The 51,161-nt window shown below is 59.4% G+C and carries 46 protein-coding genes and 3 pseudogenes; 26 read left to right on the top strand and 23 right to left on the bottom strand.

Features of this window, described 5'->3' with window-relative positions:
• A partial coding sequence (locus PY650_RS27895; RefSeq protein ID WP_285882919.1) for an alcohol dehydrogenase catalytic domain-containing protein occupies positions 1-681 on the bottom strand: 681 nt, incomplete at its 3' end.
• Positions 682-722: 41 nt separating this feature from the next.
• Positions 723-1,556, bottom strand: coding sequence for a sugar phosphate isomerase/epimerase family protein (locus tag PY650_RS27890; protein ID WP_285882917.1), 834 nt, complete (start codon positions 1,554-1,556; stop codon positions 723-725).
• 229 nt (positions 1,557-1,785) lie between these two features.
• Here PY650_RS27890 and PY650_RS27885 point away from each other — a divergent pair, with 229 nt between their 5' ends.
• Entirely contained in the window at positions 1,786-2,715 is a 930-nt protein-coding gene (locus PY650_RS27885; RefSeq protein WP_285882920.1) for a sugar ABC transporter substrate-binding protein, read from the top strand.
• A 232-nt stretch (positions 2,716-2,947) separates the two neighbouring features.
• A complete protein-coding gene (locus PY650_RS27880) occupies positions 2,948-3,982 on the top strand; it encodes a sterol desaturase family protein (protein ID WP_285882916.1) in 1,035 nt (344 codons plus the stop codon).
• A gap of 113 nt (positions 3,983-4,095) precedes the next feature.
• On the opposite strand, the gene PY650_RS27875 is transcribed toward PY650_RS27880, so the two are convergent.
• Positions 4,096-5,133 (bottom strand): LacI family DNA-binding transcriptional regulator, encoded by a 1,038-nt coding sequence (locus PY650_RS27875; RefSeq protein WP_285882915.1) that lies wholly within the window; start codon positions 5,131-5,133, stop codon positions 4,096-4,098.
• Positions 5,134-5,339: 206 nt separating this feature from the next.
• Between PY650_RS27875 and PY650_RS27870 the strand changes: the two genes are divergently transcribed.
• Both PY650_RS27870 and PY650_RS27865 read left to right on the top strand, forming a co-directional pair.
• Entirely contained in the window at positions 5,340-5,678 is a 339-nt protein-coding gene (locus tag PY650_RS27870; RefSeq protein ID WP_285882914.1) for a MocE family 2Fe-2S type ferredoxin, read from the top strand.
• Positions 5,679-5,734: 56 nt separating this feature from the next.
• Positions 5,735-6,106 carry a COG4315 family predicted lipoprotein gene (locus PY650_RS27865; RefSeq protein ID WP_285882913.1) on the top strand — a complete coding sequence of 124 codons (372 nt, stop codon included), beginning with the start codon at positions 5,735-5,737 and terminating at the stop codon, positions 6,104-6,106.
• Positions 6,107-6,343: 237 nt separating this feature from the next.
• Here PY650_RS27865 and PY650_RS27860 read toward each other — a convergent pair whose 3' ends face one another.
• Positions 6,344-6,565 (bottom strand): hypothetical protein, encoded by a 222-nt coding sequence (locus PY650_RS27860; RefSeq protein WP_285882912.1) that lies wholly within the window; start codon positions 6,563-6,565, stop codon positions 6,344-6,346.
• A 356-nt stretch (positions 6,566-6,921) separates the two neighbouring features.
• Between PY650_RS27860 and PY650_RS27855 the strand changes: the two genes are divergently transcribed.
• Both PY650_RS27855 and hlyD read left to right on the top strand, forming a co-directional pair.
• Positions 6,922-7,623, top strand: coding sequence for a CerR family C-terminal domain-containing protein (locus PY650_RS27855; RefSeq protein ID WP_285882911.1), 702 nt, complete (start codon positions 6,922-6,924; stop codon positions 7,621-7,623).
• A complete protein-coding gene (gene hlyD / locus PY650_RS27850; RefSeq protein ID WP_285882910.1) occupies positions 7,620-8,636 on the top strand; it encodes a secretion protein HlyD in 1,017 nt (338 codons plus the stop codon). The genes PY650_RS27855 and hlyD overlap by 4 nt, the downstream gene beginning before the upstream one ends.
• On the opposite strand, the gene PY650_RS27845 is transcribed toward hlyD, so the two are convergent.
• Entirely contained in the window at positions 8,633-9,886 is a 1,254-nt protein-coding gene (locus PY650_RS27845) for an RNA-guided endonuclease InsQ/TnpB family protein (protein ID WP_285882909.1), read from the bottom strand. The two genes, hlyD and PY650_RS27845, sit on opposite strands and share 4 nt — an antisense overlap.
• A 27-nt stretch (positions 9,887-9,913) precedes the next feature.
• Here PY650_RS27845 and tnpA point away from each other — a divergent pair, with 27 nt between their 5' ends.
• The 5 genes from tnpA (at position 9,914) to PY650_RS27820 (ending at position 15,775) form a co-directional block, all read left to right on the top strand.
• A complete protein-coding gene (tnpA, locus tag PY650_RS27840; protein WP_285882908.1) occupies positions 9,914-10,387 on the top strand; it encodes an IS200/IS605 family transposase in 474 nt (157 codons plus the stop codon).
• Positions 10,384-12,126: an ATP-binding cassette domain-containing protein gene (locus PY650_RS27835; RefSeq protein ID WP_285882907.1), complete on the top strand. Its 1,743-nt coding sequence runs from the start codon at positions 10,384-10,386 to the stop codon at positions 12,124-12,126. Before tnpA ends, PY650_RS27835 begins: the two co-directional genes overlap by 4 nt.
• Complete coding sequence (locus PY650_RS27830; protein WP_285882906.1) at positions 12,123-13,277, top strand: ABC transporter permease; 1,155 nt, start codon at positions 12,123-12,125, stop codon at positions 13,275-13,277. The genes PY650_RS27835 and PY650_RS27830 overlap by 4 nt, the downstream gene beginning before the upstream one ends.
• A 1-nt stretch (position 13,278) precedes the next feature.
• A complete protein-coding gene (locus tag PY650_RS27825; protein WP_285882905.1) occupies positions 13,279-14,391 on the top strand; it encodes an ABC transporter permease in 1,113 nt (370 codons plus the stop codon).
• Between the two features lie 130 nt (positions 14,392-14,521).
• Positions 14,522-15,775 carry a flavin monoamine oxidase family protein gene (locus PY650_RS27820; RefSeq protein ID WP_285882904.1) on the top strand — a complete coding sequence of 418 codons (1,254 nt, stop codon included), beginning with the start codon at positions 14,522-14,524 and terminating at the stop codon, positions 15,773-15,775.
• A gap of 103 nt (positions 15,776-15,878) precedes the next feature.
• On the opposite strand, the gene PY650_RS27815 is transcribed toward PY650_RS27820, so the two are convergent.
• Positions 15,879-16,754, bottom strand: a complete 876-nt coding sequence (locus tag PY650_RS27815; RefSeq protein WP_285882903.1) for a LysR family transcriptional regulator — start codon at positions 16,752-16,754, stop codon at positions 15,879-15,881.
• A gap of 101 nt (positions 16,755-16,855) precedes the next feature.
• Between PY650_RS27815 and PY650_RS27810 the strand changes: the two genes are divergently transcribed.
• Positions 16,856-17,944: an alkene reductase gene (locus PY650_RS27810; protein WP_285882901.1), complete on the top strand. Its 1,089-nt coding sequence runs from the start codon at positions 16,856-16,858 to the stop codon at positions 17,942-17,944.
• Between the two features lie 81 nt (positions 17,945-18,025).
• On the opposite strand, the gene PY650_RS27805 is transcribed toward PY650_RS27810, so the two are convergent.
• From PY650_RS27805 to PY650_RS27785, 5 genes are all read right to left on the bottom strand, one after another.
• Positions 18,026-18,772, bottom strand: coding sequence for an ATP-binding cassette domain-containing protein (locus PY650_RS27805; protein ID WP_285882900.1), 747 nt, complete (start codon positions 18,770-18,772; stop codon positions 18,026-18,028).
• Complete coding sequence (locus PY650_RS27800) at positions 18,765-19,832, bottom strand: ABC transporter permease subunit (protein ID WP_285882899.1); 1,068 nt, start codon at positions 19,830-19,832, stop codon at positions 18,765-18,767. Before PY650_RS27800 ends, PY650_RS27805 begins: the two co-directional genes overlap by 8 nt.
• Positions 19,833-19,940: 108 nt before the next feature.
• On the bottom strand, positions 19,941-20,930 hold the full coding sequence (locus PY650_RS27795) for a substrate-binding domain-containing protein (protein ID WP_285882898.1): 990 nt from the start codon (positions 20,928-20,930) through the stop codon (positions 19,941-19,943).
• 228 nt (positions 20,931-21,158) lie between these two features.
• Positions 21,159-22,571: an ROK family protein gene (locus PY650_RS27790; protein ID WP_285882897.1), complete on the bottom strand. Its 1,413-nt coding sequence runs from the start codon at positions 22,569-22,571 to the stop codon at positions 21,159-21,161.
• A complete protein-coding gene (locus PY650_RS27785) occupies positions 22,564-23,505 on the bottom strand; it encodes a tagatose-bisphosphate aldolase (RefSeq protein ID WP_285882896.1) in 942 nt (313 codons plus the stop codon). Before PY650_RS27785 ends, PY650_RS27790 begins: the two co-directional genes overlap by 8 nt.
• A 238-nt stretch (positions 23,506-23,743) precedes the next feature.
• On the opposite strand from PY650_RS27785, the gene PY650_RS27780 reads away from it, so the two are divergent.
• A complete protein-coding gene (locus tag PY650_RS27780) occupies positions 23,744-24,652 on the top strand; it encodes a sugar-binding transcriptional regulator (protein WP_285882895.1) in 909 nt (302 codons plus the stop codon).
• Between the two features lie 5 nt (positions 24,653-24,657).
• Positions 24,658-25,362, top strand: coding sequence for an HAD-IA family hydrolase (locus PY650_RS27775; RefSeq protein ID WP_285882894.1), 705 nt, complete (start codon positions 24,658-24,660; stop codon positions 25,360-25,362).
• A gap of 15 nt (positions 25,363-25,377) precedes the next feature.
• On the opposite strand, the gene PY650_RS27770 is transcribed toward PY650_RS27775, so the two are convergent.
• On the bottom strand, positions 25,378-26,676 hold the full coding sequence (locus tag PY650_RS27770; RefSeq protein WP_432761593.1) for a D-tagatose-bisphosphate aldolase, class II, non-catalytic subunit: 1,299 nt from the start codon (positions 26,674-26,676) through the stop codon (positions 25,378-25,380).
• A complete protein-coding gene (locus PY650_RS27765; RefSeq protein WP_285882892.1) occupies positions 26,673-27,626 on the bottom strand; it encodes a sugar kinase in 954 nt (317 codons plus the stop codon). Before PY650_RS27765 ends, PY650_RS27770 begins: the two co-directional genes overlap by 4 nt.
• 240 nt (positions 27,627-27,866) lie before the next feature.
• On the opposite strand from PY650_RS27765, the gene PY650_RS27760 reads away from it, so the two are divergent.
• Positions 27,867-28,901 carry a LacI family DNA-binding transcriptional regulator gene (locus tag PY650_RS27760; protein ID WP_285882891.1) on the top strand — a complete coding sequence of 345 codons (1,035 nt, stop codon included), beginning with the start codon at positions 27,867-27,869 and terminating at the stop codon, positions 28,899-28,901.
• 19 nt (positions 28,902-28,920) lie between these two features.
• Here PY650_RS27760 and PY650_RS27755 read toward each other — a convergent pair whose 3' ends face one another.
• Positions 28,921-29,874, bottom strand: coding sequence for an alpha/beta hydrolase (locus tag PY650_RS27755; RefSeq protein WP_285882890.1), 954 nt, complete (start codon positions 29,872-29,874; stop codon positions 28,921-28,923).
• Positions 29,875-29,895: 21 nt separating this feature from the next.
• Positions 29,896-31,043 (bottom strand): annotated as a pseudogene (locus tag PY650_RS27750) (Gfo/Idh/MocA family protein).
• 179 nt (positions 31,044-31,222) lie between these two features.
• Between PY650_RS27750 and PY650_RS27745 the strand changes: the two are divergent.
• The 10 genes and pseudogenes from PY650_RS27745 to PY650_RS27700 form a co-directional block, all read left to right on the top strand.
• Positions 31,223-32,557 carry an ABC transporter substrate-binding protein gene (locus PY650_RS27745; protein WP_285882889.1) on the top strand — a complete coding sequence of 445 codons (1,335 nt, stop codon included), beginning with the start codon at positions 31,223-31,225 and terminating at the stop codon, positions 32,555-32,557.
• 1 nt (position 32,558) lies between these two features.
• Positions 32,559-33,491, top strand: coding sequence for a carbohydrate ABC transporter permease (locus tag PY650_RS27740; protein ID WP_285882887.1), 933 nt, complete (start codon positions 32,559-32,561; stop codon positions 33,489-33,491).
• Entirely contained in the window at positions 33,488-34,324 is an 837-nt protein-coding gene (locus PY650_RS27735) for a carbohydrate ABC transporter permease (protein ID WP_285882885.1), read from the top strand. The genes PY650_RS27740 and PY650_RS27735 overlap by 4 nt, the downstream gene beginning before the upstream one ends.
• A gap of 4 nt (positions 34,325-34,328) precedes the next feature.
• Positions 34,329-35,147, top strand: a complete 819-nt coding sequence (locus PY650_RS27730) for a sugar phosphate isomerase/epimerase family protein (protein WP_285882884.1) — start codon at positions 34,329-34,331, stop codon at positions 35,145-35,147.
• An 11-nt stretch (positions 35,148-35,158) separates the two neighbouring features.
• Positions 35,159-36,235, top strand: a complete 1,077-nt coding sequence (locus PY650_RS27725; protein WP_285882882.1) for a Gfo/Idh/MocA family protein — start codon at positions 35,159-35,161, stop codon at positions 36,233-36,235.
• Positions 36,235-37,053: a sugar phosphate isomerase/epimerase family protein gene (locus tag PY650_RS27720; protein ID WP_285882880.1), complete on the top strand. Its 819-nt coding sequence runs from the start codon at positions 36,235-36,237 to the stop codon at positions 37,051-37,053. Before PY650_RS27725 ends, PY650_RS27720 begins: the two co-directional genes overlap by 1 nt.
• Positions 37,053-37,883, top strand: a complete 831-nt coding sequence (locus PY650_RS27715; RefSeq protein ID WP_285882878.1) for an alpha/beta fold hydrolase — start codon at positions 37,053-37,055, stop codon at positions 37,881-37,883. Before PY650_RS27720 ends, PY650_RS27715 begins: the two co-directional genes overlap by 1 nt.
• Positions 37,880-38,605, top strand: a complete 726-nt coding sequence (locus PY650_RS27710) for a ribulose-phosphate 3-epimerase (RefSeq protein ID WP_285882876.1) — start codon at positions 37,880-37,882, stop codon at positions 38,603-38,605. The genes PY650_RS27715 and PY650_RS27710 overlap by 4 nt, the downstream gene beginning before the upstream one ends.
• Positions 38,602-39,552, top strand: a complete 951-nt coding sequence (locus PY650_RS27705; RefSeq protein WP_285882874.1) for an ROK family protein — start codon at positions 38,602-38,604, stop codon at positions 39,550-39,552. Before PY650_RS27710 ends, PY650_RS27705 begins: the two co-directional genes overlap by 4 nt.
• A gap of 46 nt (positions 39,553-39,598) precedes the next feature.
• A pseudogene (locus PY650_RS27700) lies at positions 39,599-40,267 on the top strand (ABC transporter ATP-binding protein); the annotation flags it as partial.
• Positions 40,268-40,574: 307 nt separating this feature from the next.
• Here the strand turns inward: PY650_RS27700 and PY650_RS27695 are convergent.
• A complete protein-coding gene (locus tag PY650_RS27695) occupies positions 40,575-42,359 on the bottom strand; it encodes a trimethylamine N-oxide permease (protein ID WP_285882872.1) in 1,785 nt (594 codons plus the stop codon).
• A 245-nt stretch (positions 42,360-42,604) separates the two neighbouring features.
• Here PY650_RS27695 and PY650_RS27690 point away from each other — a divergent pair, with 245 nt between their 5' ends.
• Positions 42,605-44,974, top strand: a complete 2,370-nt coding sequence (locus tag PY650_RS27690) for a trimethylamine N-oxide demethylase (RefSeq protein WP_285882870.1) — start codon at positions 42,605-42,607, stop codon at positions 44,972-44,974.
• Positions 44,975-44,977: 3 nt separating this feature from the next.
• Here the strand turns inward: PY650_RS27690 and PY650_RS27685 are convergent, their stop codons facing one another.
• From PY650_RS27685 to PY650_RS27655, 7 genes and pseudogenes are all read right to left on the bottom strand, one after another.
• Positions 44,978-45,577, bottom strand: coding sequence for a methyl-accepting chemotaxis protein (locus PY650_RS27685; RefSeq protein WP_285882868.1), 600 nt, complete (start codon positions 45,575-45,577; stop codon positions 44,978-44,980).
• A gap of 117 nt (positions 45,578-45,694) precedes the next feature.
• Complete coding sequence (locus PY650_RS27680; protein ID WP_285882866.1) at positions 45,695-47,032, bottom strand: trimethylamine monooxygenase; 1,338 nt, start codon at positions 47,030-47,032, stop codon at positions 45,695-45,697.
• Positions 47,033-47,102: 70 nt separating this feature from the next.
• Positions 47,103-48,143 (bottom strand): heme-dependent oxidative N-demethylase family protein, encoded by a 1,041-nt coding sequence (locus PY650_RS27675; RefSeq protein WP_285882864.1) that lies wholly within the window; start codon positions 48,141-48,143, stop codon positions 47,103-47,105.
• A gap of 27 nt (positions 48,144-48,170) precedes the next feature.
• Positions 48,171-49,136, bottom strand: coding sequence for a PDR/VanB family oxidoreductase (locus tag PY650_RS27670; protein ID WP_285882863.1), 966 nt, complete (start codon positions 49,134-49,136; stop codon positions 48,171-48,173).
• Positions 49,133-49,738 carry a dimethylamine monooxygenase subunit DmmA family protein gene (locus tag PY650_RS27665; protein ID WP_285882861.1) on the bottom strand — a complete coding sequence of 202 codons (606 nt, stop codon included), beginning with the start codon at positions 49,736-49,738 and terminating at the stop codon, positions 49,133-49,135. The genes PY650_RS27670 and PY650_RS27665 overlap by 4 nt, the downstream gene beginning before the upstream one ends.
• Before the next feature lie 11 nt (positions 49,739-49,749).
• Positions 49,750-50,883, bottom strand: a complete 1,134-nt coding sequence (locus tag PY650_RS27660; RefSeq protein WP_285882859.1) for an aminomethyl transferase family protein — start codon at positions 50,881-50,883, stop codon at positions 49,750-49,752.
• Between the two features lie 112 nt (positions 50,884-50,995).
• Positions 50,996-51,161, bottom strand: a pseudogene (locus PY650_RS27655) (bifunctional methylenetetrahydrofolate dehydrogenase/methenyltetrahydrofolate cyclohydrolase); the annotation flags it as partial.

Here is a 51,161-nt window from a genome sequence, read left to right as displayed (position 1 = left end):
GCCCCAGGCCTTCTTGTCGTTGTTGAGATCGACGCCGATGATCATGTCGGCGCCGGCAAGCTTCAAGCCCTGGATGACGTTCAAACCGATGCCGCCGAGGCCGAAGACGATCGCGGTAGCCCCCATCTCCACCTTGGCGGTGTTGATAACCGCGCCGATGCCGGTCGTGACACCGCAGCCGATATAGCAGATCTTGTCGAAGGGGGCGTCCGGATTGACCTTGGCAACGGCGATCTCCGGCAGCACGGTGAAATTGGCGAAGGTCGAGCAGCCCATATAGTGATGGATCTTGTCCTTGCCGATCGAAAAGCGCGAGGTGCCGTCCGGCATCAGCCCCTGGCCCTGGGTCGAGCGGATCGCCGTGCACAGATTGGTCTTGCGGGAAAGGCACGACGGGCACTCGCGGCATTCGGGCGTATAAAGCGGAATGACGTGATCGCCCTTCTTGACCGAGGTCACACCCGGGCCGACATCGACGACGATGCCGGCACCCTCATGGCCGAGGATCGCCGGAAACAACCCTTCCGGATCGGCGCCCGAGAGCGTGAAATCGTCGGTGTGGCAGATGCCCGTCGCCTTGACCTCGACCAGCACCTCGCCGGCCCTCGGGCCATCGAGCTTAACAGTCATGACTTCCAGCGGTTTTCCAGCGGCAACGGCAACGGCGGCGCGTACATCCATGGACATTCCTCCCAATATTGGTTTCGAGTTGGTTCGAGGCGTCAGTCAGCGGTTCTTTCCCACACGTCGCGGGCCTCTCGGATCAAGAGCAGGGATTCCTCCCACCGGTCCGTGGAGTCTTCCCCATCGCGTCCCGTTATCGCATAGGGCTTCGGTCCGAGCTCGCAGGTAAATGCGAGACTATCGTCTGCGCCGGCGCGCTTGCGCCAGCTGCCGAAACCATATTCCCACCAGCCGAGAAAGAGATCGACCCAAGGCCGATGATGCGGAAAGGAGATTTCGATCTGAACCTGTTCGCGCGAAGCGACCCGGCCATGGAAGGCCCATGAGCTATCGAGGATCCGGTGGATTAGAGCGTGGTTTTCGTCGGATACCGGCCAGGCGAATTCCCGTCCGACAAGAAAATGCGAGATATCGCCCAACAGCTTCAAATCCGGAAGCCGGTCGAGCAGATCGAGCGTAAAGAAGAGATCGGTGGTCATCCGGTCTCGATGCGTCTCGATTAAGACGTCAATACCTGCTTCTTCCGCCAGCCTTTGCCAGCCTTCGAGCAATGGGATGCAATCCTTGAGCCGCCGCAACCGCACATCCGGCTGAAGGCAGATGTGGTGAACGTTGTATTCGGCGGCGATCTCGAGAACCGGCTTCAGATCGTCTACGCTCTTCGGAAAGCATTGACCTTCCGCCTGCAGACCGTGCTCTTTGAGCAACCCTGCAACACGACGCACGACACTGCGATCATACCAATGAGTGCTGATGCCATCAAAGCCAGCCGCCGCGATCTTTTCGATATTCTCTTCCAGAGTGAGCTCCGGATATTTAGCGCTGCGCCGCTCCATGGCCCAGAGCGACTGGAATATAAGCATGCTCTGCATGGTGCCTCCCCCTACCTGTGGCTTTCACAAATCACGAATTCGAAACCTTGGCCAGACGGTCCGTTGAGGCGTTTTGATCATCACGGTGTTTCATTGCAAAACGGAGGTATTCCGGTGTCTGGAGCCGTCGGCATGATGGTTTTTCATCAAAAAACTCTCAGACGCCAATGGGCTCAGTCGATAACTTTCTGGAGGCGGTCACATGAGCCGCTGTTCCTGGGAGGAGAACATGCAGAAATTACTGAGCGCAAGTGCTTTGGCATTGGTGTTGTCATCACAAGCCCATGCCGCCGGTCGCATCGGCGTTTCGATGGGATACCTGACGACCAATTTCCAGACCCTGATCGCCAATGGCATGCAGGACTACGCCAAGACCAGAGGCTTGGAGCTGCAGGTGGAGGACGCTTCCAATGACGTCAACAAACAGGTCGATCAAGTGCGAAACTTCGCAGCAGGTGGCGTATCGGCCATCATCGTCGATCCGGTGGATTCGGACGGCACTCCAGCAATGAGCAAGATTGCCGAACAGGCAGGCATCCCGCTGATCTATGTCAACATCCAGCCGACCGATCTGTCTACGCTTGGCAAGAAGCAGGCTTTTGTGGGATCGAACGAGACCGAATCCGGAACGCTTCAGACCAAGGAGGTCTGTCGCGTGCTCGGCGGGAAGGGTGACGTCGTTATCATGATCGGCGATCTTTCCAGCCAGGCGGCGCGCCAAAGAACAAAGGACGTGCATGACGTGCTGAAGTCCAAGGAATGCGGTGGTATCAAGGTCGCGCGCGAGCAGGTCGGAAACTGGAGTCGCGTTGATGGCGCTGATCTCGTCTCGAATTGGCTGACCGCAGGCTTGAAGATCGATGCCGTCATCGCCAACAACGACGAAATGGCCCTCGGGGCGATCGCTGCAATCAAGAATGCCGGCGGCTCAACCAACAAGACGCTTGTGGCGGGCATCGACGCCACGCCCGACGCGCTTCAGGCGATGAAGGCGGGTGACCTCAAGATTACCGTGTTCCAGGATGCGAAGGCACAAGGGCGCGGTGCCGTCGATACCGCCGAGAAGGCGATCAAGGGCGAGCCGATCGGCAAGGAAGTTTGGATTCCGTTCAAACTGGTGACGAACGAGAACATGAGCCAGTTCGAGCATCTCAATTAAGGTTCTGCGCGCCGGGCGCATCGGTCGAGCGTGGGAAATGGGGGAGGCATCGTCGGCCTCCCCTTTTTCACATTGTCCTGCACGCCCGCTTCTATCGGCTCGGAACATGTACCTCGTTTTCCTTGCCGCGAATTTCTTGGCCGTGAGTAATTTTCATCAAAACTATGCTGTCGTTGCCAGGCGGTGTCGTTGAGACTGGTTGCATAATTTCCGCCAATTGGGAGAGGACACCATGGACGACACGCTCTACGGATCGCGCGATGAACGCGGAGACTGGAAGCCCACCAAGCTGCTCAAATATCCTCCGGTCTTCATCTGGCCCGCAAAGCCCATCGCCTTCCTCAAATGGTTCTTTGGCTATCCCGGCTATCTGCTGCCGTGGAACGTCCTCTATGCGGCCATCGCAACGCTGCTATGGCTTTATGCGACACCATCGATGGAAACGATGAAGACCCTGGCGCCAGGCTGGGTCGCATATCTTCTTCTGCGCAACGCCATCCTCGTATTTCTATTCTTCGGGCTGTTCCATTTGCGTCTCTATGTGCAGAAGCAACAGGGCACGAGCTTCAAATACAATGGCAAATGGCCGTCGACGAACAATTCCGCGTTCCTGTTCGGCAATCAGACCGTCGACAATGTGATCTGGACATTCGCAAGCGCCGTGCCCCTGTGGACGGCATTCGAGGTACTGACGCTTTCGGCATTTGCAAACGGGATCATTCCCTATCTCGATTTCCGTCAGCACCCTATCTATTGCGCCGTCATCATGCTGCTAATCCCGGCGTTTCGTGATCTGCACTTCTACCTGGTCCACCGCCTCATCCACTGGCCGCCGCTCTACCACAGGGTTCACAAGCTGCACCACAATAACGTGAACCCCGGTCCGTGGTCAGGATTGGCAATGCATCCCGTCGAGCATCTATTGTATTTTTCCAGCGTGCTCATCCATTGGATCGTGCCGTCCAATCCGATCCACGCTGTCTTCCATCTGACGCATCTGGCCCTTGCGCCGGCACCGGGGCATGTCGGCTTCGACAAGATCGTGATCGGAGAAGACAGCGCCATCGATACTCACGCCTATGATCATTACCTTCACCACAAATTTTTCGAGTGCAATTATGCCGATGGCGTCATTCCGCTCGACAAGTGGTTCGGGACCTTCCACGACGGCTCAAGGGAGGCAGAGGACCGCATGAACAAGCGCTTCATGGAGCGGGCGAAAAATTACGCCGAAAAGCGGGCACGGCGTTCTCAGGCCTCGGGCTAAAGCGCCAGCCGTTATTCCAGACCAATCTCCCCGCGCCGCTAGCCGGCAGGCAATAAGCGGCGAGACTGCCGGAGCCTGTTGTCCCTCCATTGCAGGCTCCGGCCTTTTCTCGATCAGGCCGGCGCGGAAAATTGTCCGATGTTCTCGCCCGTGTAGGTCAGGAATGGAACCGGATCCTGACTAACGGGAACGTCGATGATACCCATTCTGTGAAGCACGGTATCCAGCGCGCGACGGGCTTGCGTTTCAGGCGCTTGGTCGAGAACCAGGGTCATCAAGCCGGACGAAATGAAGCTCCGCGTTTCATCATTCAGCTCATGTGCGATCCAGACGAGTTCACTGCGCTTTCTTTCCCGGTGGCGCTGCAGCGCCGATCCTACGCCAAGATTTGCGCCCCCTGCATTATAAATTCCGACGACGCCTTCCTCCCGGCGTAGCGTTTCCGTCAGCATCTCGGCAGACCTGACGTCTTCGTCGAGGCCAAATATGACCTCTGAAAACCGATGATCCGGATTGTGATGGGCGGCAAGGTAGTCGGAGAAGCCGCGAATACGTTCCTTGTGAATCTGATAGGCCCAGCTATGACAGACGGCCACGATGCTTCCAGCCGTATGCGCAAGCATCCTGGACATGTAAAAGCCGGCCGTTCTCCCGGCCGCATAGTTATCAATGCCGACGAAAACATTATCCTTTCCCGCCGTGTAAGAAACGATTTGGACGACCTCGATCCCGGCAGCACGGGCTTGGCGTAAGCTCTCCCTGATTTTGGGATGATCGACCGCGACCACGATCAGGCCGTGGCGGCGAATGGTGGTATTGGCCACATAGGCCGCGAACTTCTCGGCATCATTCTCGTCGACGAAGGTCCGGTGCAGGGTTATCGAGCTGTCGAGCGATGCAGCGATGCGTTCAAAGGCTCGGTTGAGCTTTGCAAAGAACGGCGTCTCGGGTCTCACCATGATCACTTCGATGCGAATAGTCCCGCGATAGAGGTTTGGAATTAGGCCCTTGTATCCCAGCCTCTTTGCAGCAAGCACCACCTTCTCTGCTGTCTTGGGCTTTACGCTTCCGCGTTCATTGAGAACGCGTTCGACAGTGGCAAGGCCAACGCCTGCCGCCTGCGCGATGTCGACCAAACGGGTTTTCTTCATTCCGCTCCTCCTGAGGAAAAATGATCATAATCGAACTGGAATGTGAAGGGCCACATCCCGCATGGTCGGTCCTGCTCTGGGAGGAGAAAAGTGAGTGCGATCGCTCCACAGGACAAGCTCCCTGGTGAGAACCTGCTCCTCTCCTGCAGAGCGAAATCTTAAGGGGTGGCTGCGAGCCACCGGAAAGCCATAGCCAGGAGAAGACAATGACGACATGGATCGACGCGTGTGGAGCTCACGACATTGAACAGGAGAACGTCGTTCGGTTCGACCACGAAGGTCGAACCTTTGCTATCTATCGAAGCCCCGAGGACCAATATTTTGCGACGGACGGGCTTTGCACCCACGAGAGGGTTCATCTTTCCGACGGACTGGTCATGGATGACATCATCGAATGCCCGAAACATAACGGACGGTTCAGCTATAAAACCGGCGAGGCCCGCGGCGCGCCTGTGTGCGTCAATCTCAACACATATCCGATCAAGATTGACGGCGACCGCATTATGATCGGGCTCGGGGAACCGGCTTCGCGCTTGGGCGTTTGATAATTTGTATCGGGTATCACCGGCATTCCGCCGACACGCCCGAATGGGAGAGAATGATGAAAACGCTGCTAGTCTCGATCGGCTTTTTGGCTGTTACCGCTCTTTCGGTTTTTGCTGCCGAGCCCGCCAAGATGGTCGATACGAAAATGGGGAAGGTTTTGGCCACGGATAAGGGCATGACCCTCTACGTGTTCGACAAGGATGGCAAAGGCAAATCAAACTGCGATGCGGCTTGCTTGAAGAAGTGGCCGGCCTTCCATGCCGATGCCAAAGCCAAGGCAGAAGGTGAGTGGTCGCTTGTCAAAGCCGCCGACGGCAAGGACATGTGGGCCTATAGCGGCAAGCCGCTCTACACATATTCCGGGGACAAAAAAGCCGGTGACATGACTGGCGACGGCGTTGGCGGCGTCTGGCATGTGGCCAAGTGAATTTGAAGTGCACATGCAGCGTTTGTTGCGTGCACTTATCTGAGACGACAGCCCTGGATCGTCGATTTAGGACGAGACAGGCCTAAGGCACTTTGGGGCGATAGGGGCCCCACTTCGGCATATCATCAATGCCACCGGCAAGCCGCTTGGTTTCAAAGCGGCTTGCCGGGGCCCGATGAAGAGTTGTTGGCAGCCATGTCGCGCTCGCCCCAAACGAACGCAGACGGATACTCAATACTAATTCGCCGCAACTCTTCGAGCGAGAGCCATCACATATTCATCTGCGATATCGGCCAAGGTCAAAGCGACCTCGGTTTCCTTCCAACCTGCGGCAACAGCCGTGAGCACGAATTCTCGAAATGCCTCAGCAAGGACCTCTTCGCGCTCGACAACGCGATATGGGTTGTTCGCGGCATGCTGAGGGGCGCTGATTTGAATTGTCGGGCGGGTAGGTTCCATTGATACGTCCCCTAAAGGTTGATTCATTGCATTTTCGCTTGCACTCGGTCTGTCTTGCCAGCACCGCTATTATGCTTCTTTTCTAAAAGGTTACGCGCGACGTGTCGTTAGACGCGCATCCTGAAATTTGCCGCAGCGTCCATTTCTGCAATTGCAGATCGGAATTTTCCGCCTGTCGCGCCCTGCTCATAACATCGACAAATCCGCAGCCGCCGTCATCGTCAACCCCGGCATCGAGCCCGATCAGAGCCATCACAGGGCGTGAGCGGGATCGCTGCTCATCGCGCACCCGAGCCTGCGAGGCGCAATTCAGTCAATCGATTGACTTATCCAAAAATAGGTTCATTCTAAGGGGCATGAGACAGAGAAATAGTGATCCAAAGCCCGAGGCCGCGCGCAGCGACATGACGAGGGAAAAATTGCTCGAAAATGCCCTCGACGTTTTCGGAAGATACGGCTTCGATGGCGCCTCGACACGCAAGATTGCAAACGCGGCCGGTGTGAACCTTCAGGCAATCACCTATTATTTCGGCAGCAAGGAAGGGCTTTACATCGCCACCGCCGAATATCTCGCCGACATGATCGGGCGGTATGTCAGTGGCATGCGGGCGCGAATCGCCGACCAGATCGCAACGCTCGATGCAACGGGTACGCCGCTCGACGAAGCGCAGGCTCGGCTTTTCTTGACCGAGATCGTCGAAACAATGGTCGTCCTTTTCGTCAGCAAGAAATCCGAGGCCTGGGCGCGCTTTATCATTCGCGAACAGATGGAGCCGACTGCGGCCTTCGAGCGGGTCTATTCGGGCATCATGGGACCGATGATTGGCCTCGGGCGGCGTCTCATCGGGGCGATTATTGCTGATGATCCAGCATCGGAAAACGTACGCCTGCGTTGCCTGTCTTTCGTCGGCAGCCTGATGGTTTTCAGAATGGCCAATGCCGCAGTCCTCGCTCAAATGGAATGGGATGCGATCGGCGAGAGGGAAATCGTCAGGTTGCAGCAGCATGCGCGCAGGCTTGTCGCCGCCCTCGGGCCGGCGAGAGGAGAAAAATTGTGAACCGGATCATTCCGATTGCTGTTGTCACCATCATTGCCGCCGGCGCAGCCGCCTGGTGGTCTGACGCACCGGCAAAACTCGGCTGGAAATGGCAGCAGCAACACGAACTCGTGCTCTACGGCAACGTCGACATCCGCCAGGTCTCGCTTGCCTTTCGCGTCAACGGCAAGCTCAGCGAGGTTCTTGTCGACGAAGGCGACGTCGTCAAAAGCGGCACGGTGCTCGCCCGGCTTGACGCGGAGCCCTATGACTATGCTGTCCGCTCGGCCGAGGCCAACGTCGCAGCACTGAGCGCCACGCTCGACAAGCTCAAGGCAGGGGCGCGCCAGACGGAAATCGCGCAGGCGCGCGCCTTCTATGAAGAACAGCTTGCCGATTTGCAAAACGCCAATCTGGCCTATGATCGCGCCAAACAGTTGCGGCCACAGGGCAACATTTCCGAAGCCAGTCTGGAACAAGCGTCGGCGACGCGGGCCATGGCGTCTGCGCGCGCGGATTCGGCCAATCAGGCGCTGCGGTTGCTGGAAGAAGGCAGCCGCGCCGAAGATATCGCCGCGGCGCAAGCGCAGCTCAAGGCTGCCCAGGCGACACTCGCGACGGCACGCACTTCGCTTGGCGATACTGAGCTGCGTGCCCCAAATGACGGTGTAATCCTCTCGCGCGTGCGTGAGCCGGGATCGATCGTGGCGCCGGCCGATCCGGTCTTTGTGCTGTCGTTGACCGAGCCTGTCTGGGTGCGCGCCTATATCGCCGAGCCGGATCTCGGCCGGATCCATCCGGGCATGAAGGTCAAGGTGACATCGGACACCAAGCCGGACGAAGCTTATGACGGCACGATCGGCTTCATTTCGCCCGTTGCAGAATTCACGCCAAAATCCGTGGAGACGCCCGAATTGCGGACGGATCTCGTCTATCGGCTGCGAGTCACCATCGACAAGCCCGGGCCCGATCTGCGCCAGGGCATGCCGGTGACGCTCCACTTCCCGGCGGCATTACAGGCGGCGGAAAATTAACATCCTCCACCGGCTGAAGCCGGGGGATTTTCCGGGGGCGGATACCCCCTTCCAGTTATCGCTTCAACGGAGAGCTTATGCCCTTCCTCGACGATCGTAGACGCCGTGTTCCGGCGCAATATGTTGATCGCAGCGTTGTGATCGGCATGGGCGCAGAAACCGCATCCAGTACAGGCAAAGGCCGCTTGGCTTTCGCGGCTTTGCTTGTCCACGGTTGCGCAGTCCGAACAGGTCTGCGAGGTGTAGGCGGGATCGACGGTGACGAGCGTCCCGCCGCGCTCTTCAAGCTTGTAGGCGAGGATGGTTTCAAATGCGCCCCAGCCCTGGCTGAGAATGCTCCTGTTCAATCCGGCCTTCTGCCGAACGTGGCGCCCCGGCTCGTCAATCGTGCCGCGCGCGGAAGCCGTCATGGTCCTGATGCTCAGGTCTTCCAACGCGACCACGCCGAAGCAACGGGCGATATTCAACGCAGTCTTGTGCTGCCAGTCGCGGCGGATGCGTGCCGCGCGGGCGGAGAGACGGGCGACCCGCCGCAACGCTTTGGCGTGTCGGGCCGAGCCTCGCTTCTTTCGAGCCAGCGTCCGCTGCGCGCCGCGTTTGCGCCGGTCGATGGCGTCGAGGCAAGACGGCAGCGACAGGGTTTCGCCGGTCGAAAGCGTCAGCGTGTTCACCACGCCTCGGTCGATGCCGACGCAAGGGCAGCTATTGGCCGGGGCGACATGCTCGATCTCGCAGGCAAAGGATACATGCCAGCCGAGCGCATCGAGCGCTACGGTGACGTTTTTGATCGTGCCGCGCCTCGGCCGAGTGTCGCAAAACCTCACCCAGCCGATCTTCGGCAGGCGCACGGCGGACCATTTGCCATTGAGGCGCTTCGTCTCGACCTCGCGTCCCTGGAAGCGGAAGCTGTCGTTGACGCCCTTTCTGCGCGGCGACGGATAGCGGGCGCGGCCGGAGAAGAAATTGGCGAAGGCTTTGTCGAGATCGCGCAATGCCTGCTGCTGGCAGGTCTGCGAGACGGCGGCGATCCAGTCGTACCCGGCTCTGAGCATCGTCAGTTCCCGCGCCTGCGCGATGTAATTCAGGCGGCTTGCCGCATTGGCCTCGTACTGTCGCCACCAGTCCCGCCGCTGCTCCAGCGCCAGGTTGTAGACCAGGCGGCACACGCCGGAAAACTGCCGGAACAGGGCTTCCTGCTCTGGCGTCGGCGCCAGCTTGTATCGAAAACCACGAAGGATCATCCTGCTCATCTAGCCGTTGGTCTAACGAGGAACAATATGGACGAAAATGCAGATATTCGCAAAGGACGGCATGTCGTCTGTGCCCTTCATGCTCATTTGGTCTTTGTCACCAAATATCGCCGCAACGCCCTTTGCGAACTCGCCATCCACGATCTGTCGCGCATCTTTGCCAAGGTCTGCAAGGATTTTGAGGCCGAACTGATCGAGTGCAACGGGCAAGACGATCACGTCCACCTGCTTGTTCACTACCCGCCTAAGATGGCGCTGTCGAAGCTGGTCAACAGCCTGAAAGGCGTGTCGAGCCGGCTCTTGCGTCAATGGCGACCAGAGGTGCGGGGTCGATACAAGGACGGCGTTCTGTGGTCGCCTTCCTACTTCGTCGCTTCGTGCGGCGGCGCTTCCCTGACCCTCATCGCTGAATACGTCAAATCCCAGAGGCAAGCGACCTCCGGTCGCCCTCGCCTGCCGCACCGCCCTGAAGGACGGGGTTTCTCGCGAGGTGTTCGATGATCGACGTGCTCGACAGAGGCATTAGCGGCGATCTTGTCCGGCTCGAAGGGGTCACAAAGCGGTTCGACGCAACAAAGCCTGCGCTTGACGCCATCACCGGCGCGGTGCGTGGCGGCGAGATAACCGGCCTCGTCGGCCCAGATGGCGCCGGCAAGACGACGCTTATCCGCTTGCTGACGGGGCTGATGTTGCCGGAGAGCGGAACCGTGGAGGTTCTCGGCTTCGACACGCGCAAGAATGCCGCCGCGATTCAAGCGGGGATCGGCTACATGCCGCAGCGCTTCGGGCTCTATGAGGATCTGTCGGTTCAGGAAAATCTCGATCTCTATGCTGATCTGCGCGGGCTACCCGGGCATGAAAGAGCGGCCGCCTTCGACGAGCTGCTTACCTTTACCGACCTCAAGCGTTTCACCAGCCGCCTTGCCGGCAAGCTCTCCGGCGGCATGAAGCAGAAGCTCGGCCTTGCTTGCGCACTTCTCAAGAAGCCGAGATTGCTGCTGCTTGACGAGCCTGGTGTCGGTGTCGATCCCATTTCGCGGCGCGATCTCTGGAAGATGGTGGAAAACTTGACGGAGGAAGGCATCGGCGTGGTCTGGTCGACTGCCTATCTCGAAGAAGCCGAGGCCTGCGACCGTGTCTTCCTGCTGAGCGACGGCAAGCTACTCTTTGCCGGCGAGCCGAAGGATCTGACCGCGCGAGTAGCCGGCCGCGTCTATCGGGTCAGCGGCATTACCGGCAGGCCTCGCCAGATACTTACGAAACTTCTCGGTGAAGACGGCGTGGTCGACGGTGTCATTCAAGGAGAGGCAATAAGACTGGTCACGGTCAAGGACAGGCAAAGCCGGTTTTCGGCAGCCGGCAATGCCGAAGTGACGGTTGCCGAGCCACGTTTCGAGGACGCATTCATCGACATGCTGGGCGGAGGACCGGGCGGACGCTCGCAACTGGCAGAGACGCAGCGCAGCTTTACCGTCGAAGGCGAGAAACCGGTGATCGAGGCGCGTGCTTTGACCAAGCGCTTCGGCGATTTCACGGCGGCCGACAACATTACCTTCGACATCCCGCGCGGACAGATCTTTGGACTGCTCGGCCCTAACGGGGCCGGCAAGTCCACGACGTTCAAGATGCTCTGCGGCCTGCTGAAGCCTACGAACGGCGAAGGTCGCATTGCGGGTTTCGATCTACGTCGCGACACCGCCGAGGCACGCAATCGTCTTGGCTACATGGCTCAGAAATTCTCGCTCTACGGCGATCTCAGCGTTTCCCAGAACCTGCAATTTTTCGCAGGCGTCTACGGCCTGCGCGGTGCTCACAAGCGAGAGCGGGTCGACCTGATGACGTCGATCTTCGATTTTCGGTCTCGGCTATCCATGTCGGCGAAGGATCTTCCGCTCGGCGTAAAGCAGAGGCTGGCGCTTGCCTGTGCGGTGATGCACGAGCCGGAGGTACTCTTCCTCGACGAGCCGACGTCCGGTGTGGATCCGATCACACGGCGAGAATTCTGGACCCATATCAATGGGCTCGTCGAAAAGGGCGTCACGGTCCTCGTCACCACACATTTTATGGACGAGGCCGAATACTGCGATCGCATATCCCTGATTTACCGAGGGCGCTCGATCGCGCTAGGCTCGCCTGACGAATTGAAGGCCGGGGTCGCCAATGCGGAAAACCCCGATCCGACGATGGAAGATGCTTTCGTCGCCCTCATCCAGGCATCGGAGAAGAGGATGGCTGCATGACGTCCCCTTCCCCCTCTGCCACCGCTTCCTTGCGGCGCGAGCGCGCCCGCCGCTTCGTTGCGTTGGTGCGCAAGGAGAGCTTCCAGATCATGCGTGATCCGAGCAGCATCCTGATCGCCTTCGTGCTTCCGATAATCCTGCTGTTCCTGTTCGGCTATGGCGTTTCGCTCGATACCCAATTGACGCGCGTCGGCTTGGTCATGGAGGAAACGACGCCGCTCACCGCTGACCTCGCCGCCAGCTTCAGTGCATCGCGCTATTTTTCGGTCGTGAGCGGCCGCGACCGCCGGCAGTTCGAAGGGGATCTCGTCCTTTCCCGTGTCCGCGGCATCATCGTCATACCGGCTAACTTTACGGCGAACTATATGGCGGGCAATCGCCCGCAGCTTCAGGTCATCGTCGACGGCTCCGACCCCAACACCGCCAATTTCGTTCAGAACTATGCCCAAGGCGCGGTCACCAACTGGCAGCGACAGCGACAAGCGGAAATGATGGGAGGCGATCCGGCCATCACCGTCGAGCAACGCTTCTGGTTTAACCCAGAACTTACCAGCCGTTCCTTCCTCGTGCCGGGCTCGATTGCGATTGTCATGACGCTGGTCGGGACGTTGCTGACATCGCTGGTGGTCGCGCGCGAATGGGAACGCGGCACCATGGAGGCGATGATGGCGACACCGGTGACGGCGGCAGAACTGCTTGCCGGCAAGCTGCTTCCCTATTTCGTGCTTGGCCTGACCTCGATGACGCTCTGCGTCCTGCTCGCCGTCTTCCTCTTCGGCGTTCCGTTCCGCGGCTCGGTCCTGGCGCTTTACGCCTTATCAGCGGTTTTCCTGATGCCGGCGCTGGGCCAGGGTCTGTTGATCTCGGCCGCGACCAAGAACCAGTTTCTCGCTTCGCAGCTTGCTTTGATTTCGGCATTCCTGCCGGCCTTCCTGCTTTCGGGTTTTCTTTTTGAAATCAACTCAATGCCGACTGTCATCCGCTGGATCACCTTTATCGTGCCGGCTCGGTATTTCATTCCCAGTCTGCAAACGGTTTTTCTTGCCGGTGACATCTGGCCGATGTTCCTGCAGGCGATCGCCATCATGTTTGCCATCGGCTGCATCTTCTTCCTGCTTGCCGCGCGCAGCACAAAAAAGAGGATCGGGTAAGATGTGGTGGTCGAGGCTAAAGGCGCTCATCATCAAGGAACTGCTGGCGGTGCTGCGCGATCCGAAGAGCCGCCTGATCTTGATCGGGCCACCGATCGTGCAGCTTTTGGTCTTTTCCTATGCTGCAACCCTGGAGGTGCGCAACGTCGATATTGCGTTACTGAACCGCGACAGCGGCCACTGGGGACAAGAACTCGTCCAGCGCATCGAAGGCGCCCCGACGTTCCGAAGCATCTCGCCGGTGCAAAATCTTACAGAAATGCGCGATGCGGTCGACCGGCAGCGCGTCACCGCCGCCGTCGTTGTCGGCCCGGATTTCTCGCGCAATATCGAGGCAGGCAGGCCAGCCAACCTGCAGATCATTCTCGACGGCCGACGGTCGAACGCCTCGCAGATCGTCGCCGGCTATCTCAACCAGATTGTGGCAAGCCTTGCCGCCGAAACACCGGCGGGCACGCGCGCCGCCGCCAAATCCGTCGTCGTCGTGGCGCGCAACTGGTTCAATCCCAACCTAATCTTTCAATGGTTCATGGTGCCGAACCTGATTGCCAGCATTGCCCTGCTCATCGGCCTCATCGTCACCGCGCTTTCCATTGCGCGCGAGCGCGAACTCGGCACATTCGACCAGCTCATGGTGTCGCCTTTGCGCACCCACGAAATCCTGATCGGCAAGTTCATCCCGCCGATGATGATCGGCCTCTTTCACATGACGATCTATATTCTCGCGGCGATCTTCATCTTCGGCGTGCCGCTGCGAGGCTCGCTGCTCCTGCTCTACGGCAGTTCGCTCTTCTATCTCGCTGCCGTCGCCGGTCTCGGCCTCTTCATTTCGGCGCTCTCGGCAACGCAGCAGCAGGCAATCCTCGGAGCCTTCCTTTTTCTGGTCCCCGCGATGCTGCTTTCAGGCTTCGCTACGCCGATCGAGAATATGCCGAGCTGGTTGCAGCCGCTGACCGTCGTCGATCCGCTGCGCTATTTCCTGGTGATCGTCAAAGGCGTCTTTCTCAAGGACGTTCCGCCTGCCGAGGTCCTCAATCAGACATGGCCGCTCTTAGTGATCGCGGCGGTAACCCTCGGCACCGCATCATGGCTGTTCCGCCGCCGGCTTGAGTAGCCCGAGCGACGGGACTGTGATGCATCATCGCACGGTGATCTATCGTGGGCGCCAATATGAGGCTGCCTCGCTTGCGCAGCATGCCAAGATTAACGCATGATGCGTGACCACATCGAGTCCTAGTCGCGCAATGAATTCAGAACCAGACATCGCAATCATTGGCGCCGGCGCAGCCGGCATCGGCGCCGCAAGGCGCCTTGCCCAAACCGGGCTTTCCATATCGATCTTCGATGCCCTGCCGCGCCTTGGGGGCCGCGCCTGGACGTGCAAGACATCGGCGGGGCCTGTCGATCTCGGCTGCGGCTGGCTGCATTCCGCCGATCGCAACCCATGGACACGCATCGCTGAAGAATCGGGATTCAAGGTCGACCGTGGCTTGACCGCCTGGGGCGAACAATATCGCAGCCTTGGGTTTGCCAAAGCAGAGCGGGAGGAGGCGCGGCGTGCCTTCGCGCGATGGAGCCACCGCGTTGCGACGGCCCAGCCTGCCAGCGACAGGGCGTCGGACGCGCTGGATCCCGGCGGGTCTTGGACAGCCTATCTGCAGGCCTTGAGCGGCTATATCAGCGGCGATGAGCTTGAGCGCATCTCGGTGAAGGATTATTCGGCCTATGACGAAGCGTCCACCGATTGCAACTGGCGCGTACCCACGGGTTACGGTGCCCTGATTGCGGCAAGCCTGCCGGCCGGTGTCGAGCTGCATCTCGCCACTCCCGTGGAAGCTCTGACGCTCGACGAGCGCCACGTCGTGCTCCAGACCGCTGGCGGCGCCGTACGAGCCCGCGCAGTCATTCTCACGGTCTCGACAAATGTTCTTGCCGGCGGCGCTATCTCCCTACCATCGGCGCTCGACCCTTGGCGCGACGCGGCAGCCCGCCTGCCGCTTGGCAATAACGAAAAGCTGTTTCTAGAGATTGTCGGTGACAGCCCCTTCGCCCCTGAGAGCCACCTTCTCGGCGATCCCCGTGATCCGACGACCGGCACCTACTATATTCGCCCCTTCGGATCACTACTGATCGAATGCTTTCTGGGAGGAGCCGGCGCACGGATCGCCGCCGCCGAAGGACACCGTGCGGCATTCGACCGAGCGATAGGGCAACTTGCATCGCTCTTCGGCTCTTCCGTACGCGACTGCTTACGACCACTCGTTGCATCCGACTGGGCGCGTACACCATCGATCGGCGGTGGCTACAGCCACGCTTTGCCAGGCCAGGCGGACGCGCGAGTTGCTTTGGCCCGGCCGCTCGACGACCGGCTGTTCTTTGCAGGCGAAGCAACGCACACCACCGACTTTTCGACTGCGCATGGTGGCTATGAGAGCGGCGTCCGCGCTGCCGAGGAAGTGATCAGCGTCGTTGTCCCGAGCTCGCAGTCGCGGGCCTGACGGCGTCTCCCCGACTCTTCGCCGTGGCCGCATCTTGGCGCCCCCTGGCGCAGTGATCGCCAGTTGCGGCGCCTGGCTGAAAGTTTCTCGGGTGTTTAGCGGTTTAGTTCTCTTTCAGCTTCTCACGCAGGAACTCGATAAACCTCTGTGTCTTCGCGGGAAGCAAGCGCGTCTCAGTCACCGCATACACCGAGCTTGGTGATCCCTGCCAATCCGGAAGAATGTTTCGCAATTGTCCACTAGCCACCTCCTCTGCGACGACCCGCTCGGGAAGAAAGGCGATGCCCATGCCAAACCCCGCCAGCCGCCGTATCATGGCGACGCTGTTGACCCTAAAACGACTTGCCGCCTTGGCTTCGAAGGTCTTCGTGTCCGCATACATTTTCCAGACGGGCATGTTGCTCATCGTAAGACACTCATGCCCCTCAAGTTCCGAAGGGTGAACAGGGTCTCCGTTTGCCTCGATATAGTTGCGCGACGCGTATAGCCTCGGGGACACGCGCGCGATGACACGCACAATGAGGTTGGATGTCTCCGGCGCCCCCATCCGGATGGCTAGATCGAACGGCTCCGCCACGAGATCGACGTTGCGGGGTGTCAAATCTAGGTCGAAGCGAATGCCTGGATAGAGCGCAACGAATTCCGGAAGCAACGGAGCGAGGTAGGTCGTCGCGAAATCCACCGGAAGCGACACCCGCAGCACGCCACTCGGCTGGGCAACCATATCGCCCAGTTCTTGATGCGCGAGCCGGGCCTCCTCTACGATGCGCTTGCATCGCTCATAGTAGAGCTGCCCTGCTTCCGTCAGTTCGATCTTGCGGGTCGTCCGGTGCAGGAGCCGCAATCCAATTTTCTCTTCGAGCAGACTGATCCGCCGCGACAATGTCGAGTTTGGCATGTCGAGCGCATCGGCCGCGCGGCGGAAGCTGCGGGTCTTCACCACTTCTACGAACAGAGCCATGTCGTTCAGATAGTCCAATTGATTGCTCCATCAGTGGAATAATTATTTCCATTGGCGTCAGGTTATCCCATCGGATGGACAAGATTATGTTTCCACTGACACACAGAAGGATTTTCGAAATGAGCGACATCTTCAGTCCTATACGTCTCGGTCAAGCCCAGCTTTCAAACCGCCTTGTCATGGCACCTATGACCCGCTCGCGAGCCGAGCAGGACGGATCGCCGGGCGAACTGGCCGCCGACTACTATTCGCAGCGCGCTGCCGTCGGCCTTATCGTTACCGAAGGCACGCAACCGTCCGATGATGGGCAGGGTTACCTCACGACGCCGGGGATTTACACGGACGCTCATGTTGCGGGCTGGAAAGCGGTCACCTCCGCCGTCCACACCATGGGTGGGCGCATCTACATCCAACTGATGCATGCTGGACGCATGTCTCACCCCGACAACACGGCGCATCACCGCCAGGGTGTTGCGCCCTCCGCCATCGCGCCAGGCGCTCCGATGTTCACCGCCACGGGCATGAAGGATATCCCAACGCCTCGCGCGCTGACCACCGAGGAGGTCCGCCAGACCGTCCAGGACTTCCGCTTCGCAGCGCGCCGCGCAATCGAGGCCAGAGCAGACGGCGTCGAAATCCACGGGGCAAACGGCTATCTCGTTCAGCAGTTCTTCGCGCCCAGCGCCAATCTCCGGACGGACGAATATGGCGGCTCGATTGAGAACCGCGCGCGCTTCGCTATCGAGGTGGCGAGCGCGGTCGCCGAAGAAATCGGTGCGGACCGCACCGCCATACGCCTTTCGCCCGGCACCACCATTGGCGGCATTGACGAGGGTGCAGAAGGTCCCGATCTCTACCGTTATCTCGTCGGGGAATTGGACAAGCTGGGTCTGGCCTATGTCCATGTCATGCACACCGGCAACGAAGCGCTGCTGGCCGACATTCGCAAGCGGTGGCACCAGGCACTCATTGTAAACAGGCCCGGTCGCGGACGCGAAGAAATCGGCAGCGATATAGCGTCGGGCCTCGCCGATCTGGAGGCCTACGGCCAAATGATCCTCGCAAACCCGGATTTCATCGACCGCCTCAAGGCAGATGCCCCGATGAACGAGGCCGATCGGAGTACGTTCTTCGGCGGCACTGCGAAGGGCTACACGGACTATCCGACACAGCCCGACGCTACGGGCGTAACGGAAGCGGCGCAATGACGTAACGTCACGCGGGACGACTGGCATCGCCGCTCGTCCCGCCGGCGTCCGGAACAAAATGGGCCCTATGCGACGGCGCGTTTAGCCGCCGATCATCAGCTTGACGATTTCCTCGTGTGTCGTTTCGCTGATCTTGCGCTCTCCGGCAACGATGCCGCGGCGAAGGACGATGATGCGGTCGGACACCGCGAAAATGTCCTGGAGATTGTGGGAGATGAAGATCACACCACGACCTTGCGCCTTGAGCGACTTGATCAACGCCACCACCTTGCGCTGTTCCGGCACGCCGAGAGCTGCCGTCGGCTCATCCATGATCAGGATCCTGGCGTTCCAATAGACTGCGCGCCCGATGGCCACCGCTTGACGTTGGCCGCCGGAAAAGTTGCTGACCGGCGCGTCGAGCCTTTTCACGTGGAAGTCAAGGCGCGCCATCGTTTCGCGGGCCGCTTCTGCCATCGCCTTCCGGTCGAGGACCGGCAGAAAGCCGAAGAGCTTCTTCATCGGTTCGCGGCCAAGGAAGATATTGGCGCCGATCGTCAGATTGTCCGCCAGGGCAAGATCCTGGTAGATCGTCTCTATCCCCTTTTCCCGCGCGTCCTGGGGCGAGGAGAAGGTGACAGGCTGTCCTTCGATGAGGATTTCGCCCGCCGTCGGAGGATAAACGCCCGAGATCGCCTTGATCATCGTCGTCTTGCCCGCGCCGTTGTCTCCTGCCAAGGCGACAACCTCGCCGGGGTGGACGATCATGGAGCAATTGTCGAGCGCGCGAACAGCACCGAAATACCGCGACAGATTCCGGACTTCGAGGAGGGGTATATCGCTATTCATCCTGTTTTGCTCCGCTGAACCGGCGCTGCGCCTGATCTATGAGTACCGAAATGATGATGACGATACCGACGGCGATGAACTGCCAGAACGGCTCGACATTCATGAAAACCAGACCGTACTGAATGACGGCGATGACCAGAGCGCCGGCGATGGTGCCGATGATCGTGCCCGAACCGCCAAACAGGCTGGCACCGCCGATGACGACCGCGGCCACGCTATCGAGCAGCAGCGGTTCACCGGCCTGGGCGGCACCGGCCGTGAAGCGGGCGGCATAGAGCGCGCCACCAAGGCCCGCGCAGACCGCCGAAAGTATGTAGAGCCTCAGCAGGTGGGTTCTGATATCGATGCCGGCCCGGCGTGCGGCCTGTGCGTTGGCGCCGATCGCATAATTATGCTGGCCAAAGCGTGTTTGGCTCAGCAGGTAATGCATGACGATGACAAAGACGATGGTGACGATGACGAGATAAGGCACGCCGTAAAAGCGGCCGTTGCCAAGCTCGGCGAAATAGGAATTCTTGACAGGCACGGTCGTGCCGCCGGCGAGAAGAAATGCAGTACCGCGAGCGACGCCGAACATGCCGAGCGTGCCGATGAAGGGCGGAACCTTCAGACGGGAAATCAGCAGGCCGTTGATGAGACCGGGCAAGGTGGCCGCAAGCATTGCAACGACAATTCCGAGAAGCATCGCCACCGGCAGTGGCATATAGAGACCGGCTATATTGGTGACGTGCGCGGCAATGACCGCCGCGAAACCCATGATGAAGCCCGTCGAAAGGTCGATGCCGCCCGAGATGATGACGAAGGTCTGGCCGATGGCAAGCAGCAGCGGCGCCACGGCAAAAACCGCAACCGATTGCCAGTTGAACGATGAGCCGATGAAGGTGCCGCCGAAATCGATGCGCGCCCAGATTTCGAAAATCACGATCAGTGCGGCAAGGAAGAGCCACGCACGCAGTTGCGCGATGCGGTTGACGATGGTCTTTGCCTGATCGCCATGGTCTGCCTGTGGCGCCACATGTTGCTGGTCCGTTTTCGGGGCCTCGATATTGTCGATTGTCATGTATCAACCCGAACTCGAGCGAGGACGACAGACGTCGCCACGCTCATTCTCTCTACTGTGGTCAAAGATGCGCCTCGCTCACCGAGCGGGGCGCCAGACTCCCTCCGATCAATCGGAGTAGATGAATTTCGCGACGTTCTTGTCGGTGACATTCGACTTGTCGATGACCGTGAAGCCCGTGCCGATTGAAGTCGGAATAGAATTGCCGGTCAGATGGGCATAGGCTGCCATGACGCCGAAGTAGCCGATCTCGGCCGGATGCTGGGCAATCGCGAGATCGACAAGACCGGAATTGATGTTGTCGACGATCGTTGTCGGCGCATCGAAGGCGACGACGCGGATCTTGCCCGTCTGACCTGCCTGCTGCACGCCGTTCGCAGCGCCGAGAGCCGAAAACAGATTGGCACCGAAAACGCCATCGAGATCCGAATTGCGGGCATAGACTGCCTGCATCTGGGATGCCGCCTTGTTTGCGTCGTCGTCATTGTACTGTGTTTCAAGAACGGTGATGTTCGGATATTTCTTCATCTCGTCCTTGAAACCCTGCTCGCGCTGGTCCGTCGTCGAGATGCCGGGCTTCACGTTGGAAACGTAAACCTTGCCCTTTTCGCCGATGGCCTTTGCAAGCGCACGGGCGGCGATCGCTCCTCCGAGGAGGTTGTCCGAGGCGATGTAGGAAAGCGGGAAATCAGCATCTCCCTTGCCCGTTTGGTAGACACCGGTGCCGATGAACGTATCGACGGTGATGACCGGAATGCCTGCATCGGCAGCCTTCTTCAGCGGCTGGATAAGCTGATCCTTGTCGGTCGGCGCGATCAGGATCGCATCAGGCTTCTTCGCAATGATGGCGTCGAGAACCGGAACCTGCGTGACCGGATTGAAGTCAGGTGCCCCTTGGAACACAAGCTCGGCACCCACGGCCTTGGCAGCCGCTTCGGCACCCTTGCGCATGGTGATGTAGAAGGCGTCCGTGGTCAGGCCTGGAATCAAGGCAATGGTGAATTTCTTGTCTTGTGCCTTGACGCTTCCGGCAACAGCCGACACGCCAGTGGCAAGCGTTGCCACAGCGGTGGCCTTTAGAAATGAGCGACGCTCCATAGTTTCCTCCTCTTGAAGCCGAACCTCCCCTGTCCGGCAGAACGGATAATCAGCGGCTTATAGCGGGCCGTCAAGTAATTTTTTTCTGTAACGAATTTCCTATATCTATTTGAAATAACTCGCCAATTAGCGCAAACGACAACGCTCCGCGCCCTGCACGCCAATGGAGTGCTGCGCGGCCGTTTGAAATCACGTCGTGCTTTGTCGGCCGCCGGAAGGCGGCCACTTTCATGCCCGCTCAAACACTTTTGAAATCCAGCCTGTCACATCCGCCATGTCTGGTTCCTTTGTCTGATCGACTGTCATCACCGCACCACATCCCATCGGTTCTGCCCGATCGGCGAGCGCCACCAGTTCTGGAACATATTCGGCCCCCGGATGGCCTGGCAGCCTGTTCTTCAGACGGCTGGCATACCGTTCCCCCGCCACGACGCCGGGGACCTTGCACCAAAGCTCCGCGACGCGATCGACGCCGGCGTCTTTGAGATAGGTGTCGAGCACGGCTTTTGGCTGAAACCCAAACCATGCGTCGACGATGAATGTAGATCCGGCCGGCGCCTCACGAATAAACGACCAGATCGCTTGATAGCTTGCTTTCCCCAAGGTCCGATTGAAATCCCGGTCCACGCCGCCGATGTGCTCCAGAAACGGGTTCTTGATGCCATCAAGCGAAAGGACAGGCCATCCGGTCCTTTGCGACAACATTTTTGCCAGGCGGCTTTTCCCCGACGCCGGCACGCCGTTAACGAGCACGACGCGTTTTTCGGCAGAGGTGTCGGCATCCGAGAAGGTCGATAGGCCCGCCCCAATCACCCCGGCGTCATCGCCGAGTATCGCCGGCACTATCGTTGGCCGAAACCACGGTGCCATCGCCGGAAGATCGCCAAGGGCGCGCGCGGCGTCTGAGCCGAGGCCGCCTCCCAATATGATGATTTCCGGATCCATCGTTGCTGCAATGTTATCGAGCGCCATACGCAGAGGGGACGCCCAGGCATGCAACACCGCCCTGGCCGCCGCATTTCCGCTGGAGGCCATTTCAAACACCTCGCAAACGGACATGGCCGGGAGACCGGCTGCCTTGATGTGCCGACGCAATGCCGTTCCCGAGCTGAAGGTTTCCACGCAGCCACGTCTCCCACACGCACAAAGCGGGCCATCCTCAAGGACGGAAATATGGCCGAGCTGCCCGGCCGCCATATGGCCGTGATAAATCCTGCCATTATTGGCAACCGCGCCGCCAATGCCCGTTCCTATCGTCAGCATCGCGACGCTCTGGTAGCCCCTGGCGGCACCGATGCTCATTTCGGCCATGAGCGCCATGCTGCAGTCGTTTTCGAGGACGATCTTCTTGCCGAGACCAGTCTCCAGCCGATCGGCGAAATCGATCCCGGCCAGGTTCACAATGCCGCCGGATAAAACCGCGCGATTTGCGATGTCGACGCGGCCGGGGATGCCAACTCCAATCACGGCAACTCCAGTCACGTCGAGTTGTGTCACCATTGCCTTGACACGCTCGACAACCTGCAAGGGATCCGTCGGAGTTTGCTCCGACAGCTTTCTGAGAAGCTCGCCTCGACTGGAGACGAGGGCGGCCCGGATGTTCGTGCCGCCAATATCTACGCCAATGGCTATTTCAGGCATCTGCTTTCTGTCCCTGGTCGATACCCTCGGACTTAACGCCTTTAAAGTGGGCTGATATCACCGCTTGAATTTCGCGAAGCCGCGGTACCGCCACCGACTGCAATCTATCCCTCGTGACGGAACGGTCGAGCGAAATGCAGTCTTTCCATAATGAGCGTCCTGCGATGACGCCGGAAGCCCCATTTCGCATGGCATCTTCAACTTGTTTCAGAAACGTCGAGTGGTCGACGCCGGCCGACAACACTGCCCACGGCACGTCCCCTGCAAGTCTCGTGACTTCCGCGCAGGCTTCGGCGGTTCCAGGATAGGGAATCTTTAGCACCTTGGCGCCGCTATCCAGGCAAATCCTGCTTCCTCCGACGACCAGCGACGGCAGTTTCGATTTATACTCGGCCTCGTCTTCGTCATTAAACCTGTAGGTCAGAAACTCGACAACAAGCAGCAGGTCCTCGCGTGCGAAATCGTCGATGCACTGACGCAGGATATTGATGTTGTGCGTGTTGGCTTCTTCCCGGTCCGAGCGGAGATAGACCATGATCTTACCGCCAGTGGCGCCGAGTTGGCGGACGCTGCGGGCCGAGATGCCAGGAACCAGCTTTGAAAGGCGATATCCTTCAGGCGACGTATCCCATCCCGACGCATCGAGGCCAATCAGCAGTGCTGTATCGCGTTCGATGATGCGGTCGTCGACCAAAGCCGGAACGGCACAGATCGGATCGACCAGCACACAGGATGCCTTGCTTGCAAGAAACCTGGCGATGTCGGCCTTCGTGTCGCCGAGGGTCTTGTCGGAGATGGCTGCTTGCGCTTGCGGATCATTTGCAAGCAGACTGCGCATGCCACCACGTTGATCGCAGGCGATCACCATCATGGCGCCGTCATTACCGCAAATCTGCTGGTACCCTCGCATTTCGGCTGTCGTCAATCTGGACATCTAATCCTCCCTTTAGGGCGCTCGAAACAAGACGCTGAAAGCCCATCCCGCTCCCAGGATTCGCAAGGGATGGCCAATGAACCTAGAGATCCCTCATGCCCCGCATAATCGTTGCGAAATCGGCTGTTTTGAGCGATAACTCCTTCATGTGCCGCATGTGTAACACATTGCAGAAAGGAATTTCAACCTGAATCCGTCTCAGTCGCAAGAGGCTGCAACAAACCGTGCGTTGCTGCATATGGTTGCAAAGCTGCATTATCAGTCCGACATGTCGCAGGTCGACATCGCAAAAAAGCTCGGATTATCAACGGCTACGGTTTCGCGATTGCTCCAAAAAGCTCGCTCGGCCGGGATCGTTCGGATTGAGGTGATTGATCTCTCCCCGTCGGAAGATTTGAGTGCGGCGCTCCTTGACGGCCTGAAATTGCGTACGGCCGCTGTGATCGACACGCCGTCGTCCAATGTCCTTGCCGCGCTTGCTCCGCCGGTCGGCTCCATGCTGCAACAAGCGGGCCTGCGATCGGGTTCGACACTTGGCATCGGCTGGGGACGTGCTGTCCGGGAAGTTACGCTTGCGGGCTTGCCGCGGTTGCCCGGCATCGTGACCACTGCTCTTAACGGCGGAATGCAGCAGGCAGCGGCGCATTTCCAAATCAACGAATTCGTGCGCCTGGCAGCAGAACAAATGGGTGGAATTCCACATTTCCTGCACGCCCCCTACATTTCATCATCGGAACTGCGCGACGCTTTCCTCGCCGACCCCACGGTCCAGCAGGTGACGTCGCTCTGGGACAAGCTGGATGCCGCGATCGTCGGTGTAGGTTTAAGACATGCGGCAAATCCGTCCGAAGCGACAGCAGCGCTTCCGGGAGAGAAAGCTCTAAGCCATGCCGCGGGCGACGTTCTGCGCCACTACATAACGGAGGCCGGCGAAATTCTTCATTGGGATGGTGAGGAGCGCATGATTGCCGCCTCACCGCAGCAATTGCGGCAGGTGCCCCTGTGCATCGCGGTTGCCGCAACGCCGGCCAAGGCGGCCGGCATCATTGGTGCTGCCCGATCGGGCATGATCAATGCGCTTGTGACGGACGCCAACACAGCGCAGGCCATTCTCAATCGCTTATCCGCCGCCCACAAGAGCGAGTAAACATCTTGAATACCTCACTGTCAGACGGTTTCGATCGGTTACGCGTTAATTTCTACCCCGAGCGATCCTTCGGCGCCTTCCTGTTCGACATGGATGGTACGGTCTTGAATTCCATCGCAGTGGCCGAGCGGGTTTGGACGGCATGGGCTTTGCGGCACAATGTCGATGCCGCGGGTTTGCTGGCAACGGTTCACGGAAGAAAGGCAGTCGAAACAATCTCGCGGCTTGGCCTGCCTCAAGTCGATCCGGTCGAAGAAATGAGGCTTCTGACATTGGCCGAAATCGCCGACGTGGTAGGCATCGAGCCAATCGCAGGAGCCAGCCGTTTCCTGGAGGCTTTACCCAGGGATCGTTGGGCGATCGTAACATCGGCGCCGCGAGACTTGGCGGTTGTCCGCCTCAAAGCCGCAGGCCTTCCCTGGCCGCCGCTCCTGATTGCCGGCGAGGATGTTCAGAACGGCAAACCGGCGCCGGACTGCTTTTTATTGGCCGCCGAGACATTAGCCCAGCCTATAGAGGAATGCCTTGTCTTCGAGGATGCTCCTGCAGGGATAGAAGCCGCTGAGGCGGCTGGTGCTGCGGTGATGGTGATCAGCGCGACCCATCGGAGCTTGCTGCAAACACCGCATCCGAGCGTTGTAAATTACGATGATCTCGTCGCAGATATCACGCACGCCGGATCCCTTCGGATCTCGGAGAGGCGGCGTTAGGTTCGCTCCGTGCCGCTACCTTTGCCGAGCTGAATTGATAGCGTCCGCATAGATATCGAGCACGCGAACAACACTGCCAAGGACGATTGCGTCTGCCTCAGGCGTTAGAGATCCGGATGCGACTACCGGCTCAAGATGGCCGAGATGCTGACTGATCAGCGGTCGCGGAATTGTCAGTCCCCGGAGGGCCGACATAAGCTCGTTCACTGCATTTTGCGCGGCGGGTGCTGTCCAATAATAACGGATTCGGTCGCTGAAGGAGTAATGTCGTTGGACATATTGTTGATGCGCATCCCCTGGATAATATTTCTGCCAATGATCCGGAGATGAAAGCATGACCCGCTCCATGGCGACGGGCAGGGTTTCTCGGACCGTGTTCGGCACCAGGATCTCGGCAATAGCGCTTAGTCCATACAGCGCCTCGCGCAGAGCAAAGGTCAGCCAAGGGCCGACTTTCAAAATCCCAAATCCGTCGCCGACAAGGTCACTAAGTGCCTGCGAGCTCTGATAGTCCGTCGAATGGGCCTCGAAAACAAACTGCGGTATGTCGTTTAATGTAGCGACGAGTTCGGCCGCTGCTTCGCGTCCATAGGCAATAACCTCCGCATTCCCGAACTCAACGCCCGGCTGGACAACAATGCCGATCGCGCGTGCGAAAGCCTCGTCCAGCCCGAGACGGGAGAATGCAGCGCGGTGAAGCTCCACGGTTTCTCTGACATCCGCTGGGGTCGTGATATGCATATGGTCGAGCGCTTCCACCGCACCGCCCGGAACAGGAACCTCAGTCCCAATGATGTAGCTTGGAGCCTGCGCGCCCGATCGGTGTACTCCTGCTTCAGACACCGCGGCCAATTGGGCTGCCCGGGATGCAATCGTCTCATTGGGGACCGCCTGAGGATCGTCCGCGCAAGCCATGCTTGTATCGAGATGGAGTTTGGTGAAGCCTGCGGCGGCATAGGCGTCGATCATTTCGCTGGCTTTGCGCATCGCCTCGTCGGCGGCCAAATGTTTCCAGGGATTTGGCCCCAGGTGATCCCCACCGAGAATGAGTTGGTCCTGGGGAAAGTCGACTTTTAGCGCAATCTTTTCGACGAAGGCGCGAAAAGCAGCGGGCGTCATGCCGGTATAGCCGCCATCCTGATTGACCTGATTACATGTCGCTTCGATCAGCACATCACTACTGCGGCCCCTGCCGTGGATGAGCGCCGCTTCGATCACCACCGGATGGGCAGAGCAGACGGAGGTAATGCCAGATGGCCTGCCGAAACCACGGTTACGCGGCATGCTGGCCAATCGTTCTGTCGCGGGCCTCAAGACGCTGAACCCTCGGTCGCATCGGACATAAAGGCCTGGACTTCGACAAAGCTGGCAATTCCCTCCATCGGTCCCTTGCGTGTCACGGCGAGCGCGCCGCAGGCGCAGGCGAACCTCAATGCTTCCTCAGGCTGCGCGCCCCTTAGCCAAAGCGAGACGAAGCCCGCGCCAAAACAATCGCCCGCCCCCGTCGGATCGACCTCCTGGACGGAGAAACCGGCCGCGGTGACCTGGCGGTGCTGGTCGTGGTAAACCGCACCCTCTGATCCTTTTTTGACGATGACTGCCGATATGCCGCGCTGAAGCATCTCGGCGACTGCGGACGCCTCGTCTTCAGCCTTGGTGAAGATGAAAAGTTCCGCACCGCTGGGCAGGAAGAGGTCGGTTCGAGCCAGCACCTGGTCCAGCGCCTCGCGCATGCCAGGCAATTCGATCATCTCTTTTCGTATATTCGGGTCGAAGGAAACGGTGCCGCCGTGGCCCTTGACCGCCTCGATGCCTGCAAGAATGACGGCGATCGCCGTTTCGGAAAACAGGGAAGAGCCCATGACATGAAAGTGATCGGCGCCGGCTAACAAGGCTTGCGCTCTATGCCCGATCTCCATCAATCCGGCCGCACTATTCCTGATGTTGAAGACGAAGTGGCGCGAGCCATCTGCCCGATAGGCCACAAAGGCCGTGCCGGTCGCTCGCCCCTTGTGAACCGTGACAGCGGAGACGTCGGCGCCCCAATCGCGCAGCCTGTCGATGTTCATCTGACCGAAATCGTCTTCACCAACGGCGCTGATCAAGCCAGCCGGCTGACCCAGTCGCGCAGCTTGACCGATAAAGATTGCCGGTGCACCCGACGGGAATGGCCCGTGAAGCAACCCAGGCTTGGCTAAGCTCTGATCGAGCTGATCTGCCATGATTTCGACAACGATCTCCCCGGCGCTAACGATCTTCTTCATGAGGGACGAACTCGCTTCCAGAGAAATCTCTTTTTTGGTTGAGGTGGCCGATCGGTCAAGTGGAATTTCTACGGCTTGTAATTTTATGCGTCAATTAATAAATTTGCGCACGTAATGTTTTAGCGTGACGCAGGACCCGAAAAAAGTTGCCTGAAACTTACTTGCCAGTTGCGCCTCTTTCCGCACAGACGCATAACGATCGCTGACAGAAACAGTGGTTTGAAGAATGGTCGACTTGCGATGGAAAAACTGACGCATAGGACAATGGAGGATTTCGCGAAGTCCTGCGGCGTCTCGCGCCCGACCCTTTCCAAGTATTTTGATGATCCGACGAGCGTAAAGCCGACGACGCGCGCGCTGATTGAAGCCGCACTCCGCTCGTCGGACTATCAGCCTAATCTTTACGCGCGAAACCTCAATCGGAAAAGAACGCGCAATATCGGCATTCTGGTTCCCGCTCTCACCGACCCATTTTATGCCGAGATGGTCAACCGCCTCGAATTGCGGTTGCGGAACGAGGGATACTGGCCGATCGTGTTTTCCTCGCACGGCCTGCCGGAACTCGAAGCCGAGGCCGTCAGCACGATGCTGTCTTTGAAGGTGGCGGGTGCGCTCGCGGCACCGCTCGGGCAGAAATCCGATCCGCGCGCCTTCGAAAAACTGGCGCAAAATCTGCCGATCGTCTATTTCGACACCTATATCGAAGGCAACACGCCGTTCATTGGCAACAATAACTACCAAAGCGTCGCAACGATTGTCGAATACCTCCGCAGGTCCGGAGAGCCGCCAGCCTATTTCGACATACCGCATGTCAACCACAACTCACCGGAGAGACTGGCGAGCTATGTGGCCACGATGAAAGCCTCGGGCTACGAGCCGGTGGTGATCAAGACCAATGCCGCCTACACATGGGATTTCGAGCGCGTCGGATACGAACAGATGGACGCCATCCTCGATGCAAAGAGGCTCCCCAGTAAAACCATCCTCTGCGCCAATGATCGTCTCGCATTTGGCGTTATGGCTGCGGCGTTCGCACACGGGCTGAGGGTCGGGCGCAAGAAGGACGACGACCTTCGGGTTGCGGCCCATGACGATCACCCCTTGAGCCGCTACACCTGCCCGCCGCTGACGACAATGGCGCAAGACTTTGCTTCCATGTCGGCAAAAAGCGTCGATACATTACTGGCGCTTCTCGGCGACAAGGAGGCGCCGGTTCCAACGATCGCACTCAAAGTCAGCCTGGACGGGACACTGGTTATGCGGCAATCAGCATGAAGCGGCGTCGCCGATCCCATCAATCCGGAGCCTCTTCAAAGCTGCGCCATGCCGCCACCGCTTCCTGCACCGCCTGCCGTGCCTGGGGCACATATCTCCCCATCGACACAAAGCCGTGAATTTGGCCGGGCCAATGGCGTAGGACGACGCGAACCCCCTCCTGCCGCAGCCGCTCGGCATAGGCCGTACCTTCGTCCACGAGAATGTCGTAGCCGGCCGTGGCGATGAATGCCGGAGCCGCCCCCGCAACGCTTTCGGCCCGCAATGGCGAGACCCTCCAATCGACAATATCGGCGGCAGTGCGAACATAGTAATCGCGAAACCATTTCATTGTCGTCGCGGTCAAACCGAAGCCTGTGGCATAGCGGCGATAACTGTCGGCCGTCTGCGTGGCGTCCGTGTTGGGATAGATGAGCAATTGTGCCGCAAGCCGTGGGGCGGCGCCTGAACGCGACATCACCGCCAACACGGCCGCAAGATTGCCGCCGGCACTGTCGCCAGCCACCGCGATCCGTCTGAGATCGATGCCGAAATCGGTGGCAGACTTTGCCATGAACCCCAGCGCGGCGGCACAATCCATCAATCCCGCGGGAAATTTATGTTCCGGCGCCAAGCGATAGTCCGGGCAGATCACGGTACATTTGCCGAGATTTGCGAACCATCGGCAGATCTCGTCATGGGAGTCGAGATTGCCGATCACCCAGCCGCCGCCGTGAAAATAGAGAAGACCCGGGCCATCCTTGGAGGGTGCTCCGAAGCCGCGATAGATGCGCACAGTAATAGAACCGTCAGGGCCGCTGATCTGGCGATCTTCTACCGAAGCGACTGCCTCCTTGGCACCCTGGAGTGCCGGGAAGCCCGCATTGTAATCGACACGGGCTTGCTGAGCTGTGCCGGTCTCAAGCGACCGAGTATTCGACCGATTGCTTATATCGAGAAGTGATCGAACGCTCTCATCAAGCTGGTCTGTCATATCGGCTTCTTCCTTCCGCGATCAGGCCAAAAAACTGCGCGCTTCATCTTCACCAAGGAGCGGCGGCGGCGTCAGACTTTCGCGAACGCCAACCGACTGCCCGGTTTCGCCAGATAGAAGAATGGCCTCCATGATCTCGAGCACATGAAGGGCCAGCTCCCCGGACGCGCGTGGCCGCCTGTTCTCCTCAAGCGACCGCACGAGGTCAGCCACGCCCAGCATACGATAATTCGCCCGATCAGGCGCCGCGAACGGCCAGTTTCTTTCACCGTAAAGTTCGCCATCGCTTTCAAAATGACGCCAATCCGCACCCCGTTCGGACAGGGAGACCGTCCCGCCGAATGCATCCGGATCCGGCAGGCGTAGCGAGCCTTCGGTGCCATGCAACTCAATCGGATGGTTGGAATGGCGGAAGACATCCCAGGACGCGCCGAAGTTAACCGTCGCACCGGACCGAAATTCCAGCAATGACAGGACGTTGGTCGGCGTATCAACCTTGAACCTCGTATTCTTGAACGGTCCGTCGGCGGTGATAAGGCGTTCGTCCTGGCCTTTCGTCGCCATCGCCATGACGCGCGCCACTGGGCCGAGCAGATTGACCAGCATCGTCAGGTAGTAAGGTCCCATATCGAAAATCGGACCGCCGCCTGGTTGATAGTAGAATTGCGGGTTGGGATGCCAATGCTCCATGCCGCGCCCCATCATGAATGCCGTCCCGCTTACCGGACGGCCGATTGCGCCCTCCTCCATGAGACGCCGAGCACGCCGGCCAGCGGCGCCAAGGAAAGTATCAGGTGCCGAGCCGAGCAGCAAACCGCGACCCTTCGCCTCCGCCACCAGCGCCCGCCCCTCTCTAGCCGATGTGCAAGCGGCTTTTCCGTGAACACATGCTTGCCCGCGGACAAGGCGGACATGGTAACGTTGAAATGCACTGCGGGAACGGTCAAGTTGAGAATGAGGTCAACCTCGGGATCGGCAAGCAGTTGGTCGACGCTCACGGCGCGAATGCCGTTTTCGCGGGCGCGAAGGGCTGCGATGTCAGCGGAAATGTCGGCGCATGCGCGCAATTCGATACCGGCGAACAGTGCGGCGTTACGCAGGTAAGTCATCGATATGTTGCCGCACCCTATGATGCCGACACCAAATTTTCCCTCTGTTTTCTCTAGCATATTTCTTATCCCTCCCTGGATTCGATGACTGCTGCGTGCGCAACGGACAAAACTGACCGATGCGTCCCAACATGACTTAAAGCATCTTATTTCTTGACGCGCGATAACTTTTTATGAAACATATGAGAATACTGGCGCGGAGATTGTGGAGGTCGCCAGTCTTTCCTGGGAGGGAAACCATGCCTGATTCCAAAAAAGCGTCACCCGGTTCGAACGCGACCGGATTTTCCGCAATGCTCGACCGTCGCCAATTGCTGCTTGGTGCCGCAGGCGCTGCTGCTCTCGGTGTCGCGTCAGAACTTGGCATGCGCACCGCACGCGCTGCCGATCGCACGGAGATCAGCTTTGCCAGTGCGAGTTTCTTCGGCAAGGAGGGCCTTGGTGATCTCGTCAAGGCTTATAACGAGTCGCAAGACCGCATCATGGTCAAATTTATCGAGCTTCCGCCGCCGAGTTCGTCGACCGAGGTCTATCAGGGCCTTATCCAGCAATTGGCGCGCCGCACCGGAACGCCCGACGTCTTCAGCCAAGACGTGATCTGGATCGCCGGCTTTGCGGCAGCAGGATGGGCACTACCGCTTGATGAATATTTCCCGAAAGAGAAGCGCGGCGACTATTTTCCCGGAACCCTTGCTGCCTGCACTTACAATGAAAAGCTGACCGCACTCCCGTGGTTTGTCGACTCCGGCATGTTCTACTACCGCAAGGACCTCGTTGAGAAGCACGGCGGCAAGGTCCCAGACACCTGGGAAGACATGGCGACCATGGCCGCCGCTGCCCAGAAGGCCGGCGATGCCAAGTTCGGCTATCTCTGGCAAGGCAAGCAGGCCGAGGTCCTGATCTGCGATGCCGTGGAAGTCATCACCTCGAATGGCGGTTCCATTCTGGCGCATGACGGCAAATCCTCGATCATCGGCGAGAAGGCGGCGGTCGAGGCGATACAGTTCCTGTACGATACGATCAACAAGACGAAGATCAGCCCGCAGAACGCTCTCTCCTGGGATGAGGAGCCTTCGCGTCAGCCCTTTACCTCGGGCGAAGCGATGTTCATGCGCAACTGGTCCTATGTCTATCCGATCGCGCAGGACCCGAAAGCCTCGCACGTCGTCGACAAGGTCGCTGTTGCGCCGCTACCGCATTTTGCCGGCGGGAAAAGCGCTGCGTGCCTCGGCGGCTATCAGCTTGGCGTCAACGCCAATTCCAAGAAGCGGGAAGCGGCGATCGAGTTCCTGACCTGGATGTCGTCTCCGGAAACGCAAACTCGTCTCGCCTTGAATTTCGGCCTCGCACCTTCGCGGCCCGCGATCTTCCAGGATGCGAAACTAAAAGCCGAGCAGCCGTTCATGGCAAGTCTTCAAAACGTCTTTACGGGTGCCACACCCCGACCGATCACGCCGCAATATGCCAAGGTAACGCTGGCTCTGCAGTCCGGCATTTCCAAGGCGTTGGTCAGCGGCAACGTCCAAGCTGAACTGAAGGCTGCTGCCGAACAGATCAACAAGATCGTTGCCTGACATGGCTACCGCAGTGACGGCCCCCGCCGCCGGCCGAACACAAAAATCGTCGAGGGCGCTTCCAGGCGCCCTCTGGCCCTGGCTCTTGCTGTTGCCGGCCTTCATGTCGCTAGGATCGGTTTCCTTCTATCCGATTGTCAATGGCGTCTACCTCTCCTTTACCAACCGTTCCCTAATTACGCAGGACAACGATTTCATCGGCATCGCCAATTATCTGCAACTGTCGGCGGATCCGTCATTCTGGAATGCGTGGTGGCACACGATCTGGTTCACCGTCGCATCGACCGGGCTCGAGACCCTGATCGGTCTGGGCATGGCACTGATCCTTTGCGAAGCTTTCGGCGGCCGCGGCGTGATCCGTGCGGCAATGCTCGTTCCCTGGGCAATGCCAACGGTCGTCACGTCGAAAATGTTCGGGTGGCTGTTCGACGGACAACATGGGATCATCAATTTCATCCTGCTTCATGCGGGACTGATCGATCAGAATGTCAACTGGTACGGCGCGCCCGAAACCGCGCTGACGACGATCATTTTCGCCGATGTCTGGAAAACGACGCCGTTCATGGCGCTGCTGTTGCTGACGGGTCTTCAGACCGTTCCGAAATCATTGATCGAGGCTGCGCGCATGGACGGCGCCAAGGCGTGGACGATCTTCTGGAATATTCGCCTGCCCCTATTGCTTCCGACCTTGCTTATCGCCGGTCTTTTCCGGGCGCTCGACGCGTTTCGCGTCTTCGACCTGGTCTATGTCCTGACCGGCGGCGGTCCGGCCGATTCCACGGAAACCCTTTCGACGCTGTCCTATAAGATTCTCTTTTCGACGTTGCAGTTCGGTTACGGCTCAGCCGTTTCGACCGCAATGTTCATCACTGAAGGGCTGATCGCCGTGGCGTTCTGCCTCTTCCTCATCAGGCAGATAAGGAAGACCACATGAACGGCACCCGCTCCCCTCTTCAAAGCGTCATGATCTACGCCGGCGCGCTCCTCATTCTCGTTTGGTCCGCCGGCCCGTTCCTTTGGCAGTTTTCAACCTCGTTACAGCTCGACAAGGCGCTGACGGAAGGAACGCCTTCGCTCATCCCGCATCCGTTCACGCTGGAGCATTATTACAATGCCTTCGTCGAAAAGGGCCTGCACCACTACGTGCTGAACTCGCTGGTCGTATCGCTCGCCACCACGGCTCTCTGCCTGATCGTCGGTTCTCTAGCCGCGTTTGCGCTTTCGCGTCTCGACGTGAAGGGACGATTTGGTATCCTCATGGTGATCCTGTCGGTCTCGATGTTTCCGCAGATCGCGCTTGTCGGACCGCTCTATTTGATCGCCTCCGACCTCGGACTTTTGGATACCTACAGAGCATTGATCATCACCTATCTGGCGCTAGGGCTGCCGCTCGTGACCTGGGTTCTGTTCGGCTATTTTGAAACGCTCCCGCGAGAAATCGACGAAGCCGCGCGCATGGACGGCGTGGGCGTGATCGGGCTGCTCTGGCATATCATCCTGCCGATGTCGCTTCCGAGCCTCGTAACGACCGGTCTGCTTGCCTTCATCACCGCCTGGAACGAGTTTCTGTTCGCGCTCGCATTCACATCCGACAGCGACAGCCAGACCATTCCGGTGGGCATCGCCAATTTCACCAACCAGTATTACGTGCCCTGGGGAGACATCGCTGCCGCCTCGGCGGTCGTGACTGTGCCGCTGATTGTGTTGGTCCTCTTTTTCCAACGGCACATCATCGAAGGCCTGACACAGGGCGGAATCAAGGAATAGTGATATGACCAAGGATTTTAAGGTCGGCTGCCAGACATTCACATGGGAAATGCTTGGCAACGCCTGGACTGGAACGCCCGACGACCTGCTCGCGGCCATTTCCGCCGGCGGTTATTCGGGTATCGAAATCACAGACACGATGATCGGTCATTATGCTGCAAAGCCCAGCGAATTCGCCAGGGCTCTGAGAGATGTTGGGTTGCAGCTCGTATCCCTGGCTTTCGGCTCCAAAAGCGGCTTCACGGTCGCCGACGCGATGGAAAAGGATCTGGCGACAGCCCAACGCTGGATCGACCACGCGGCACAGTTTCCTGGCGCGTTTGTCTCGATCGGCTCGGCAACGATCGTCTCGGACGGGTCACGTAATGACAAGTTCGCTGTCGCTGCCGAGTTCTACAATCGCGCCGGCGCGCTTGGTAAAGCATCCGGCGTCGAGGTCGCCGTCCATCCGAGTTCGCATCACAACACCCTGCTCTTCGATCGCACGGACTACGATCGGATCTTCGCGCTGCTCGATCCCGCATTGGTCGGCTGGGTTCCCGATACCGGTCACATCCTGCGCGGACACGATGATATCCTCGATACGATGCGAACCTACCAGGATCGCATTCGCTATCTGCACCTCAAGGACGTCGATGCGAACGACCGATGGGCAATGCTCGGCAAAGGCGTTCTCGATACGCCGGCAGTGCTCGATCTCGTCGCACAGGCGCCACGCTTTAACGGATGGTTGGTGCTGGAAGAAGAATCCGGGACGGCCGCTACCGACCCTGCCGCAGCCATAAAGGCCAACCGCGAAACGATGCGCGACTACGGCGCTTGAGGAAGAGGATCATGATCGAGAAGGAAAATCGCCGGCTTCGCGTTGGTGTCCTCGGCTGTGGGCCGATTGCCCAGTTTGCGCATCTGGAATCCTGCGTGAAGGCTAGGAATGCCGATCTCTACGCAATCTGCGATGCAGCACCCGATCTGCTCGCGCGCATGGGCGCGACCTATGAGCCGCAGAAAATGTTCAGCGACTACGACGCTATGCTGGCCGACCCTAACTTGGAGGCGGTCATCGTCGCCACCTCGGACGCCTATCATGTGCCGATGTCCATCAAGGCGCTCGAAGCCGGCAAGCACGTGCTCTGCGAAAAGCCGATCGGCGTTTCGGTCGAGGAAGGCGAGCAGCTTGCCGAAGCCGTCAAACGCTCCGGCAAGATCCTGCAGGTCGGGCACATGAAGCGCTTTGATCCCGCTCTTCAGGCCGCCCGTGACTTCGTCCGCGATGACATCGGTCAGATCCTGGCGCTGAAGGCATGGTATTGCGACTCCACCCACCGCTATACTAACACCGATGCGGTGCAGCCGCTTCCCATCACCAGCAAGCTTGCGCGCAAGCCGGCCGGCAATCTAAAAGCCGATCTCAGGCAATATTTCATGCTGGCGCATGGCTCCCATCTGGTCGACACCGCCCGCTTCTTCTGCGGCGATATCGTCGCCGTGCGCGCCCGCCTGCTAGAGCGTGCCGGAGCCTATTGCTGGTTTGCGGAAACCGAATTCGCCAATGGCGCCCTCGGCCATCTCGATCTCACCGTCGCAGTCCGCATGGATTGGCACGAGGGTTTCCAGCTTTATGGCGAAAATGGCTCCGTGCTCGCAAAGACCTTCAATCCCTGGTATTTCCGCTCCAGCGAAGTCGAGATCTTTCATGAGAAGGATGCAACGACCAGGAAGCCGCTCGGCGCGGACGGGCATTTCTTCCGCCGGCAGCTCGAAGGCCTCGCCGATACCGCGCTGAAAGGCGCTCCCATGCAGGGCGCCAATGTCGAAGACGGTATCGCCTCGATCCGGGCGATGGTGGCGATCGCGCGGTCGGTTGAGAGCGGCGAGCGTGTCGAGCTCGCGGCCGTGACGGGAGCCGTTTGATGCAGGTCGGGATCTTCGCCAAGACTTTTCCCGGGACCGATCCCCTGAACGTGCTATCTGCGGTGCACGACAGCGGATATGCCGGCACGCAGTTCAACCTCGCCTGCTGCGGGCTGGCCTCGATGCCAGACGCCGTGCCAGCATCTTTGGTGACGGCAACCCGGGCGGCAGCGCAAGCGACGGGCGTTACGCTCGCCGCCTTGTCCGGTACCTACAACATGGCCCATCCCGACCCGTCGGTACGTCAAAAAGGCCTCGTTCAGCTCGCCGTCGTCATCGAGACGGCGGCGGCACTTTCGATCCCACTCGTCACACTTTGCACCGGCACGCGCCATCCCAGCGATCAGTGGGCGCACCACCCTGACAACACCGACCCGGCCGCCTGGATGGACATGGCAACGGAAATGTCGAAAGCGCTGGCGCTGGCGGAGGCCCATGGCGTCGATCTCGGCATCGAGCCCGAGCAAGCGAATATCGTGACATCGGCTGCGGACGCCACGCGGTTGATTGCCGAGATGAGATCGGAAAGGCTGCGCATCGTCCTCGACCCTGCCAACCTCTTTGAAAGCGCGACGCCAGGGGAAGCGCGCGCCATTGTCGGGCGCGCTGTGGAGACAGCAGCCGGGCATATCGCCATGGCGCATGCCAAAGATCGCCACGCCGACGGGCGCTTTGCGACTGCGGGGACGGGCGTGGTGGATTTCCCCGGCTTTATCGCGCGGCTGCGCTCGGTAGGTTTCGACGGTCCGCTCGTCACGCACGGCCTTTCGGCAGCGGAGGCTCCGCAGGTGGGGGCCTTTCTCAAGGAACTAGTCTGATGGGGGCTGCAACGGGCTTCATGCGCGGCAATGTCAGCCTTGCTGTTTTCGACAGCGGGCAAGGGCTGCCCGTCCTCTTCCAGCACGGCCTGGGCGGCGATGAGGCGCAGGTTGCGCAGACCTTTCCATCCGATGGAGCGGTGCGGCGCATCACGGTCGAATGCCGCGGACATGGCGCATCATCGCTTGGCGACGTCAGGCCCTTTTCGCTTCGGATGTTTGCCGAGGACGCGCTGGCCGCGGCAACGGATCGCGGATTTGATCGCTTTGTCGCCGGCGGCATTTCCATGGGGGCGGCAGTTGCGCTCTATCTCGCTCATCTCCACCCGCACCGTGTCGCGGCCCTCGTTCTTGTCCGTCCGGCCTGGAGCTTTACCGCCGCACCAGCCAATCTGGAGCCGGTTCGCGCTGTCGCGGCCTTGCTCCGCTCCCATCCGATTGCCCAAGCCAAGGAGCGCTTCGCCGGTTCGCAGATCGGCATGGAGGTGCGCGTGAACGCGCCCGACAACTTCGCCTCCCTCATCAGCTATTTCGACCGGCCGAATGCCGTCGCGTTCGCATCGGTGCTGGGCGATATCGCGGCTGACGGCCCGGGTGTGTCGCAAGCGGCAACCGCCGCGCTCACCGTCCCTGCCCTTGTCATCGGGAGCGAACAGGATGCTATCCATCCGCTCGCTTGTGCACGTGCTCTCGCAGATACCATTCCCGGCGCAAGCTTTGTCGAAGTCGCTCCCAAGGCGGCCGATAGGGCACGGCATTTCGCCGAAGTTCAAGACGCGATCGCCACTTTCCTTGCAACGAAGTCCATCCGGAGCCTCTTTTCATCATGACACTCAAGACTCTTTCAGGCCCGGCGGCCATCGCAGCACTTCCTCGCAATCGGCTGCTCGGCGAATTCTCGCTGTGGTCGGCCGACCTCGCCAACATGGAGGCTGATCTTCGGCGCATAGAGCCCTATGCCGACCTGCATCATATCGATGTCGCCGATGCGCGCTTTACCCCGGGCTTCCTGTTCTTTCCGGATTTCGTTGCGCGTATCGCCAAGGCAACCGAAAGGCCGATCCACGTTCATCTGATGGTCGAAGCTGAAATCGTCGAGGAACAGACGCGCCAATTCATCGAGGCGGGTGCCGATCTTATCAGCGTTCATGCCGAGAATGGTGAGGCGGGCTTGCGTGCGATCGCGCTTGCCAAGAAACTCGGCGCGGCGGCTGGCGTCGTGCTGCGGCTCGAAACGCCGGTCTCGGTGGTCCGGCCATTCATCGACCATGTCGCCTTCGTGACCCTGCTTGGCACCTCGATCGGCGTCAAAGGGCAAAGCCTTTCCGAAAATGCCTGCGACCGGCTGATCGAGGCGCGCTCGCTGCTGAAGCAGACCGGCCGGGAAAATCAAGTCATCTTGGCTGCCGATGGCGGCATTCGCGAACAGACCGTGCCGCTTCTGCGACAAGCCGGAGCGCAAACCGTCGTCCTCGGATCGCTCGCGTTCGGCGACAAGAACCTCGGTGATCGGATCGCCTGGCTGCATGGATTGGAGAGCCGCGTTTGGTGAAAAAGGTTGCCCTTGCATTTGATCTTGGCGGAACGGAGCTTCGCGCCGCTCTCGTGAGCGACAAGGGAAACCTTCTGTCGTTCTCGGTCGTTCCGACGCATGCGGCCGAAGGTCCGGCTGCCGTGATCCAGCAGATCGAGTTGTTGGCCGGTGCAGTGCTGGCGCAAACGCCCGATCTTTCTCCTGTCGGAATCGGGATCGGCGCGCCCGGCCCCCTCGATCCCGAGGCCGGCATCGTTATTGCGCCGCCGACCTTGGCCGGATGGTACGAGGTTCCGCTGGCTGACATTCTCTCCAGCCGTTTCCAACTGCCAGTTCGGCTCGAAAACGATGCGAATGCGGCCGCGCTTGGCGAATGGCGATACGGCGCCGGGCGCGGTGCGCGGTCGATGGTTTTCGTCACCGTATCGACCGGTATCGGCGGCGGCGTGATTGTTGATGGGAGGATCTTGCATGGCAGACGTGGTCTGGCGGCGGAAATCGGCCACATGACGATCACAAACGAGGGGGAGCGGTGTTTTTGCGGTGCGATCGGTTGTTTCGAAGCGGTCGCCTCAGGGACGGCTCTTGGCAGACGGGCAACGGCACGCACCCGACAGTTCGATGGTTCGCAGCTGCGCCAACTGTCGGGGGATGCGGACGTGACCGGACGGCACGTCGTTGAAGCGGCGCGAAAAGGCGACGCGCAAGCCCTCGAGCTGCTTCATGGCGAGGCGCGATGGCTGGGGATCGGCTTTACCAATCTGCTCCACCTCTACTCCCCGGACATACTGGTGATGGGTGGCGGCATATCGCACGGCTTCGACCTCCTGCAGGAAGCCATGACCGCGACCATACGCGATCGCGCCATGCCGGCCTATCGCGACGTGCCGATCGTTCCCGCGCAACTCGGAGGTCATGCAGGTCTGATCGGCGCAGCCAGTCTCGTCCTGAGGAGTAATGAATAAATCGCCCCGGGTCTTTGAGCCCTGAAGATGCGGACACTCTCTCTTTGGTCCTTCCGGATGCGGCAAATCCACACTTCTGCGCATGATCGCCGGCCTAAAGAAGATCACCGGCGGCGATCTTGTGATCGACGGTACTCGTGCCAACAATATCGATCCATCGCGACGCGGCCTGGCAATGGTGTTTCAATCCCATGCGCTCTACCCACACATGACTGTTACTGAAAACATAGGTTTCGCGCTCAGAACTGCCGGTGTTTCATCGAGTGAGCGCGACCACAAGGTCAAGGAAGCGGCAAAGGTTCTGGAGCTGTCGCATTTGCTGGACCGCCGGCCGAAGGATCTGTCGGGCGGTCAACGCCAGCGCGTGGCCATCGGCCGCGCAATCGTGCGAAATCCAAAAATCTTTCTGTTCGATGAACCGCTTTCCAACCTCGATGTAGCGCTGCGCGTCAACATGCGGCTGGAACTCATGGGCCTGCACGAAAGACTGGCTGCGACGATTATCTTCGTCACGCACTATCAGATCGAGGCGATGACCATGGCCGACAAGATCGTCGTTCTAAACGGCGGCTGTATCGAGCAGGTCGGTTCGCCGCTCGAGCTTTACAATCGCCCCGCAAATATCTTCGTGGCCGGCTTCCTCGGCTCGCCAAAGATGAATTTTCTGCCTGCGACCGTCGAAAGTTCCAGCCCCGACGGCGTATTCGCCAGATTGAACTAGGCATCTGAGCCGCCTGCTTGATTGGCCAACGTAATCACCCACCCCGACTGGCAAGCCAATCTCAGTGCTGACGCAACTTCCGCCTTGAACGGACCAATCGCGCGCCCTCACCAAGCGTGCCGACGAGGTTTCCGCCCAGCTCACTGGCGGCGCCGGCGCACCGGCCTTTGAAGGATGGAGCGCCGAAGGGGTGTTTGCGGTTCGCGCAGGCACCCCTTCGACGCCATCCGATCATTTGCAAGCTTCGCCACTGCCGACGATAAATGGAGGTGTCGACGGGAAATGGCGATGGTGCTTCGGCCTACCCCGGCAGTTGGAAAATCCAATTGGCGATCAACACGATGGCAAGGCCGCCGGCGAGCGCTACATACGGCAAAGTGCCCGCCTTCTTTACACCCAAATCCTGTCCGACCAGACCGAGATCCTCCATCGCCCCGGGTGGGAACTTGCCGCCATCGCGCACATAGTGTCGATACGCGAAGACCGGTAAGATCAGCGCGGCGAAGGCAAAGCCGACCCAGAGAGCGTTGGCGTAGCCCCACACTTTGGCGCCGGCACCGAGGAAGAGCGCGTTGACGAAGGCGAGAACTGTGTTGAGACCGATCAGCCAGGTCGGTGCCTTCCAGGGGCGTTCGATGTGGCCGGAGTCGATGCGATGGATCCAACCCGAATTGAGGTTCAGGAAGTTAAAGATGATGTAGCCGACGTTGGAGACGGCGAGCACGAAGAAATAACCGCTTGCATCCGACGCGATCGCCAGAAGGCTGAGATTGAAAGCGAAGTCCGTCCACATCGCCCTGGTCGGCGCGCCGTTCTCGTTGACATGATCGAGATATTTCGGCAGCCAGCCGTCCTTGGAGCCCTGATAGAGCGTGCGCGACGAACCGGCCATCGCCGTCATGATCGCAAGGAAGAGCGCCAGGATCATCAAGATAACGAGGAGCTGGGTGACGATGCGGCCGGCGCCGATGAGGCCGCCGAGCGCTTCGGCGACGCCGGTGCCGTCGACGATGCCCGGTGCCAGCATGCCGGCATGGCCGAGCACGCCCTGAAAGGCGAAGGGCACGAGGAAGAAGAACAAGCAGCAGACCAGACCGGAATAGAAGATCGCCTTGAAGGTGTCAGTCTTCGGGTTTTTCAGCTCGCGGGTATAGCACACGGCCGTCTCAAAACCGTAGGTCGACCAGGCTGCGATATACAGGCCGCCGAGGAAAAGCGTCCAACCACCATTGCTCCAGGTCCCATCCGTGCCGGCATAGGCTGCCGTCGGCGGCACGAGGCCGGTGACGTTCGCGGCAACGATCTGGCCGCTGATGATCGGATAAAGACCGATGACGAGCAGTGGCACGAGAACGATGATCGCCAGCCATTTCTGGACACTTGCCGTTTCCGAAATGCCGCGATGCTGGATCGCGAAGATGACTAGCATCAGAATGCCGCCGATGAAGAAGGTGGCATTGATGTTGGCGGTTGCGAGGAAAGGGATACCGAAGCTGATCAGCGACCAGTTCCGGATCGCCGGTGTAAAGGCGGCGACGCCGTCAGCACTGAGCAAGGCCTTGACGGCGTCTTCTGGCGACGTACCGGCATGGGCTGCAATATATTCAGCGACGCGGGGGCTATCGGCCGTAACGGAAGCGGCATGCGCGCTGATCCAGGCGATAACCGCCTGCGAATCGGCCGCCGGGATCGGGAAAAAAGCATTGAGAATATAGCCGGCTGCGATGGCGCAACCGAGCGACAACACCGGCGACCAGGCGAACCAATTGCACCAGACCGAGAGCGGCGCGATGAACTTCGAATAGCGCAGCCACGCGGTCGCGCCATAGACCGAAGCGCCGCCGGATTTGTTGCCGAACATGCCGGCGATTTCCGCGTAGGTGAAGGATTGCAAGAATCCCATGATCATCGAGATGATCCACACGGCGACGGCGAGTTTGCCGGTCGCACCCGCGATGCCGCCGATGGAAAAGAGAACGAGCGGCGGCACGCCCGCAGCAACCCAGAATGCGCCCTTCCAGTCGAGCGCGCGTATAAGCTTACCTTCGGTGCCGGCTGCAACGCCGGCGTCGACTAAATCCGTCATCGATGAAGTTCCCCATTCTGTTGTTCCGGACGTATCGCTCGTACGTCTCCCTGAACGTGCCTCCCATGGCATCGCAGGTCTGCCGGTGGTTTTAACGTCCGTATTCCCACACGGATTTCCGAGTCTCGACCCTTTATAGATAGTGAAGATTTTTTCTTTTTAGTCAATATCTCTTTACTTTCGAATGGCATTTTGTCAGCATGACTTGCGTGCCACGATGCACATCACTCCCCCGAGAGGGTCTCATGCGAAATCTCCATCCGACGATGGTCGGCGTTCGGCCCGTTTCGGCAAGCATCGTCCGCTATCCGGGCATTCCGGCGTTGCCGCGCGATACCGAGCGCTACCGTTGCAAGGGCGGTGGATCGCTCGTCGTGCGCGTCGAGCCGGGTGATCATGTCACGGCGATCGACAGCGAGGGCGGTCAGGCCTGCGAGCTTTCCTTCCTCGATAAGAACGGGCGTTTCCAGTCTGAGGGCCTCGGCACCGGCTTTACCAACGCCGCCGAAGGGCTGAAGGCCATCCTGTCGTCGGACGCGGAAGGTGCGATCCGTACCCGCACCACTCTTGAGCGGCGTGGCGCCGATCTTTCTTCGACTGGTGCCGTTCTAGTCTTCGGACAAGCCTCATCTCCCGGCAGCAAGGCCGAATTTACCATTGCCCTGGAAGGCTTGCTGATCATCGCGGCGCCGGGGGAAGCCATGTCGCCGCAGTTGCAGGATACGGCAACGCCGATCGAAATTCGGATCCGGCGCAGCCAGCGCATCCGCGACTATCTCTCCGCCCTGCCCGAGCCGATGGCCGATCCGATCGAAGATATCCGCATCAGGGCCGCAACCGCTTCCGCTTATTTCGTCCGCGCGGGAGAGTTCATTCAGATTATCGATGTCTATGGCCGGCAATGCACCGATTTCCAGGCCTTTGCCGCGCGCAAGGTGGACAAGGGCCTGGATCTGGCGCTCGATTCCACCGTCACGCGCACCTTGCTCGGCCGCAGTTATCCTGCGCCGGGCCTGCCGTCCAAAGCCTTCGACCGCGATTTCGAACCGCTGGTAGAGATCGTACAGGACACGGTCGGCCGTCACGACGCCTTCGCGACCGCCTGCAACTCCCGCTATTATGACGATATGGGCTATCCGGGGCATGCAAACTGCACCGACAACTTCAATAGAGCGCTGGCACCCTACGGCATCGCTGGCCGTAAGGGCTGGGAAGCGCTCAACTATTTCTATAACACCAATATCGATCACAACAATCAGCTCTACCTCGACGAGCCCTGGTCGCGACCGGGCGATTATGTGCTGATGCGGGCGCTGACCGATCTTGTCTGCGTCTCCTCCTCCTGCCCTGACGATATCGATGCGGCGAACGGCTGGGATCCGACGGATATCCATGTCCGCACATTTTCCGGAACAGAGAAATTCTCACGAGCGGTAGCCTATCGCATGACCCCTGATTCAGACCCCGAACTAACGCGGGAAACCGCCTTCCACCCCCGCCTCTCCGTCCTGACGCGGGATTACACCGAATATCGCGGCTATTGGCTGCCGAACCGTTTTGCCGCTGAAGGCCCGGTCGAGGAATATTGGGCCTGCCGGGAACGAGCGGCGATTATCGATCTCTCGCCGCTTCGCAAGTTCGAGGTGACGGGACCGGATGCCGAGGAACTGCTGCAATATTGCCTGACGCGCGATGTCCGCAAACTTTCGACCGGCCAGGTCGTCTACTCCGCCATGTGCTACGAAAACGGCGGCATGATCGACGATGGCACGCTCTTCCGGCTCGGTGACAAGAATTTTCGTTGGATCGGCGGCGATGACTATAGCGGCATCTGGCTGCGCGAGCAGGCCGAGAAGAAAGGCTTCAGGGCCTGGGTGCGCTCATCGACTGACCAGATGCACAATATCGCCGTACAAGGACCGAAGAGCCGCGACATTTTGAAGGAGATCATCTGGACGGCGCCGCGCCAGCCGACGATCGGCGAACTCGAATGGTTCCGCTTCGCTGTCGGCCGCATCGGCGGCTTCGAGGGCGCTCCTGTCGTCGTCTCGCGCACCGGCTATACCGGCGAACTCGGTTACGAAATCTTTTGCCACCCCAAGGATGCTTTGACAGTCTTCGACGCCGTCTGGCAGGCGGGCCAGCCGCACGGTCTGAAGCCGATGGGTCTCGAAGCCCTCGACATGGTGCGCATTGAGGCGGGACTGATTTTCGCCCATCACGAATTCACTGATCAGACCGACCCTTTCGAGGCTGGCATCGGCTTCACCGTGCCCTTGAAATCCAAAGCGGACGATTTCATCGGTCGCGAGGCGCTGATCCGCCGCAAGGAGAACCCGCGCCACCTGCTGGTCGGGCTGGATATCCAGGCCAATGAAGCCGTCAGCCATGGCGATTGTGTTCATATCGGCCGAGCACAAATCGGTGTTGTTACCAGCGCCACACGCTCGCCGATCCTCGGCAAGACGATCGCGCTTGCCCGCATCGACGTGACCCATGCCGCCGTCGGTACGACGGTCGAAATCGGCAAGCTCGATGGCCAGCAGAAGCGCTTGCCGGCCATCGTCGTGCCAATCTCACACTACGACCCGCAGAAGACGCGGCCGCGGTCCTGAGCTTCAACCCGCCTTGTGCTGGGCGTTGGAAATCGCTCGCGCCGCCTCTTCTGAAGAGTTAGCGAGCGTGCGCATCTCGGCCGCCAGTACCGCAAAGCCCGATCCTGCTGTGCCCGCCCTTGCTGCCTCGATTCCGGCATTGACGGCGAGCAGCTTCAGGGAACGCAGCGATTGCAAGATCTCGTTGGTCTTGGAGGCGGTAACGCGCATGCCGGCGGTCTGCTCGTCGATGCGCTGATAGAGCGACTCGATGTTGATGATGCTGCCTTCCAGATAGAGCAGTTCGCCGTTCTCGTCCCAAATGCCGCCACCGGTTTCCGTCACCCAGATGTGATGCCCGTTATTGTGACGGATGCGGTATTCCATCGTCCAGTCGGCGCGCTTTTCGAGCGCCGTACCAACGATCTTGTCCATCAGCGGCACATCGTCCTCGCACATGATCGAAGTAAAGCTTCGTGCCCGATTGCCAATGATCTCATCGGCCGGATAGCCAAAAATGCGCTCGATGCCATCCGTCATCTCCAGCATCGTATAGTTTTCATCTGCACGGCAGCGATAGAGAAACCCGCTCATGCGGCCGAGAATGCTCGTCTGAAAATCCATGAAGGCCACGCCCGTAGAAAGAAGAGGAGTTGCAGATCAAGTTGCGTCGTCTCATTTCAAACGCACCGAGAAGGGCCGCTACGAGCGGCCCTCACGGTTACGCAGTCTTGGGAAATCTCAATTGCGCAGATATTCCTCCATCGAGTCGTCGAGCGCCTCGACCCAAGGCGTGTGATGCTTCGGCGACATGTTGCCGGTCATCAGCGAACGATAGGCATGGTCGCGGAAACCCATGATGTTTTCCGCCTTGTGGTGCTCCCACTCCATAAAAGTTTTGTTCGTGCCTTCGATGTCGAAGCTCGGATAGTCGGTTTCGGCAAGCAGCTCCTTCACGTAGTCACCCTGATACCAGATCATCTGCTCAGCATCTTCGAGCGTTTCCTCGCGGGCACGCCACATATCGAAATTCGCCTTCAGCTCCTCTTCCGGCGGCAGCTTGATGCGGCCCATCATGACGTCGCGCGCCCACCAGGCCTGCACGTCGAACATGTTGAAGGTGTAAAACTGGTCCTGCATGCCGATGTAGAAGAGCTGCGGGTTCTTGTGGAAGATCACGCCCTTATATAGGCCGTCGGCCCATAACCGGTTGGCGGTCTTCAGGCGCAACTCGTCCGGCATGAAGGGGAAATGGTGCTGGTATCCGGTGCAGAGAATCAGCGCGTCGACTGCCTTGCTCGAGCCATCGAGGAAATAGGCTGTTTTGTTTTCGAGCCTGGTCAGTAGCGGCCGCTCCTCGAAATTCTCCGGCCATTTGAAGCCCATTGGCTTCGAGCGGTAGCTCGTCGTCACCGATCTGGCGCCATATTTCCAGCATTGTGAGCCAATGTCTTCGGCCGAATAGCTGCGGCCGACGATGAGAATGTCCTTGCCCTTGAATTCCAGCGCATCACGGAAGTCGTGGGCATGCAGGACGCGGCCGTTGAAGGTCTTTACACCATCGAAATAGGGAACGTTCGGCGTCGAGAAGTGCCCCGTGGCGACGACGACATAATCGAATTCCTCGTCATACATGCGATCTTCGACGCGGTCGTGCGCCGTGACCGAGAATTTCTTCGTCTCCTCATCGAAGCGCACCATGCGTACCGGCGTGCTAAAGCGAACCCATTTGCGCACATCCGCTTTCTCGACGCGGCCCTTGATATAGTCCCAGAGCACGGCGCGCGGCGGATAGGAGGCGATCGGCTTGCCGAAATGTTCCTCGAACGAATAATCGGCAAATTCCAGGCACTCCTTCGGGCCGTTCGACCAGAGATAACGATACATGCTGCCATGAACCGGCTCGCCATGTTCGTCGAGGCCGGTCCGCCAGGTGTAATTCCAAAGCCCTCCCCAGTCCGATTGCTTTTCGAAGCAGACGACTTCCGGTATGTCGGCACCCTTCTTGGCAGCCGACTGGAAGGCGCGCAACTGTGCCAGCCCCGAGGGACCCGCGCCGATAACGGCAACTCTTGTCATGAAGCATTCCCCTCTCGATTATAATCGAAATTCTTGTCGCATTGCGGTCGTTCTGACGCGTCGTTGCGCGTCAATCCGGGAAGAAGCCGGGGCTGGTCGAGGCCCCGTCGTCGTATTTTGAAAGCCAGTCGATCGTGGTCTCGCGGAAGCGTGTCAGCCCCTTGTAATCGATGAGTTCAGGCGGCAGCGTGCGCAGCACCCGCGGAAACCGTCGTGCCCATTTCGGGACAGTGATGAGCTCGCTCATGTTCATCAGATAGCAGCGGATGACGAACAGGATTGCGTTCGAACGCGGCAGGCGCCAGAGGCTTTGCAGCTCGACGCGCAGATGCACCTTCTCGCCGACATTGTCGGGCGTCACCGTCGTGCGGTCTGGACCCCATTTGGGATAGTTTTCCGGGCTGGTGTCCAGGCGCGGATTGATGGTCATCGTCCAGTTGAAGCGTCGCGTCGGCTTGCCCTGCTGCAAGTTTAGAAGGAACTTCAGCGCGCGGTCGAAAACACCGATCTGATGGGCGAGCGGCACCGGCCCGTGCCATTCCATGAAATTCATGCCGATGTCGAAATCGAGCGACCAGTCGGCCTGGGTCGTGACCATGCCGGCATCCATCCAGAGATTGCCATCCCGCTGGTCGACGATGCAGAAGTCGCCCTGGGCCTGACGGGTGATATATTCGAACGGCTCATAGGGCAGCGTCGAACGGTCGCCGAAGGTGAAACTGTCGTCGATGCCGAGCGGGCGGTTGATCCAGCGCCACTGGTCGCCGTTTTTGATCAGGGAGAAGTGTTCGGGATAGCCGGCCGCCTGTTCTTCCATCAACAGTTCCAACGTGTCCCATTGTGCCGTCATCATGTGCGGCAGCGCCTGGTAGCGTAGCGGATCCTCCTTCAGCACCAGGGCCCGGTCACGCATTTCGGCAACATAGTGCTCATCGACATCGATGAGGCTTTCGTAAACGGTTCCCTTTTGCCCCTTCACATGCGGTTCCATATTGACGGAATACATGTACTCGTCGCGATCGAAGGGAAAGGGAAAACGCCGGATATTTTCCGGACTGTTTCGATAGCTGAAGTCGTCCCGGAAGGTTTCCTGCTTGAAGGCGATTGCCATGTCCGTTCTCCTGGTTCGGCCCGATGCCTAGAGGTCGAGATGCAACGTATTTCCCTCGAAGCGAGAGACGCAGATCATCACCTTGCGGCCGGAAGTCTTTTCTTCGTCGGTCAGATAGACGTCGTGGTGTAAAAGCTTGCCCTCGCAGGCGGCGACCGCGGTCTCGCACTGTCCGCAGGCCCCGCCGCGACAGAGGAAAGGCGCGTCGACACCTGCCGCCTCGATCGCCTCCAGCATGCTCTCGTGATGGCCGACATGAACTGTCTTGCCGGAACGCGTGAGCTTAATCGAGAAAGGCTTGCCGGGCTGTGAGGAGAGAAAGCGCTCGCAATGCAGGTTCTGCTCCGGCCAGCCGGCCTCCAATCCCGCCTTCAGCACTCCGTTGATCATGCCGGAGGGGCCGCACACATAAAGATGCGTGCCGAGCGGCTGGCTGTCGAGCAGGCGGGTGATTGGAATATAATTCTCCTCGGCGTCGCAATAGATCTTCACCCGATGCGAGCCATAGCGCGCGGCCAGTTCCTCGCAATAGGCGCCCCGGTCGCGGCTGCGCACCGCGTAGTGCAGCTCGAAATTGGCGCTCTCGCGGGAAAACTGTTCCATCATCGCGATGAAGGGCGTGATACCGATGCCGCCGGCAATCAGTAGATGCTTGCGGCCGCGCCAATCCGGCTGGAATAGATTGACCGGAAAGCTGACTTTCAGCTCATCGCCTTCGCTCACCTTCTCATGCATGAAGGCGGAGCCACCGCGCGAATCCTCAACATGCAGTACGCTGACCTCATAGGCTGCGCAATCATGTGGCGGTGACATCAGTGAATAGGCGTTGCGCCTGATGTGGCCGTCATCGTTCATCGAGACGATGACATGGGCGCCACCGGAGAAATAGGGCATCGGCATGCCGTCCAGACGCTCGAAACGGAAACGTTTGATGCGATGGGCGACCGACGTCACCTTCGTCACCCGAACGGGAATTTCAGTACCACCACTCACAGGAACAGCTCCTCTGGATTGGGTGCATTTCCGGGCTCTTCCGCATCGATATTGACGCCCTGGAAGGCGCCGAGGCGGCGCGAATAATGATCGCGTACCAGCAGTGAAAGGCCGCAATGGCTGCAGGCAAAGGGGCTATGGGTGACGTCCTCGCTAATGCCTTTGCAGTGGACACATTGCACACGACGCGCGAGAGAACCACGGTGCTCAGTCATGACCGAGGCGTGGTCCATGCCGTAATCGAGCGCCACCATCATCGCCTGGCCGATAAAGCCCTCGGTGCCGGCAATATAAAGCCGCGTGCCCATATGGGCGGTGGCGAGTGAACCTTTGAGGCGGAAGAGCAGCGTCGCGATGGTCGGCGCCGCAAAGAACATATCGGCGCCGAGCCCACGCAGTGTCTCATCGTGACCCTTGCCCCGCGATCCGCGCGCCACATAAAGGACTTCGCTTCGAGCGAGCGCCGCTTCGTCAAGTGCTGCCTGCTGCTCGATGAGGGCCAGCGCGCCCTCGCCTTCCAAAGCGAAAATATGCTTGCGTGCCTTCGGCTGGATGATCAGGCCCTTGTAGACGGGACGGCTCTTGATGCCTTCAACAAGCATGGCGCGCTCCCTTAACCGATAGCGGTCCGCTTCTTTTTCTCCGGATCGTCGAATGGCAGAGTGTGCGCGATTGCACCGGCTTTGACATTCTTGCCACGAACCTCGAGCTTCGTGCCCTGCACGGCCTTATCAACGTCGAGGCGGGCGATCGCCATGGACCTATTGGTCAGCCGGGAATAGCTCGGGCAGGTAATGACACCGACCTTCCTTCCGTCCGCAAAGACCTCGTCGCCAAGGTCCACCGGACCGTCGGCATCGATCAGCATGCCGAAAATCTTGAAGCGTTCCTTCCCCTTCAGGCGCGCATGTTCCTCAGCGCCGCGAAAGCCGGTCTTGCCGGGGCTGACGGTGAAGTCGAGGCCGAGTTCCCAAAGACTGTCTCCAGGCGGCTGATCGGCAAAGGGATACATCTGAGAATTGTCGTAGGGATAGAAGAGCAGATAACTTTCGACGCGTAACATATCGAGGACGCTGAAGCAGCAGGGAATAATTCCCATATCTTCGCCTTCGGCGACGATCCGATCCCAAACCATGACGGCATCCTGACTGCGCACGAAGATCTCGTAGCCACGCTCGCCGGTATAGCCGGTGCGCGAGATCATCACCGGCGCGCCGAAAAGCGTGGTCTGCAAATGGTGGAAATATTTGAGATCGCGGATGCCAGGCACATATTTGGCGAGATAATCGACCGCGATCGGCCCCTGCAGCGAAAGATCGTGCAGATCGTCGTCGAACAGAACCGCGCAATTGCGGCCCGTCGCCTGCTTGACGATTTCCTCCTGGCCGGAGCCCGAGCCGTGGACCAGCATCCAGGAATTCGGACCGGTGCGATAAACGATGCAATCCTCCGTGAAATGGCCGCGGTCGTTCAGCATCGCGGCATAAACCGAGCGACCGGGATAGATCTTCGTCATGTCACGGGTGGTGATGTAATCGAGGACGGCGATGGCATGCGGGCCGACAAGGTGAACCTTCTTCAAGCCTGAGACGTCCATGATGCCGGCTTTTGTCCGGATGGCGATATGCTCTTCAGACATGTCCTTATCGTAGGTCCAGGCGGTGCCCATTCCGCTCCAGTCCTCAAGCTTCGACCCCAGAGCGCGATGCCGGTCCGCCAAGGCGGAGAAACGCCAAGATAACGTCATTTCGTTCCCTCTTTTTTCCTGTATGGAATATTTATTTCTTGACTATAATCGTCTTTTGCGCCGTGGCAAGCGGATAGCAACGATTTTATCGGCCTCGCCCAACGGTATTCTCTCAGAACTTTGGCACCTTTCTGCCGGCTGCACGATGGGCGGCAATGGATGTATTGGCCATCAGCATGGCGATGGTCATCGGGCCGACGCCGCCAGGCACCGGGGTTATGGCGGCGGCAACTTCCGCAGCCTCAGCAAAAGCGACGTCCCCGACCAGGCGGCTCTTG

It is taken from the genome of Martinezella calliandrae (assembly GCF_030272695.1).
GTDB lineage: Bacteria > Pseudomonadota > Alphaproteobacteria > Rhizobiales > Rhizobiaceae > Rhizobium > Rhizobium calliandrae.
Note: the sequence above shows the minus strand (reverse complement) of the source record. Positions and strands in the feature narration are given on the sequence as shown.

Bases quoted from the DNA above. Each gene is read 5' to 3' on its own strand.
- PY650_RS27890 (WP_285882917.1), bottom strand. From the start codon at position 1,556: ATGCAGAGCATGCTTATATTCCAGTCGCTCTGGGCCATGGAGCGGCGC.
- PY650_RS27885 (WP_285882920.1), top strand. From the start codon at position 1,786: ATGCAGAAATTACTGAGCGCAAGTGCTTTGGCATTGGTGTTGTCATCA.
- PY650_RS27880 (WP_285882916.1), top strand. From the start codon at position 2,948: ATGGACGACACGCTCTACGGATCGCGCGATGAACGCGGAGACTGGAAG.
- PY650_RS27875 (WP_285882915.1), bottom strand. From the start codon at position 5,133: ATGAAGAAAACCCGTTTGGTCGACATCGCGCAGGCGGCAGGCGTTGGC.
- PY650_RS27870 (WP_285882914.1), top strand. From the start codon at position 5,340: ATGACGACATGGATCGACGCGTGTGGAGCTCACGACATTGAACAGGAG.
- PY650_RS27865 (WP_285882913.1), top strand. From the start codon at position 5,735: ATGAAAACGCTGCTAGTCTCGATCGGCTTTTTGGCTGTTACCGCTCTT.
- PY650_RS27860 (WP_285882912.1), bottom strand. From the start codon at position 6,565: ATGGAACCTACCCGCCCGACAATTCAAATCAGCGCCCCTCAGCATGCC.
- PY650_RS27855 (WP_285882911.1), top strand. From the start codon at position 6,922: ATGAGACAGAGAAATAGTGATCCAAAGCCCGAGGCCGCGCGCAGCGAC.
- PY650_RS27845 (WP_285882909.1), bottom strand. From the start codon at position 9,886: ATGAGCAGGATGATCCTTCGTGGTTTTCGATACAAGCTGGCGCCGACG.
- tnpA (WP_285882908.1), top strand. From the start codon at position 9,914: ATGGACGAAAATGCAGATATTCGCAAAGGACGGCATGTCGTCTGTGCC.
- PY650_RS27835 (WP_285882907.1), top strand. From the start codon at position 10,384: ATGATCGACGTGCTCGACAGAGGCATTAGCGGCGATCTTGTCCGGCTC.
- PY650_RS27830 (WP_285882906.1), top strand. From the start codon at position 12,123: ATGACGTCCCCTTCCCCCTCTGCCACCGCTTCCTTGCGGCGCGAGCGC.
- PY650_RS27825 (WP_285882905.1), top strand. From the start codon at position 13,279: ATGTGGTGGTCGAGGCTAAAGGCGCTCATCATCAAGGAACTGCTGGCG.
- PY650_RS27820 (WP_285882904.1), top strand. From the start codon at position 14,522: ATGAATTCAGAACCAGACATCGCAATCATTGGCGCCGGCGCAGCCGGC.
- PY650_RS27810 (WP_285882901.1), top strand. From the start codon at position 16,856: ATGAGCGACATCTTCAGTCCTATACGTCTCGGTCAAGCCCAGCTTTCA.
- PY650_RS27805 (WP_285882900.1), bottom strand. From the start codon at position 18,772: ATGAATAGCGATATACCCCTCCTCGAAGTCCGGAATCTGTCGCGGTAT.
- PY650_RS27800 (WP_285882899.1), bottom strand. From the start codon at position 19,832: ATGACAATCGACAATATCGAGGCCCCGAAAACGGACCAGCAACATGTG.
- PY650_RS27795 (WP_285882898.1), bottom strand. From the start codon at position 20,930: ATGGAGCGTCGCTCATTTCTAAAGGCCACCGCTGTGGCAACGCTTGCC.
- PY650_RS27790 (WP_285882897.1), bottom strand. From the start codon at position 22,571: ATGCCTGAAATAGCCATTGGCGTAGATATTGGCGGCACGAACATCCGG.
- PY650_RS27785 (WP_285882896.1), bottom strand. From the start codon at position 23,505: ATGTCCAGATTGACGACAGCCGAAATGCGAGGGTACCAGCAGATTTGC.
- PY650_RS27780 (WP_285882895.1), top strand. From the start codon at position 23,744: ATGGTTGCAAAGCTGCATTATCAGTCCGACATGTCGCAGGTCGACATC.
- PY650_RS27765 (WP_285882892.1), bottom strand. From the start codon at position 27,626: ATGAAGAAGATCGTTAGCGCCGGGGAGATCGTTGTCGAAATCATGGCA.
- PY650_RS27760 (WP_285882891.1), top strand. From the start codon at position 27,867: ATGGAAAAACTGACGCATAGGACAATGGAGGATTTCGCGAAGTCCTGC.
- PY650_RS27755 (WP_285882890.1), bottom strand. From the start codon at position 29,874: ATGACAGACCAGCTTGATGAGAGCGTTCGATCACTTCTCGATATAAGC.
- PY650_RS27745 (WP_285882889.1), top strand. From the start codon at position 31,223: ATGCCTGATTCCAAAAAAGCGTCACCCGGTTCGAACGCGACCGGATTT.
- PY650_RS27740 (WP_285882887.1), top strand. From the start codon at position 32,559: ATGGCTACCGCAGTGACGGCCCCCGCCGCCGGCCGAACACAAAAATCG.
- PY650_RS27735 (WP_285882885.1), top strand. From the start codon at position 33,488: ATGAACGGCACCCGCTCCCCTCTTCAAAGCGTCATGATCTACGCCGGC.
- PY650_RS27730 (WP_285882884.1), top strand. From the start codon at position 34,329: ATGACCAAGGATTTTAAGGTCGGCTGCCAGACATTCACATGGGAAATG.
- PY650_RS27725 (WP_285882882.1), top strand. From the start codon at position 35,159: ATGATCGAGAAGGAAAATCGCCGGCTTCGCGTTGGTGTCCTCGGCTGT.
- PY650_RS27720 (WP_285882880.1), top strand. From the start codon at position 36,235: ATGCAGGTCGGGATCTTCGCCAAGACTTTTCCCGGGACCGATCCCCTG.
- PY650_RS27715 (WP_285882878.1), top strand. From the start codon at position 37,053: ATGGGGGCTGCAACGGGCTTCATGCGCGGCAATGTCAGCCTTGCTGTT.
- PY650_RS27710 (WP_285882876.1), top strand. From the start codon at position 37,880: ATGACACTCAAGACTCTTTCAGGCCCGGCGGCCATCGCAGCACTTCCT.
- PY650_RS27695 (WP_285882872.1), bottom strand. From the start codon at position 42,359: ATGACGGATTTAGTCGACGCCGGCGTTGCAGCCGGCACCGAAGGTAAG.
- PY650_RS27690 (WP_285882870.1), top strand. From the start codon at position 42,605: ATGCGAAATCTCCATCCGACGATGGTCGGCGTTCGGCCCGTTTCGGCA.
- PY650_RS27685 (WP_285882868.1), bottom strand. From the start codon at position 45,577: ATGGATTTTCAGACGAGCATTCTCGGCCGCATGAGCGGGTTTCTCTAT.
- PY650_RS27680 (WP_285882866.1), bottom strand. From the start codon at position 47,032: ATGACAAGAGTTGCCGTTATCGGCGCGGGTCCCTCGGGGCTGGCACAG.
- PY650_RS27675 (WP_285882864.1), bottom strand. From the start codon at position 48,143: ATGGCAATCGCCTTCAAGCAGGAAACCTTCCGGGACGACTTCAGCTAT.
- PY650_RS27665 (WP_285882861.1), bottom strand. From the start codon at position 49,738: ATGCTTGTTGAAGGCATCAAGAGCCGTCCCGTCTACAAGGGCCTGATC.
- PY650_RS27660 (WP_285882859.1), bottom strand. From the start codon at position 50,883: ATGACGTTATCTTGGCGTTTCTCCGCCTTGGCGGACCGGCATCGCGCT.